This window comes from Clostridium sp. Marseille-QA1073 (genome assembly GCF_054863625.1).
Genome location: NZ_JBSVQM010000004.1, coordinates 115,344 through 173,014 on the forward strand (window position 1 = coordinate 115,344; position 57,671 = coordinate 173,014).

The 57,671-nt window shown below is 31.6% G+C and carries 49 protein-coding genes and 3 pseudogenes (2 of these 52 cut by a window edge); 46 read left to right on the forward strand and 6 right to left on the reverse strand.

Annotated features, from left to right (window positions below):
* The 5 genes from ACY1IQ_RS05070 to ACY1IQ_RS05090 form a co-directional block, all read left to right on the forward strand.
* On the forward strand, positions 1 to 310 hold the 3' end of the coding sequence (locus tag ACY1IQ_RS05070) for a vWA domain-containing protein (RefSeq protein WP_461612939.1). 1,634 nt of this gene lie to the left of the window's left edge; 310 of the gene's 1,944 nt are visible here — the last part of the coding sequence; the start codon falls outside the window, past its left edge; the stop codon is at positions 308 to 310.
* A gap of 750 nt (positions 311 to 1,060) precedes the next feature.
* The gene (locus ACY1IQ_RS05075; RefSeq protein WP_461612940.1) at positions 1,061 to 2,185 is read left to right on the forward strand and encodes a radical SAM protein; all 1,125 of its coding nucleotides are present in this window, start codon (positions 1,061 to 1,063) and stop codon (positions 2,183 to 2,185) included.
* Between the two features lie 510 nt (positions 2,186 to 2,695).
* On the forward strand, positions 2,696 to 3,577 hold the full coding sequence (locus ACY1IQ_RS05080; RefSeq protein ID WP_461612941.1) for a restriction endonuclease: 882 nt from the start codon (positions 2,696 to 2,698) through the stop codon (positions 3,575 to 3,577).
* A 390-nt stretch (positions 3,578 to 3,967) separates the two neighbouring features.
* Positions 3,968 to 4,876, forward strand: coding sequence for a hypothetical protein (locus ACY1IQ_RS05085; protein WP_461612942.1), 909 nt, complete (start codon positions 3,968 to 3,970; stop codon positions 4,874 to 4,876).
* Between the two features lie 560 nt (positions 4,877 to 5,436).
* Positions 5,437 to 6,279 (forward strand): TraX family protein, encoded by an 843-nt coding sequence (locus ACY1IQ_RS05090; RefSeq protein ID WP_039630928.1) that lies wholly within the window; start codon positions 5,437 to 5,439, stop codon positions 6,277 to 6,279.
* 253 nt (positions 6,280 to 6,532) lie between these two features.
* Here ACY1IQ_RS05090 and ACY1IQ_RS05095 read toward each other — a convergent pair whose 3' ends face one another.
* The gene (locus ACY1IQ_RS05095) at positions 6,533 to 7,180 is read right to left on the reverse strand and encodes a DUF6518 family protein (RefSeq protein WP_461612943.1); all 648 of its coding nucleotides are present in this window, start codon (positions 7,178 to 7,180) and stop codon (positions 6,533 to 6,535) included.
* A 511-nt stretch (positions 7,181 to 7,691) separates the two neighbouring features.
* Here ACY1IQ_RS05095 and ACY1IQ_RS05100 point away from each other — a divergent pair.
* The 11 genes from ACY1IQ_RS05100 to ACY1IQ_RS05150 all read left to right on the forward strand — a co-directional run bounded on the left by ACY1IQ_RS05100 (position 7,692) and on the right by ACY1IQ_RS05150 (position 21,028).
* On the forward strand, positions 7,692 to 8,483 hold the full coding sequence (locus ACY1IQ_RS05100; RefSeq protein WP_461612944.1) for a MerR family transcriptional regulator: 792 nt from the start codon (positions 7,692 to 7,694) through the stop codon (positions 8,481 to 8,483).
* Between the two features lie 84 nt (positions 8,484 to 8,567).
* On the forward strand, positions 8,568 to 9,641 hold the full coding sequence (locus tag ACY1IQ_RS05105; protein ID WP_461612945.1) for an agmatine deiminase family protein: 1,074 nt from the start codon (positions 8,568 to 8,570) through the stop codon (positions 9,639 to 9,641).
* Positions 9,642 to 9,910: 269 nt separating this feature from the next.
* A complete protein-coding gene (locus ACY1IQ_RS05110) occupies positions 9,911 to 11,623 on the forward strand; it encodes a M20/M25/M40 family metallo-hydrolase (protein WP_461612946.1) in 1,713 nt (570 codons plus the stop codon).
* Between the two features lie 105 nt (positions 11,624 to 11,728).
* Positions 11,729 to 13,180, forward strand: coding sequence for a serine hydrolase domain-containing protein (locus ACY1IQ_RS05115; protein ID WP_461612947.1), 1,452 nt, complete (start codon positions 11,729 to 11,731; stop codon positions 13,178 to 13,180).
* A 727-nt stretch (positions 13,181 to 13,907) separates the two neighbouring features.
* A complete protein-coding gene (locus ACY1IQ_RS05120) occupies positions 13,908 to 13,997 on the forward strand; it encodes a helix-turn-helix domain-containing protein (RefSeq protein WP_461612948.1) in 90 nt (29 codons plus the stop codon).
* A gap of 372 nt (positions 13,998 to 14,369) precedes the next feature.
* Positions 14,370 to 14,594: a hypothetical protein gene (locus ACY1IQ_RS05125; protein WP_461612949.1), complete on the forward strand. Its 225-nt coding sequence runs from the start codon at positions 14,370 to 14,372 to the stop codon at positions 14,592 to 14,594.
* Between the two features lie 642 nt (positions 14,595 to 15,236).
* Entirely contained in the window at positions 15,237 to 15,932 is a 696-nt protein-coding gene (locus ACY1IQ_RS05130) for a lipoprotein BA_5634 family protein (protein WP_461612950.1), read from the forward strand.
* A gap of 10 nt (positions 15,933 to 15,942) precedes the next feature.
* Positions 15,943 to 16,635: an ABC transporter ATP-binding protein gene (locus ACY1IQ_RS05135; RefSeq protein ID WP_461612951.1), complete on the forward strand. Its 693-nt coding sequence runs from the start codon at positions 15,943 to 15,945 to the stop codon at positions 16,633 to 16,635.
* Between the two features lie 12 nt (positions 16,636 to 16,647).
* Positions 16,648 to 19,086, forward strand: a complete 2,439-nt coding sequence (locus ACY1IQ_RS05140) for an ABC transporter permease (protein WP_461612952.1) — start codon at positions 16,648 to 16,650, stop codon at positions 19,084 to 19,086.
* Positions 19,087 to 19,106: 20 nt separating this feature from the next.
* Entirely contained in the window at positions 19,107 to 19,799 is a 693-nt protein-coding gene (locus tag ACY1IQ_RS05145) for a response regulator transcription factor (protein WP_461612953.1), read from the forward strand.
* 2 nt (positions 19,800 to 19,801) lie between these two features.
* On the forward strand, positions 19,802 to 21,028 hold the full coding sequence (locus ACY1IQ_RS05150; protein WP_461612954.1) for a sensor histidine kinase: 1,227 nt from the start codon (positions 19,802 to 19,804) through the stop codon (positions 21,026 to 21,028).
* 1,453 nt (positions 21,029 to 22,481) lie between these two features.
* Here the strand turns inward: ACY1IQ_RS05150 and ACY1IQ_RS05155 are convergent.
* A complete protein-coding gene (locus ACY1IQ_RS05155; protein WP_461612955.1) occupies positions 22,482 to 22,781 on the reverse strand; it encodes a MerR family transcriptional regulator in 300 nt (99 codons plus the stop codon).
* Between the two features lie 219 nt (positions 22,782 to 23,000).
* On the opposite strand from ACY1IQ_RS05155, the gene ACY1IQ_RS05160 reads away from it, so the two are divergent.
* Together ACY1IQ_RS05160 and ACY1IQ_RS05165 are read left to right on the forward strand one after the other, a co-directional pair.
* Positions 23,001 to 23,627 (forward strand): flavodoxin family protein, encoded by a 627-nt coding sequence (locus ACY1IQ_RS05160; protein WP_461612956.1) that lies wholly within the window; start codon positions 23,001 to 23,003, stop codon positions 23,625 to 23,627.
* A gap of 22 nt (positions 23,628 to 23,649) precedes the next feature.
* A complete protein-coding gene (locus ACY1IQ_RS05165; protein WP_461612957.1) occupies positions 23,650 to 24,495 on the forward strand; it encodes an aldo/keto reductase in 846 nt (281 codons plus the stop codon).
* An 814-nt stretch (positions 24,496 to 25,309) separates the two neighbouring features.
* On the opposite strand, the gene ACY1IQ_RS05170 is transcribed toward ACY1IQ_RS05165, so the two are convergent.
* Positions 25,310 to 26,305 carry a phosphotransferase gene (locus tag ACY1IQ_RS05170; protein WP_461612958.1) on the reverse strand — a complete coding sequence of 332 codons (996 nt, stop codon included), beginning with the start codon at positions 26,303 to 26,305 and terminating at the stop codon, positions 25,310 to 25,312.
* Between the two features lie 1,093 nt (positions 26,306 to 27,398).
* On the opposite strand from ACY1IQ_RS05170, the gene ACY1IQ_RS05175 reads away from it, so the two are divergent.
* From ACY1IQ_RS05175 to ACY1IQ_RS05195, 5 genes are all read left to right on the forward strand, one after another.
* Positions 27,399 to 28,265, forward strand: coding sequence for a transglutaminase-like domain-containing protein (locus tag ACY1IQ_RS05175; protein WP_461612959.1), 867 nt, complete (start codon positions 27,399 to 27,401; stop codon positions 28,263 to 28,265).
* A 14-nt stretch (positions 28,266 to 28,279) separates the two neighbouring features.
* Positions 28,280 to 29,146, forward strand: a complete 867-nt coding sequence (locus ACY1IQ_RS05180) for an AraC family transcriptional regulator (RefSeq protein ID WP_461612960.1) — start codon at positions 28,280 to 28,282, stop codon at positions 29,144 to 29,146.
* A 290-nt stretch (positions 29,147 to 29,436) separates the two neighbouring features.
* Positions 29,437 to 30,033, forward strand: a complete 597-nt coding sequence (locus ACY1IQ_RS05185) for a TetR/AcrR family transcriptional regulator (RefSeq protein WP_461612961.1) — start codon at positions 29,437 to 29,439, stop codon at positions 30,031 to 30,033.
* 13 nt (positions 30,034 to 30,046) lie between these two features.
* Positions 30,047 to 30,583, forward strand: coding sequence for a GNAT family N-acetyltransferase (locus ACY1IQ_RS05190; RefSeq protein ID WP_461612962.1), 537 nt, complete (start codon positions 30,047 to 30,049; stop codon positions 30,581 to 30,583).
* Positions 30,584 to 30,765: 182 nt separating this feature from the next.
* The gene (locus ACY1IQ_RS05195; RefSeq protein ID WP_461612963.1) at positions 30,766 to 31,299 is read left to right on the forward strand and encodes an AAA family ATPase; all 534 of its coding nucleotides are present in this window, start codon (positions 30,766 to 30,768) and stop codon (positions 31,297 to 31,299) included.
* Between the two features lie 535 nt (positions 31,300 to 31,834).
* Here the strand turns inward: ACY1IQ_RS05195 and ACY1IQ_RS05200 are convergent.
* Entirely contained in the window at positions 31,835 to 32,377 is a 543-nt protein-coding gene (locus tag ACY1IQ_RS05200) for a hypothetical protein (protein ID WP_461612964.1), read from the reverse strand.
* 455 nt (positions 32,378 to 32,832) lie between these two features.
* Between ACY1IQ_RS05200 and ACY1IQ_RS05205 the strand changes: the two genes are divergently transcribed.
* The 13 genes and pseudogenes from ACY1IQ_RS05205 (at position 32,833) to ACY1IQ_RS05265 (ending at position 44,245) form a co-directional block, all read left to right on the forward strand.
* A complete protein-coding gene (locus tag ACY1IQ_RS05205) occupies positions 32,833 to 33,645 on the forward strand; it encodes a group II intron maturase-specific domain-containing protein (RefSeq protein WP_461612965.1) in 813 nt (270 codons plus the stop codon).
* A 287-nt stretch (positions 33,646 to 33,932) separates the two neighbouring features.
* The gene (locus tag ACY1IQ_RS05210) at positions 33,933 to 34,421 is read left to right on the forward strand and encodes a MarR family winged helix-turn-helix transcriptional regulator (RefSeq protein WP_461612966.1); all 489 of its coding nucleotides are present in this window, start codon (positions 33,933 to 33,935) and stop codon (positions 34,419 to 34,421) included.
* 1 nt (position 34,422) lies between these two features.
* A complete protein-coding gene (locus ACY1IQ_RS05215) occupies positions 34,423 to 34,659 on the forward strand; it encodes a serine hydrolase (RefSeq protein WP_461612967.1) in 237 nt (78 codons plus the stop codon).
* A 196-nt stretch (positions 34,660 to 34,855) separates the two neighbouring features.
* Entirely contained in the window at positions 34,856 to 36,904 is a 2,049-nt protein-coding gene (locus ACY1IQ_RS05220) for a serine hydrolase domain-containing protein (protein WP_461612968.1), read from the forward strand.
* Positions 36,905 to 37,068: 164 nt separating this feature from the next.
* Positions 37,069 to 37,326, forward strand: a complete 258-nt coding sequence (locus tag ACY1IQ_RS05225; RefSeq protein WP_461613050.1) for a CPBP family glutamic-type intramembrane protease — start codon at positions 37,069 to 37,071, stop codon at positions 37,324 to 37,326.
* A gap of 686 nt (positions 37,327 to 38,012) precedes the next feature.
* Complete coding sequence (locus ACY1IQ_RS05230) at positions 38,013 to 38,228, forward strand: ATP-binding protein (RefSeq protein ID WP_461612969.1); 216 nt, start codon at positions 38,013 to 38,015, stop codon at positions 38,226 to 38,228.
* Between the two features lie 10 nt (positions 38,229 to 38,238).
* Positions 38,239 to 38,385: pseudogene (locus ACY1IQ_RS05235) on the forward strand (ATP-binding protein); the annotation flags it as partial.
* 127 nt (positions 38,386 to 38,512) lie between these two features.
* Positions 38,513 to 40,270: an ABC transporter ATP-binding protein gene (locus ACY1IQ_RS05240; protein ID WP_461612970.1), complete on the forward strand. Its 1,758-nt coding sequence runs from the start codon at positions 38,513 to 38,515 to the stop codon at positions 40,268 to 40,270.
* Positions 40,267 to 42,108, forward strand: coding sequence for an ABC transporter ATP-binding protein (locus ACY1IQ_RS05245; protein ID WP_461612971.1), 1,842 nt, complete (start codon positions 40,267 to 40,269; stop codon positions 42,106 to 42,108). The genes ACY1IQ_RS05240 and ACY1IQ_RS05245 overlap by 4 nt, the downstream gene beginning before the upstream one ends.
* Before the next feature lie 383 nt (positions 42,109 to 42,491).
* Positions 42,492 to 42,860, forward strand: a complete 369-nt coding sequence (locus ACY1IQ_RS05250) for a GntR family transcriptional regulator (RefSeq protein ID WP_461612972.1) — start codon at positions 42,492 to 42,494, stop codon at positions 42,858 to 42,860.
* A 13-nt stretch (positions 42,861 to 42,873) separates the two neighbouring features.
* Complete coding sequence (locus ACY1IQ_RS05255) at positions 42,874 to 43,026, forward strand: hypothetical protein (protein WP_461612973.1); 153 nt, start codon at positions 42,874 to 42,876, stop codon at positions 43,024 to 43,026.
* 35 nt (positions 43,027 to 43,061) lie between these two features.
* Positions 43,062 to 43,607, forward strand: a complete 546-nt coding sequence (locus ACY1IQ_RS05260) for a hypothetical protein (RefSeq protein ID WP_461612974.1) — start codon at positions 43,062 to 43,064, stop codon at positions 43,605 to 43,607.
* Positions 43,604 to 44,245: a DUF5808 domain-containing protein gene (locus ACY1IQ_RS05265; RefSeq protein WP_461612975.1), complete on the forward strand. Its 642-nt coding sequence runs from the start codon at positions 43,604 to 43,606 to the stop codon at positions 44,243 to 44,245. The genes ACY1IQ_RS05260 and ACY1IQ_RS05265 overlap by 4 nt, the downstream gene beginning before the upstream one ends.
* Before the next feature lie 1,050 nt (positions 44,246 to 45,295).
* Here ACY1IQ_RS05265 and ACY1IQ_RS05270 read toward each other — a convergent pair.
* Positions 45,296 to 46,159: an AraC family transcriptional regulator gene (locus tag ACY1IQ_RS05270; protein ID WP_461612976.1), complete on the reverse strand. Its 864-nt coding sequence runs from the start codon at positions 46,157 to 46,159 to the stop codon at positions 45,296 to 45,298.
* Between the two features lie 672 nt (positions 46,160 to 46,831).
* Between ACY1IQ_RS05270 and tnpA the strand changes: the two are divergent.
* The 10 genes and pseudogenes from tnpA (at position 46,832) to ACY1IQ_RS05320 (ending at position 56,772) form a co-directional block, all read left to right on the forward strand.
* Positions 46,832 to 47,286 (forward strand): annotated as a pseudogene (tnpA, locus tag ACY1IQ_RS05275) (IS200/IS605 family transposase).
* 216 nt (positions 47,287 to 47,502) lie between these two features.
* The gene (gene tsaA, locus ACY1IQ_RS05280; RefSeq protein ID WP_461612977.1) at positions 47,503 to 47,979 is read left to right on the forward strand and encodes a tRNA (N6-threonylcarbamoyladenosine(37)-N6)-methyltransferase TrmO; all 477 of its coding nucleotides are present in this window, start codon (positions 47,503 to 47,505) and stop codon (positions 47,977 to 47,979) included.
* Between the two features lie 226 nt (positions 47,980 to 48,205).
* Positions 48,206 to 49,021, forward strand: a complete 816-nt coding sequence (locus ACY1IQ_RS05285; protein ID WP_461612978.1) for a MerR family transcriptional regulator — start codon at positions 48,206 to 48,208, stop codon at positions 49,019 to 49,021.
* A gap of 1,519 nt (positions 49,022 to 50,540) precedes the next feature.
* Positions 50,541 to 50,867, forward strand: a complete 327-nt coding sequence (locus tag ACY1IQ_RS05290) for an Hsp33 family molecular chaperone HslO (protein ID WP_461612979.1) — start codon at positions 50,541 to 50,543, stop codon at positions 50,865 to 50,867.
* A gap of 141 nt (positions 50,868 to 51,008) precedes the next feature.
* Positions 51,009 to 51,488: pseudogene (locus ACY1IQ_RS05295) on the forward strand (MerR family transcriptional regulator).
* A gap of 381 nt (positions 51,489 to 51,869) precedes the next feature.
* Positions 51,870 to 52,694, forward strand: a complete 825-nt coding sequence (locus ACY1IQ_RS05300; protein WP_039630968.1) for a helix-turn-helix domain-containing protein — start codon at positions 51,870 to 51,872, stop codon at positions 52,692 to 52,694.
* A 97-nt stretch (positions 52,695 to 52,791) separates the two neighbouring features.
* Positions 52,792 to 53,778 carry an ABC transporter substrate-binding protein gene (locus ACY1IQ_RS05305; protein WP_461612980.1) on the forward strand — a complete coding sequence of 329 codons (987 nt, stop codon included), beginning with the start codon at positions 52,792 to 52,794 and terminating at the stop codon, positions 53,776 to 53,778.
* A gap of 149 nt (positions 53,779 to 53,927) precedes the next feature.
* A complete protein-coding gene (locus ACY1IQ_RS05310) occupies positions 53,928 to 54,929 on the forward strand; it encodes a FecCD family ABC transporter permease (RefSeq protein WP_461613051.1) in 1,002 nt (333 codons plus the stop codon).
* Entirely contained in the window at positions 54,929 to 55,966 is a 1,038-nt protein-coding gene (locus tag ACY1IQ_RS05315; RefSeq protein WP_461612981.1) for a FecCD family ABC transporter permease, read from the forward strand. Before ACY1IQ_RS05310 ends, ACY1IQ_RS05315 begins: the two co-directional genes overlap by 1 nt.
* A 17-nt stretch (positions 55,967 to 55,983) precedes the next feature.
* Positions 55,984 to 56,772, forward strand: coding sequence for an ABC transporter ATP-binding protein (locus tag ACY1IQ_RS05320; protein WP_039630978.1), 789 nt, complete (start codon positions 55,984 to 55,986; stop codon positions 56,770 to 56,772).
* Positions 56,773 to 57,411: 639 nt separating this feature from the next.
* Here ACY1IQ_RS05320 and ACY1IQ_RS05325 read toward each other — a convergent pair.
* Positions 57,412 to 57,671, reverse strand: the 3' portion of a protein-coding gene (locus ACY1IQ_RS05325; protein ID WP_461613052.1) for a hypothetical protein. 244 nt of this gene lie beyond the right edge of the window; only the last 260 of its 504 coding nucleotides appear in the window; its start codon lies beyond the right edge, outside the window; it ends in the stop codon at positions 57,412 to 57,414.

Here is a 57,671-nt window from a genome sequence, read left to right on the forward strand (position 1 = left end):
TACGTCCATACAGGAAAGTGAACTTAAAAAAGGAAAACAAATAAAGATAGTCTTTGAAGTTACAGATGGTGCATCAAGTTTTCCAGGATCATCAAAAGAAGCTGTACAAGAATTATTATCTAAAAATGTTGAAGTTTATGCTTTTCAAATAGGAAAAAATAGCGAAGCAAATGAAAAAATCTTCAACTTTGTATGGAATGAAGGATACAAACAACCACATGGAGTAACGATTGGTGAACAAGTAGAAAAACTACCAAAAGAGCTGCTAAAAGCAGTAAGAAAAAATATGCAGTCTATTTTTAATAATTAGTGTTGACAGCGGATTCTTTTAATATGACAAAATCAGGACGTTGCATTTTGAAATTCAGAGTACATACCATAGCTACCTCATAATGGGTAGGTAAAGTAACATCTCTAAGGATTTGAAGGTCTTAAGTAAATAGTGAAGTGTGCTTTATGTTCCCTAAGACGAGAGTTTTAGGGAAATTTTGCTTTAAGGGGCTTAACAAATACGCAGAACTAAGAGATTTTGCGTATTTGTTTATTGAAATAATGGATAAATGCCCCTCGCTTAGCCATACATAAAGCAATGGTGAAAAATATCTAAGCTTAATAAAAAAGGTAGACGATTATATATTGATTTCATTGAAGAGTTTTATAGGGTTCCAAAATCACAGTTTAACTTATACATTTAAAATTTTGGAACCTAAAATAGTGATGCATGCTCGTGAGCACTTAAAAATCAATGCTTTATTTTGCATGGAAATATTTTTAAGGTTCGCGAATAAGTTAAAATTCGAGCTTGTATCCCTATAAAAGTAACTGATTCATCTGTTTTAATAAATATTGATTATATAAGAATAAAAATGATATAATTGGGTTCAACAATGACACTCTCCTTTTGGATAGTCTTACGTTGTAAGTGAACTCAATTATACAAAAAAAGGGAGGCGTTGTTTTTTTGTGTAAAAAACTGTGAAACCCTTGATATATAAAGAGAAAATCTGAAAAATAGTGTAAAAAATTTTACACTAATGGATTAATTAGAGGAGGATACATTATGAAAATTTCAAAGAGTGATGCTTTGATATGGTTTGATTTTTTTGCCCAATTACCTGAGGATGAGGGGCTTAGTGTAAAACATGAGGAAATCATTTATGCAACCTTAGCACAAATTGAGGCAGTCATCGATGATAGAAATGATAAATTAATGTCAGAAATTAAAGGTTTAAAGACTTTAGAAAATAGAACTTTTTTTGTGGGGAATGAAAATAAATTTTCAAAGGGATGTCGTTCTTGTCTTTTAGGAACTGGATTAAGTGCAATTAGAAAAACAAACAAATGTAACTTAGAGTGTAAGTTCTGCTATAATTATGGACAACTAGAAGATATTCCTCCTATTGGAGAAGGTATGTGGGAAATTGGGGGTACTAAATTTTATGAGAAGGATATTGATTTGCTTCTTTCCGTCCACAAGAAACCTACAGGCATTTCCTACGTTTATTTAGAGCCATTTATGGAAATTGAAAAATACTATTCAGTTATAAAGAAATTTAGTGATGCAGGGATTCATCAACATCTATACACCAACGGAACTTTAGCTACAGAGGAGACATTGAAAGCATTGGGTGAAGCTGGTCTTGATGAGATACGTTTTAACCTTGGTGCTTCTAACTGTTCAGATAAAGTTATTGAGAATATTGGAATTGCGAAAAAATATATTAAAAACGTAGGTATTGAAACTCCAATGACTCCTGAATTTTTTGAAGGATTTTTTAAGAAAAAGCAAGCAATCTTAGATACAAAACTGGATTTTATCAATTGTGCAGAATTGCATTTAAATGAGAACAATATAGACAACTATTCTGAGGATAACATGTATATTTCAAGACAGGGCTACATATCTCCAATTTGGAGTAGGGAATTAACTTTCAAATTCATGAAAATAGCTGATGAAGAAAACTGGGATTTAGCAGTTCATGATTGCTCAAACTATACAAAATTTGCTAGAGGTTTAAATTTAAGCAGCAAAGAGGGTAGATGGTTTGGTGCTAATGATTATGCCTGTGAGTTTTCAAGGATTCCATATGAAGCATTCTTTCCAATACTGAATGATGATAATTTTCAATTCTTAAGTGAAGAAGAATTACCAGAGGACTATAAACCAGTATTGATAGATTATTAGAGTGTCTTATAAAGTTACATAGTGTATTTTGTATTCCCTCAGACTTAGAGTTTGGGGGAGTTTTTGCTTGAGGAAGTTGTACAAATATGCAGAACTAAGTGGTTTGTGTTGGATCTATGTTAATATCTTAGACATTGAAGTATTTTACTTTAATTAATTTGATTATCATATATAGTGTTACTTAAGAAAATACCATAATATTAGAGACTAAATCTAAGTCAATAAAATGGCATTTAAAATTAGTCTCTTTTTAGTGTAATAATAGAAATATTTTGATAGAAAATGTATAATAAAAGAAATATGTGTAAGAACAGTAATTAAGGAATCTGAAATTAATAATTATACAAGATCACTTTTGCTTAATTAGAGATCAATGATTTTATTATATGGCTTATGAAAGATGTTTTCAACGGATGTTTATAGGAAACAAGAAGCTAGATGAGAAGTAGATTAATTAATGTCTATGCAATATTGGGAGGTATTAAAATGGAATTACCAAAATACTATGAGATGCACAAACCTTTTCTAGAGTACCTAAAAGATGGTCAGTTACATACATTGAAAGAATTAAAGCAGCATATAAGTAAGTATTTTAATTTGACAGAAGAAGATCTTTCAGAAATGCTTCCTAGTGGAAGACAAACAGTATTTGTCAATCGTATTAGTTGGGCAAGGACGTACTTAAAGAAGACAGGCTTAATTGATAGTCCTGCACGAGCTACTTTTATTATAACTAGTGATGGCTTAAAAGTACTTAAGGATAATCCCAGCGTTATTGATAGCAATTACTTAATGAGATTTGAAAGCTTTAGAGAATTTCTGGGTGGATCTCAAGATATACAAACTAATTGTGATACTTCAAATAATACAAAAGATACACCAGATGATACCTTTGAAGATTCTTTTAGAAAAATCAATAAAAGTTTAGCAGATGATCTTTTGGCAGAGGTTGTAAAGCTTTCACCGACTGCATTCGAGCAAATGGTTATTGATTTACTATCAAAAATGGGGTATGGTGCATTTGAAAATGCTGGAAAGACTACGTCTATCACTGGAGATGAAGGTATTGATGGTATTATTATGGAGGATAAACTTGGATTCAATTTAATTTATATTCAAGCCAAGAAATGGGACTTAAGCAGTACAGTAGGAAGACCTGATGTACAGAGCTTTGTAGGTGCTATTTCAGGTAAGGGTGGTAAGGGGCTATTTGTAACAACTGCGAAATTCTCCAAACAGGCATCTGAGTATGCCAAACATCAGCACATTATTTTAATTGATGGTGAAAAATTAGCGAAGTTGATGATTGAACATAACTTTGGTGTTACAGTTAAAAAAGTTTTTGAAGTTAAAGCAATTGATACCGATGTGTTTAATGACTATCTAGAGTAATAAGTTTTGTGCGGGTATGATTACAGGTTGCAATGCATTAGAAACGGTAGTACTGTTTTCTCGCAAAAAGAGCAGATATACATATTAAAGCAAATGTGGAGTTTGGTGATTATGAAGGAAAGACTACAATGAGTGAGAAATCTGAAAACACCAAATAAATATTTAATATCTGAAAAAATGAAGGTAATTAAAGATGTATTGAATTAACTTTTAGAAATATAAGCAATAGTACAAAATTTACATTGTTTATCTTAAAGAGTTATAGCTTTTGTATTTTTTAAATTTAGGGTAGATGTTATTTGTAAATTAGAGAAATGGAGAAAAAATAAGTTTGCGTTATAGCAATAAAGAAAGATGAATGGGAAATAATTAGCTAGGAGGAACATGTAAATGAAAAAGAAGAAAGTACCAAAAACTCTAAAGTGGAAGTATAACACAATTAAAATATTTTGTTCAACTATTATTTTTTTGATTTTTCTTTGTCTAATAGGTGCATGGCATTTACATAATAATGAAAATGAATTCGGCTATTCGACATTACTTAATGTATTTGGAGGATTATTTACGGGATTAATACTATTATCATATCAGTATTTAAGTAACAAGCATTTGATAGAAGCTAATATAGTTATTGAAGAATTAAAGCAGTTAAATGAAATTTCAATGCACCAAGCAAATGAGCTTGATTTTTGTACAGATAAAAACTTTCCATCTGAAGAACAAATGGAAGATTACGGAATAGAGATTGACACAATTTTAGCAGATAATGAGGGGGTATCATGTGCGTTAAATATCTATAATAATGAGATTAGAAAAGTAGAAAAACAATTTAATGAAATTAAATATTTTTTAAACAATATACTAAGCATGAGTTTTAATATTTCTTCATATGAAGAAATATTAAAACAAACAAAATGTTTTTTTTCTAATTACTCAAGAGAAGTTGAATATGCTATACCACCGTATTTATTACGTAAGCACGTTATACTTGATGAGTTTGAAATTGAAGATGACCTTATTGAAATATTTAAAACTGAGGAAGAAAAGAATAATTATTTAAAAAATAATCCTGACATTTTAAATAATAGTTTATACTACATAGATCCTCCTGGAAATCTATATGAGATAGAAGTTGTATATAAGGATAATGTAGAAGTACTAATAGAAGATATTTATAAAGAGTGGATAAAGAAAATGAAGGATTTAGAAAATGCGACAAAGGACTTTAATCAATTATTTAGGGAAAATAAAGAAAAAGTATTAAGTATTCATAATAGAAACTCGAATATTATACACTAACAGTATAAATTTGTTTTATACCATTTCAAATGATTTATGCGTACTCTAGAATTAGCGAGATTACATATAATATTTTGCGTAATATATTTTCAAATTGGAATACTGTAGAGACGGTTGTTCAACTTACAAGGACCCAAGAGACGAAGTAAGTTGATTACAAATGTCCACGGAAGGATTGCCCAAGAAGACAAGGGAAGCACAGGCTGATTGGTTGAAATCTACTGCTGAGACGGTGGTTAAGATAGTAAAGAAATAGGCATTGAAAACTTAGTGAAGTGATGGCTGAACTTGGTGTGAAAGCCCATCTTACGGAGGGTAACGGAGTAATGTGTTTCTTATAAAAGTTAGGTTTTGAAGAATTTTTATAAAGTTCCATAGTGTGTTTTGTATTCCCTCAAACTTAGAGTTTGGGGGAATTTTTGCTTGAAGGAGTTGTACAAATACTTTATGAAATTTACTACTACCCCCTATTTTTTAGATAAACTTTATAAATTCTTTATAATTGGATGTTAGATTATATCTAGTAGCTACTAATAATTACTTGATAAGGAGAAATTAAAATGACGTTACAAACAAGTAAAAAAGGATTTACAGGGTTTCAAATTAAATTATTAGCTCTTATATTTATGTTATTTGACCATATCCATTATTTTTTTGAATTTACAGGTAAGGTGCCTGTTGTATTTTCTTGGATTGGGAGATTAGCTGGTGGATTATTTTTATTTATGATGATAGAAGGATATACACATACTTCTAATAGAAAAAAATATTTTTTAAAGATTTATTCAATATCAATTGCAATGGGAGTTGTAAGATTCTTATTGGAAACTATTCCACAACTTCAAAGAGGAGATGGTTTTTATGCTATGAATGGAATACTATCTACCTTTGTTATACTTATGGTTATGTTTAGGGGAATTGACTATCTCAGGGAAAAGAAAATATTTAAAGGAATACTATTTTTAATAGGACCTTTTATTGCACCATATATTATTGGAGTATTTTTATCTCCTTTTTTAACAGATTCTCTAAGAAGTTATGCAAATATTTTATTTTATACAGTTTTACCAGCGCCTTCTATAGTTGAAGGAGGTATTTATATTATTATATCTGGACTTATACTATATATTTTTTACAAAAATAGAAAAGTACAGATAACAGCTTTTGGACTATTCCAGTTTTTATGGATGACTATATTACCAATTTTATTTATAAGACCTATTAGTTTAAAACTTATGTTTACAAACTACTACGAATGGATGGGCGTTTTTGCTGTAATTTTTATGTTTTTATATAATGGAGAAAAGGGTAAACCTATGAAGAAGCTATTTTATATATTTTATCCAGCTCATATTTATATATTATATGGATTATCTATTTTACTTTATAACTTAAGATATTGATTAGAAGGATCACTATGGAAATATAATGTGAAAACTTAATATATACTTGGGAAATAGATTTTCCATAAAAATAGCTTAAATCCTTAGAAATTAAGTATTAATAATGAAGAATGAAGAATTCAGGAAAAAATTCACTAAAGGTGAATTTCTTAAAATAAAATTTATTTTAAAAAACTCCAAAGGCTTTAGTAGTGGAGTTTTAACCATAATTCTTTATCTTTCATCATTAATTCTTCATTCAAGAAAATATTTTTTATAAACCACCAAAAATATAGCTTAAAATACTAGAGTGTCTAAGAATAAAAGCAATTACAATGGCCAAGGGTAAAATCTTAAGACACTGTTTTTTGTTAATGGGCAAAATAAAGTATAGTAAAATTGCTGCAATAAGATTAAAACCAGATGAGATATCAAATAAGTAAAAAAAGCTATATCCTTTAGACATAAGTAGCCCAATAGGAAGAGCAGCACATAATGCAGCTATCCAGCCATTCCCTCGGCCATACCATGTTACATATGCTCCAAAAGGTGATAATAAGGCTATTAGTCCCCAGTAAATAAAATAGTAGCTTGGAAAAAATCCAAATAATTTCATTGAATAAATATAATAACTTAATATCATTCCAAAGAAGAACATCAAAACATTTAGTGCTGCTGATATGGGTGTTTTGCTCCAAGAAGAAATTATTGTAGCAATAAGAACCCATATTTCAATTTGTGAGAAAATATTTGCAATAACATTTATAGTACTTCCAATGACACCGTTTGATGGTACAGTATCTATATATTTTGCTGCAATTCCTGAAACTATACCAATAACAAAAAATAAAATAACATTTATACCCACCTGTTTTTTGCTTAAAATATTTTTTTTATAAGGTCGAATCTCATTTACATTCATTTTATTACCTCAACTATTTATTATTTTTTACAATGTTTAAACCCACAAACCCATCCTATAGGACAAATAATAATTACATCATATAGTTCTTTTTCATTCCTTGTATTATAGGCAGATACTAAAAAGGCAAAGTTCTATTACATAATAATTATAGCATTAAAAAAATTTATGATGAAATCAAAAATATAAAGGCATATCTATTTCCATCTTTGGGGCATATGGTTTTGAACCGAGCCAATATGGTAAACCCTGCAGGGCGATAATAGTTTCAACGGAAACTTTGCACTATAAAGTCTTAGGGAAATCGAGCCAGATTTGGTGTCAACCGATATTGCTTTAGCAATTATCGGCTATCCAAAAGAAGTTTGGATAGTACCTAAGAACCTTACGGTTTTAGTCGTGAGAGGTTCAAGTCCTATAAGTTCACATATTACTAGTGGAACTTTAGTTTTTGTAATGGTAAAATTGATACAAAATATTAAGAATTATTTTTATTTCAGGAGAAATCAAAATGTTTAATAAGCTATATAATATAGGCGAATTTGCCGCCATTAATAAAATTACTTCTAGAATGCTTCGGCATTATGATAAGATTGGGCTTTTGAAGCCTGCCATAATTGGAGAAAACGGTTATCGTATCTACTCTTCGGAACAAATTGCTACTGTCGGATTGATAAAAAAATACCGTGACTGTGAATTCTCTTTGAAAGAAATTGAAGTTCTGCTAAAAGCAGACGAGCAAGAAGTCAAACGGTTTATACAGGGCAAAATACAGGAGTTTTATAAACAAGAGTCATCAGGTCAAATCGTTTTGGAACGACTTCGCAAACTTTCCGGTAAAGAGAGTATGTCCTTTGAAAATCACTATGAGATTTCTTTTTCACAACAAAATGAGAGAATACTCTTCTGTCTTGAGAAGCTCTATCCAGAGGATTATATCGATCAGGCATTTAATAAGCTGTATGATGCACTGGATTATCTATCTGTTGTTCATAGTGGTCTACCAATGCTGCTTTCGAATTTGCAAGAAAATGACGCCTATCGTGTAGCTGTACCGGTAAAGGAGCCGCTCAGCCATACAAGCTTCCAATGTATCGTCTTACAGGCAGGCTGGTATCTATCAACATTTCACTATGGCGATTATTATAATATTGGCGAAGCTTATGACAGTCTGCTGCTTTATGCACAGAAGCAAAAACTGCAATTAATTGAACCTTTTATAGAACGCTATTTTGTTGACATTATAAATACATCAGATTCAGCGAAATATATTACTGAAATCTCTATTAAAATTGCACCTTGACATTAGCACAGTGTAAAGGTGTATTTTTTTATTATAGCAGAGAAAAGAGAAGTTTAAGCGACATTTAAAAGTTGAGACATATAAATGAAACAATCTGCTATAAAAATTAATAAAGAGGTGAGTAATATGAGCATCTACTATTTTCCAGCAGAGGGAAAAGAACATGAGGGCACATGGCTTAGCTGGCCACATCATTATACCTATGGCAGAGAGCATTGTGATAATGTGGAAGGTATTTGGATTGAAATGGTACATGCCCTGCATACTGGTGAAAAGGTTCATATCATTGCTTACAATGAAACAGAAAAGCAGCGAATTACGAATTTGTTGATTGATGAAGGGATTAATATGACAATGATTGACTTTGTCATCGCTAGGTCGGATGATTTTTGGTCCCGAGATACCGGACCTATGTTTGTATATGATGAGAATGATGTCCTTACTATCATCGACTTTGCCTTTGATGGTTGGGGTAAAAAGACACCTTACGAATATGATGACAAGATTCCAGTGGCTGTTGCAAAAGCAAAGGGCTATCCCATTGTAACAGTTCCCGATTTTGTATTGGAAGGTGGTGCTGTAGAGTTGGACGGAGCTGGTACACTAATGACCTGCAAAAGCTCAGTAGTAAGCAAAAACAGGAATCCCGAGATGACAGTTGAACAAGCAGAAGAATATCTCAGAAAATATCTTGGTGCTACAAATTTTATATGGCTAGAAGGGGTTACCGATAAAGATATTACTGATGCACACATTGATGGTACAGCTCGGTTTTATGATGGCAAAACTCTGCTTACCGTTTCCAAGGAGGCGTTCTTCGACCTTTATGAAGATATCTTAGAAAGCGACTATGAAAAACTAATCTCTGCAAAAAATGTTAAAGGAGAACCATATAAAATTGTTGAACTGCCTCTGACCTCAAAAAACGTGGAGGGACTGGAATACAAAGGTTCCTATCTAAATTATTATATTGGTAATGAAGTAATTTTATTGCCTGTTTACAATGATGTCAATGATGAGGTGGCAATCGGAATCTTGTCCAAATTGTATGAGGACAGAGAAATTATACCTATTGATGTTACTAACTTGTATCAGCATGGGGGAATGCTGCACTGTGTTACTCAGCAACAGCCTTTAGGTAAAATAAATAAAGTATAACTTGGAGATTTGTTGTCTTTAAAAACTTATTAAGTTATTTTTACTGTTGAATTTATAAAAGTAATACATGAGCTTTCAACTGATATTTTAAATAAGAATATTAGTGTCAGAAACAAAGCTTTCGGAGTATTGAGGGAATTTATAATGCAATAAAATATAACAGGAGAAAAAGGAATGGTTTTCCAATGTTCCAGCAGGTTGTTTCTTTACCATTATTTAATTTTCCTTGAATTATGCTGAGTATATACTAATTTTCGTGGAGGTATAAAATGAACACAATTTGGAATTCATTAAAAAATTTATTTAAAGGCAAAGAGCAAAATTTATCTAAAAAAATACCAATTTTTTTGATGATTATAGTTTTTGTGGTTGGTACTTCGGTAGGTCTTCTACAAATGAAGCCACCAGCAGTACCATCGGAATCGGATACGGATTATCCAGCTTATAAACGGATGCTTGACAATCTGAAAGACATGACAGTAGTGCCGCACCCATCTGGTTCAAAAGAGCTTGAATCAGTACGCGCACATATTTTGGCACAAATCCGTGAAATGGGATTGGAACCTATTGTTGAAACTGAGGTTTACACAATTGAGGATATTAAATCTGGGCTGGGTGCTGAGCCAAGCGAAGAAAATGAAATGGAAGATCAGATTCGAAATGAAGCCCATTTTAATAAAAATGATGAATTAATATTAAAAAATATTTTAGTTAAATTGGATGCACCAAATACTGACCGTGCTGTATTGATGATGGCTCACTACGATACTGAAAAGGGTACGCCTGGTGCAGGTGATGATATGATTTCTGTATGCGCCTTGCTTGAAGCTATGCGTGAACAATCAAAAAATACTAACTTGAAAAATGATATCTATTTTTTATTTTGTGATGGCGAAGAGTTAGGGGCATTTGGTTCAAAAGCCTTTGTTAAATCTCATCCAAAATTGAAAGAGTCTATTGATCTTGTAATTAACGTAGAGGGTCGTGGTAATCGTGGAGGAGTGATTATGTTTGAATCTTCTGCTTATAATTATGATCTCATGCGTTATTTTAAATTGGCAAGTTCCCGTCCTTTGGCTTTTTCGTTTACATCTTCTTTGTATCGTAAAATGCCAAATACTACTGATATGACTAGTTTTTTAGATGCAGGGTATTCTGGACTTAATTTTACAGTGGCAGAAGGCGTTGAGAATTATGGAGCAATGTCAGACAATTATGAGAACTTCAATCCTAGAACAGCATATAATTATCTGAGAACTGTTCGGGAAATGGCTGATTATAGTGCAAAAGAGCAATTTCAGGGCAACAGTTCAAAACAAGATGGTGTTTATTTTCCATTTTTGCCTGGTCATTTAGTATTAATGAGCAATACTGTGGCATATATCCTTTCAGGATTTGTTGTTTTGGCTGCTTTATTATGGCTTATTTTACAGATCAGGCATGGCAGGGTCCGAATCAGCGGGATAGCCATTAGTACGGGCCGACTGATTGAAATAATGGCCGTTATGACGTTACTGAGTTGGTGTATTGTAACATTGACAACGCAGATAATGCATTTAAGCGAATCAAGTAATACTGAAACGCTTTTCCTTTGTCAAACACTGGTGCTTACCGTTGGCACCCTGACAATATCTTTCTTCCGTATGAGAAAACAATCACTTACCGAAGCTCTTGCAGGTTTGCTACCGCTTCTACTGCTGCTGATCATCGGAACCACTGTTTTCTTTATTTCGATTAGTTATCTGTTCACGTTATCAACGTTGGGACTTCTACTTGTGGCAATTTTAGAGAAGTATAATATAGGCAGATTGATAGCGACAACTATACTTGGTGTTGGGATATTACTTTTGTATGTACCAGTGTGCTGGTTGATATATGTGGCATTTATGTTGCCTATAACTCCTGTGGTTATCGCCTTGAGTGTACTGCCAGTTTCCATTATTGCAGCATTTTTTGCAACGAAATATGTTACTTCAAGGTAAAACAAAATTACGGGAAGTGCAGATGAAAGTAGAAGAAATTTATTGTTAACATCAGCAGGTCTTCTCCCTTCCACCTTAAACTATTTATCTTACAAGGAGGTAAAAATGAAAAAATATTCTAAAGTATTAATTATTGTAGCTGGATTAGCATTGATGGGTGCTACATTATCAGCTTGTGGAAATTCAAATATAGAAGCTAATCAAGCTGAAGAGAAAAACGAAAATCAAATTAGTATAAACAAAGATTTAATGGATAAGTACATCAACGATGCGTATAAGAGAGGAATATTTAATGGAACTGTGCTTTTAGCAAAAGGAGATCAAATTATATATGAAAATGCGATAGGCTTCGCAAATCAAAAAAATAAAAAAAATCTCAATATAGATACTGTTTTTGAACTAGCTTCGGTAAGTAAACAATTTACTGCTTCATCGATTATGATTTTACGTGATCAGGGGAAATTATCCCTATCTGATAAATTAGAAAAATACTTTCCTGAAATACCGTATAAAGGGATAACGGTAAAAAATCTTTTAAACCATACAAGTGGACTTCCAGATTATATGGATTGGGTTAAACAAAATGGTAGAGAAAATAATACCATCCCTGACAATGAAATCATGGAAAAGTTTATTGTAGAATCAAAACTTCCTGTACACTTTGAACCAAATGAAGGTTGGGATTATTCTAATACAGGATATTCACTGCTTGCCCTTATTGTTGAAAAGGCATCTGGTTTATCTTACGAAGAGTTTCTTAAAAAAGAAATTTTTGAGCCAGCTGGGATGAAAGATTCTCAAGTGTACCATAGAAGGCTAAATGGAGAAAAAATTGATAATTATGCGTATGGCTATGTCTATGAAAATGGTAAGTATATTTTGCCAGATGATTCTGAAGGATACAGTGAAGTCATACCTTTAGACGGTATAGAAGGAGATGGAGTAGTTAATTCAACAGTACATGATATGCTTAAATGGAGCTTAGCTTTAAAAGAAGGTAAAATATTATCTCATAAAACTCAAGAAGAAATGTATACACCTACAGCGTATGATAATGGGAAAATAGAATATTATGGCTATGGATGGTCAATTAGAAATGATGAGAAAATGGGACGAATAATATTACATTCCGGAGGGTGGCCAGGCTATTCAACAGACTTTGTTCGTTATATAGATAAAGATTTAACGTTTATATTCTTATCTAATATTGAGACACCTAATAAATGGGGAAGTGCAACGTTCATGTATGGATTAAATAGCATCATTAGAGGTGAAGAACCAAGCCCAATAAGAGATTTCAAAGAATTATTAGATAAAAATCCAAACACTTCGCAATATCCATCATTTTGTGGTAAGTATGAAAAGAATGTTGAAGTATTTATGAAAGAGAATAAGTTATTTGCTAATTTACCAGAATTAGATCAAGCTGTTGAACTTCTACCTACAGTGGATGGATATTTTATTACGGACGTAGGATACAGTGTTACATTTGAGAATAAAAAAATTGTGATTGATCCAAAAAGTTTATATTCAAGTGTTTTAAATAAAGAAGTTTAAGACATGGATATATTTTATAGGATTCCTTAATGAAAGTTTAACTTATGCATGATTTTAATTTCTACAACAAAAATTCCTATTTATGGATTAAAAATTAAGAATTAAGGATGAATAATTATGGTTAAAACTACACAGCCAAAGCCTTTGGAGTTTTCTTAAAATAAATTTTATTTTAAGAAATTTACCTTTAGTGAATTTTTTTCTGAATTCTTCATTCTCCATTATTAATCCTTAATTTCTAAGGGATTAAGCTATTTTTATAGAAAACTTATTTTCCAGAGTATATATTAAGTTTTCACATTGTATCCCTATGGCTTAAGGCAACTGGAATCTATAGGATTTGTAGCGTTTATAATTTATTTAGACTTAAGGCATCTTCAAAAAAATAATAGATTAGTATGGTTGGCCTATTTAAATATAAGAATCTTATGGGTGAGGTTACCAAATAATTAAGTGAACGATAAAAAGGTATAGTGGCTTTATGCTGCTACACCTTTTTTGTCCATTAAAATACAAAGATAATTGATGCATAGGTGGAGTATTTCTAGAATATCGGACGAATCAGTATCCGATTATGTTGCCAATCATTCTCGAAATTTCGGGACTTTACCAAGGATTCTTGACTATTATGCCAGAAAAATATTAGAAATTAGCCAGCATCAAATTTAATCATTTATATATAAATAAAGAAAATTGTGAGCTTTTTAAAGACAGTATAAAAATTGAATTGACATCTATGGAGTATAAGCTGCTGCTTTATTTTGTAGAAAATCCAAACCACATGGTTACAGAACAGCAGATATATGAGGCTGTATGATCAACAAAGTATCTTTGAGAAATATCATTATAGTTTATATAAGTAAAGTTAGAGGTAAAATCGAAAAGAATTCGAAAAGCACGATAAATCGAAAAACAATAAAGGGATTGGGATATAGAACGATATATCAGCAGTATATTATGAGAAACAGATTTGTATAGAACAGGAAGGTGTGGACTACTTTGGAATTGAAATAGATCAGACAGCACCTGCTTTAGTGCTAAAGTCAGAAAAAGGATAATTTGCGATGATTGTTTCTAGGAGTCGCCGGCGTATAAACTTAGAAGAAGTGTCGGGAATTATAGGATTGGTGTTAGTGTAATATTGTAGACACAGAAAGCCGAATATTTTAAAATAAAGAAAAAGAAGAAAATGTTTATAATAGCAAGAGATCAAAAGCATTATACAAAAGAATTTAAAGATACAATAGTAGAGCAAGAAAAAGTTTTAAAAAGGAACTTTGGAGCAGCTACTATTAACGAAACTAGAGATATAGAATCTACAGATCTAAATATAAATGACAATTTAATAGTGTATATAAGTAATGGAGGAGAAACAAGTCCAGATGGAGGAGGGTCTCCTTCTTATTTTGTTTAAAGAAGAAAGTTGATGATAAATTTTGTGACTATAAAAATTTGCATATAATGAATCTGACTATGTAGAGTTGAAGTGTGATATAAAAAGCTACAAACTGATACAATACTCAAGTAGCATGAAAAGTGCTTTGTTATAATTCTTTTATGAAGTAATGACTCTAACACAACTTCATAGCGTAATATAAAAATAGAGCTTGGATATATTAGTAGAAACTCATAGTCAGCGGAGTGTTATATAGTATTATAGCTTTAAAATTAAATTTAGACATGTAGCAGTGAGAACAGTGAAACAAGTTTCGATTTGACAGTAATAAGATTGTTAAAACTAAGTGAAATTAGATAGGAAGGTATAGACTTTATGACGATAAAGCCCTTAAAACCTTGTAGTAGGCTTAAGTAAAGATCCTTCTTCAAAAGAGCTTCAATAAATTGTTTGTGAGCTAGTAAATTTACATATGTAATATATTTAATCATAGCTTTAAGTTATGATATCGGATAATGTATTATTTCTAAATATAGGATACTATACTTACAAAACAGTAAGATTAATTTAAATATAGTAATATTACCGTCATGGTTTTAAAGAAGTCAGTATAATAAAATAAATACATAGAAAACAATAAAATTAAGGGAGAAGATATTAATGAAAAAAATAAGCAAATGGATTTTAGGTGGGGTTATCGCCGTTGGAATTTTTACGGCAGCATCACAGGGATTACAGTATGTTTTAAAAGGGCCTAAAAAGCCTTTTAATGCAATTTTAGTTAGTGGGAAAAGTGAAGATGTTAAGGAAGCAAAGGAAATTTATAAGGATAATACTAACTATACAAAGGATTATACATATAAGATAGTAACTGAGGATAAAACTGTTGTTGAGGATGGAAAGGAGATTAAGAATACTCAAACTTATATAGTAATAACTAAAGATACAGTAAAAACTATGATAAAGGACCAAATATTTCGTGAGAAGATTGATGAAACGTCAAATTTAGATACGCAGTTGCTTAAAGAGATGCCTAATATTGATGGAAATGAAACCTTGATTTTAGGAAGTGATTACTTTAAAGATATATCAAAATTAAATCTTCAAGGGAAAGAATTATCTATGAAATATGGTAATTATTCATGGATGGGATACCTTCCACCAGAAGGAACAATAATTATAGCTGATGATAAAACCTACGACGCTTTAAAAGGTTCTGAGCTTGACATGACTCTTATAAGATTTGAAAAAGGAACTCTTGATTTAAGAGAGGCATCTGACATGGCAAAAGTTAAAAATACATTATCAAGTGTAGCAGATAACATAGAAATAAACTATTCAATTATAGAGGAGTAGAAAGGAAATTATGGAAATTTTAAAAATAGAAAATTTAACAAAGACTTATGGAGAAGGAAATAATAAAGTTGAAGCATTAAATGATATAAATCTTTCTATAAATAAGGGTGAATTCGTTGCTATTATAGGACCATCAGGGTCAGGAAAGAGTACTCTTCTGCATCTCTTAGGAGGATTGGATAGACCGACTTCAGGTAAGGTTATAATTGATGAAAAGAGCATTTATGATTTTAAGGATGAAGAGTTATCTATATTTAGAAGAAGAAAAATAGGCTTTATATTTCAATTTTTTAATCTGATTCCAGTTCTTGATGTGGAGGAGAATATTGAGTTGCCAGTTATATTAGATAATGAAAATGTAGATAAAGATTATTTAGATGAAATTATAACAATACTTAATCTGCAGGATAGAAGAACACATATTCCGTCAGAATTGTCAGGAGGACAGCAACAGAGGGTATCAATAGGACGTGCTCTTATTAATAAGCCAAGTATTATATTGGCAGATGAGCCTACAGGAAATCTAGATTCAAAAAATACCAGGGAGGTTATTGAGCTACTTAAGTTTACAGCTCGTGAGTTTAATCAGACTCTTATACTGATAACTCATGATTCTAACATTGCTTCTATAGCTGACCGTGTAATTACCATAGCAGATGGGAAGATAATAGAAGATAGTTATTTTAATAATCAGGAAAAGTAAGGAGGGAGCCTTTTGATAGATAATTACAAGGCTTTGAGCAGAAGATATTTAAAGCAGAATAAAAAGCGTACTCTCTTGACACTTATAGGAATTATTTTATCACTTTCCTTAGTAGCAACTATTGGATTATTTGTCAAGAGTGCTGAAAAATCCCAAATTGAAAATGCTAAGCATACGGAGGGATTTTCATTTCACTTGGGATATAAAACCTATACAGAGGATATATTATCAAAGGTAGCAAATAATCCTAATGTACAGCGTTACGGTATCATGGAGCGTGGCGATACAGTCACTTATAATGACATTTACATTGATAGATATTATATGGATAAAGGAGCTACTGAATTACTTAATTATAGTGTTAAAGAAGGTAGAATGCCTCAAAATGATAGTGAAATTTCTATAGATCAGTGGTCAAAGAACTACATTAAAGAAAATCTGAACCTTGGAGATAAAATTGTTATTAAAGGAAAAACATACACTGTAGTAGGATTTTTGAAAAATGATGAATATTTCCAGCGTACAAAAAGCTGTAGAGCAATTGTTTTTAGTAATGCTCCTAAAAATGGGCAATTAATGGTGGAAATAAGCCCTAAGGCTGATTTTAGTGAAACTTTAAAAAATATTTCTAATTTGACTACAAATGATAATTTAATACTAAATCAGTCACTTATTAGATTAAATGAAATGAACTCAAACAAAACGTTAATTATAATTGCTTGTATTGCCATTGTTATAGTAGTCAGTGCGACAATTATTGTTATACATAATTCATTTCAAATTAATGTAGCAGAAAGATTGAAACAGTTCGGCCTCCTTAGAAGTATTGGCGCTACTAAAAAACAGATTAAAAAGATAGTTTTTAGAGAGGCAACTATTTTCCTTATTATTGCTATACCTATAGGTATTTCTATAAGCATTGGTGCTATATATGGTTTAAATTTTATTTTTAAACTAATCTTAAAAGGGGATGCTTATTTTTCACTAGTAAGCATTGACGTTGGTATTTTAATTATTAGTATTATAATAACTATTTTAGCAGTGTATATTTCAAGCTTAATCCCTGCAAATTTTGTAGGAAGTATTTCTCCTTTAGCTGCAATAAGTAGTCGTGTTATAATAAAGAAAGAGGCTATTAAAAGAAGAAAGTATCCATTGCTTAAAAAAATCTTTAATTATAAGGTTGTAATGGCGGTGAAGAATATAAGACGTAATCCAAGCAGATGCAGGACTATGATTTTATCAATTATTGTAAGTTCAGCTTTATTTATTACCTTCACTTCTTCCATGAATGAGATATTCACCATAAAAAATCCTAATGGGGCTTATGAAACCATTGATTTAGAGGTTAATAGGTCATCCGATAATGATGATTCAGTAGGTAATAATAATCAGATAGTTGATGATTTAGCATCGCAGCTAAGCACTTTAAACAATGTAAATAAGGTCTATATACAGTATACTGATGTATTTGGTATGGCAGAGGTACCATTAAATAAAAGGATTAAGGAAGCAGGAGGTATTTTACAAAAACAAAAGTTTGAAGATGGTTACAAAGAAGTTATTGTGACCAAAATTAAGAATTATGATAAAGCAGCCTTAGAGGACTTTAGTAAGTACCTGTTAAGCGGAAATATAGATGTCAATAGGATGAACTCTGAAAATGGAGTGATCCTAGTAGATAACGGAAAAGTACGAGACTATAACACCGGTAAGCTTTATATTGGTAAGCTTACTGACTATAAGGTAAATGATGAAATTACTGTACTTAAGGATAGCAAAGAAACTAAAGTTAAAATAATGGCAATTATTAAGGAAGATATCTTTGAGAGAGAGGATTCAACTAATGTTTTGACACTTATTACTGGAGACCAGGTTCTTAAAAATATTACAGGAGAGGCACCGAAGATTAGAAACTTGAGTATTGCTTTAAAGGATAAGGCATTAAATTTAAAGACAGCTGAAGAGGTAAATAATATTCTAAAGGACTATCCTTCCTATACCGTTATTAACTATGCAGATATAAATAAAAGCCAAAAAGATTCAATGCTTATGATTAAGGTGCTTATATATGGTTTTATAGCTGTAATTACATTAATCAGCAGCATAAATATTATAAATACAATTACCATGAATATAACCTTAAGGCGAAAAGAAAGTGCTATGTTAAAGTCAATTGGAATGTCACAGAAGGATTTGAAAAAAATTATAAGGTATGAAGGTATTTTTTACGGAATAATTGGAAGTACCCTGGGTGCTATAGTTGGATGTTTTTTATCCTACAGTATATTTAATGTTTTATCAGATGTTGTTATAGTGCAGTGGAAGCTTCCTTTAGGGTTAATTGCAATTACAATTTTAGTAGCGATAGGTATAAGTTATTTATCTACACTTATTCCTATGAAAAAAATTGAGAAAGATAATGTAATTGAAGCTATTAGGGAAGAATAAGAAAATGAGGGTGGATTTTTATGAGTAGAATACTATTTGTAGAAGATGATACAGATTTAGGATATGCCTTAGACTTTTCATTAATTGATGAAGGTTTTGAAGTAGTGCGAGTTGCTACTATACAGGAGGCAAAGAGTAAATTCAATAAAGGTAACTTTGATTTAATAATTCTTGATGTGAATTTACCAGATGGGAGTGGGTATGATTTCTGCAAGTATGTAAGAAAGAAATCCAAGATACCTATCATATTTCTTACTGCACTAGATGATGAAGTAAATATTGTTATGGGCTTACAAATAGGAGGAAACGACTATTTGACTAAGCCTTTTGGCTTTAGAGAACTGATGGCAAGGATTAAGGTGCAGTTGCGTTCTAAATTAGAAGAATTAAAAAAGGAGAAGGTAATAACCGGAGATATAACTGTTAATATTGTCACAACTCAGGCATTTAAAAAGGATGAATTATTAAGTTTAACGGCATTAGAATATAAGCTGTTAATGTTATTTGTGCATAATCCACTAAAAGCAATGAAACGAGATGAGATTTTGATAAGTATTACTAAGGATGAAGAAGTCTTCTTTGATGACAATACCTTGTCTGTGTATATAAAACGTCTTAGGGAGAAAATCGAAGATGATCCTAAAAACCCAAAATATATTGTGACTCAGCGTGGAATAGGCTATAGATGGAATGTTGAGGTAAGGAGTGAATAGAAATGAAGAAGATTTTTGTTAATTATGAAGTAAAAAAAAGTACTTTTATTTTAATATCACTTCTTACTGTTTTTATAATTGTTCAATGGATAATGTATGGAGTATATATCAATAATCAAAAACAGGATTATATTGATATAATGGGGAGTGTTATCTATAGAGCCAAAATCACCAATCCAGAATTAGAAAAAGAATTAATTCCATTAATTACCAATAACATTAATACTAAAGACAAAGAGGCTGGCAATGCACTTTTAAAAGAATATGGAATAACAACTACACTTGATAACAGCTTATTTCCAAATTTAAGAAATAACTATGGAATTTTAGCTGCCAGTGTAGTTTTTGCATTACTCATATTAATATTGAATTATATGCAGTTTAACTATTTCTTTAATAAGGTAAGAAAAATAACTTTAGCAGCCAACAAAATATTAGATAATGAGTATAGTATGCTAGTTAATGAAGATGAGGAAGGGGATTTTTCAAAATTAGCTATAGCATTTTCTAATATCCGCAGTATTATAAAAAATAACCTTAGCTCTACTCAAAGAGAAAAGGAGTATCTTGTGGAGCTCTTACAGAATATATCCCATCAGTTAAAGACGCGGCTTGCTACTATGACATTACATAATGATATATTATTATATAGAAAATTAACAGAAGAACAAAGGGTACATTTTTTAGAGAATAACCGAAGTCAGCTTGATAAAATGAATATTATGATAAAAAATATATTAAAGTTAGCAAAATTGGATGCAAGTGCAATAGAATTTTATAAAAAAGATAATGATTTAAATAAAACTATTGAAGAAGTTGTATATGATCTTAGGCGACTGGCTAAGGATGATGATATTGATTTGAATATAAACTGTAATGAACAGATTAATTTATTGCATGATAAATTTTGGATGCAGGAGGCTTTTACTAATATTATAAAAAATTGCATTGACCATACACCACCAAAGGGAACTATTAAAATTAGGTTAAATGATAATCCTGTATATTTTCGAGTTACAATTAAAGATACAGGAGAAGGAATTGCAAGAGAAGACATTCCTAATATTTTCAAAAGATTTTATAAGGCTAAAAATTCAAGCAAAAAAGATTCTGTTGGTATCGGATTAGCAATTTCAAAATCTATCATTGAAGCCCATGATGGATATATTGATGTTAAAAGTAAAAAAGGAGAAGGTACTAGTTTTTTTATAACCTTTATGAAGTATTAAATCCTTTATATATAACTTAAGTTATACGTTATTAGAAAGGTATATTAAAATAAGGATAATTTAGAAATATAATACCAAAAAATATACTAAATTAAGTAAAGCGATTTCTGATAATTATGTCATAAACTATAGGAACATTAAGTTAATTTTAATACATAAATAATTGATTTAGTAGGTCTTTAAACATTTATAATTAGAGTAACAAGACTAGGTTTTATTATCTTCCTAGTTTTGTTGCATTTACTTTTAAAAAATATATATACAATTTTTAAATTTATATTTTAATACATAATAATTTTTATATACTAGAAGATATAGAAGCTTTAAAATTCCAATTCTCAATTTCATGTTTATATTTTTAAATTATTGACTTGTGAAATTCAATAAAAAGTGATAAGTTTAAACCTCAAAGAAAAAATGCAAGAGGAAGACATGGAAGTGATGAATTGTGTTTACATGATAATAACGAGGTTGAAAAATTATGTTCCAATAATAGTGTCACCACATGTTGAGACGATAATAATGATGACGAATTGCAGTCAAAAGAAAAAATAAGACGGATTGACTACAAGATGTAGTGGTCTCAAGACAAAAAAACTAAAAAAGGGTTGAAAAATGCATTTTTTGAGCCTTTTTTAGGGGTTTTTATAGATGACATTTGGTAGTTTTGAAGATCACACTCTAAAAACGTGAATTGCATAAAAGAAAATCCAAAGACATCAAGTTAAAACCTTGGTGTCTCTTTTTATAAAAACGTAAAAATTATACTATCATACATATAATCTCCATTGTTAGATTTTTGGGAACTGGAGCCGCCGGTTATGGGAGTATTCTGTTTTTATACAAGAACAAACAGGTCATACTTAGCTATTCCAAACTTGGGAACGGTCGTATTGCCCCTTAAAAATTTCATATCAGGCAGCTTAAATATATGAGCCGTCCAGACGTGACAAAAAGCAGCAGCGATATTGACGATCACTCCAAGATTTCCTGTGGATGATAGATTATGCCATCGAATGTGAAGAGCGAGAACGACTGATTATAAAACGGTCTGTGGTGAATCATATCACAAAGGACAGCTATAATGCTGCTTCCGCCCAGTTACAGACATCGAAATAGGGCAGTACGCAGAGATACTCAGAGAGGTGAGACTCTTATGGTGTTTGCTTACCACAAACCGTTTATGCTATCGTCCTAATAGCTGTAAGACCTTTGGTGCTTCGGGGAGTAGTGTCAAATAGAAGCACAGTAATTATTTTAGAGTGAAGAACAAACGGATCAAACCCTGTATATCAAGATTATATAGATAGAAATACTCGCTAAATCAAAACTAAAATTCTGAATCATTATCCGTATATTCGCAACAGGTTGGAATTGGTGAGTCTGTATCATAGGCCTGGCAGGCATCATGGTAATAATCGAGCTTTCGGTCAATCAAACGAAGATGTTTTTTTTAATCTTCGATTTGCTTTAAAATATCTTCTTTATGTTTTATTAACATGTCGTTACGGACATGGAGTGTATGATTACCTTCATTCTGCCAGTCTGTGAATTGCTTAATTTTCTTAATAGGCATTCCAGTATTCTTAAGACAGCATATAAGTGAGAGCATTTCCATATCATCCTTTGTAAAAATATGATTGCCTGATGTATCCCTTTTAACATTAGAGAGCAGTCCCTCGCGGTCATAGTATCTTAATGTATATACTGTTAAATTCATTTTTTTAGCGGCTTGTGCTATGGTATAGTTCACGTTTATCACCTCAAATAGTTTTTTATATATTATATAACTTACACTTAACTCTAAGTCAAGGATGATTATGAAAGTTGTTAAATGTAAGGTTATACTTGCTGTATCGTAGGGAAAGAAGTATGAATTTATGAATATGAAATTTTTTTTACATATACTATTGACTTACAGTTAAGTGTAGGGTCTATACTTGCCGTATAGCAGAGAAAGGGGTGTGAATTTATGAAAGTGATAGCTATTAATGGTAGTCCCCGTAAAAACGGTAATACAAGTCAGGCACTCAAGGTTATGGCAGATGAGTTGGAGCAGCAGGGTATAGAAGTTGAAATCATTCAAATTGGCCAGCTAAATATTCATGGGTGCATTGGCTGTGGATACTGTTGGACTTCCGAGGAAAATCACTGTGTTTTTAAGGATGACATTGTCAATGAGGTTGCAAAAAAAATGCGTGAAGCAGACGGCTTTATTCTTGCATCCCCTACCTATTATGCAGCAATAGCAGGAACAATGAAGGCTTTTCTGGATAGAGTATTCTACACGAGTTCAGATTATTTCAAATATAAAGTTGCAACTTCCATTTCAGTTGTAAGACGTGCCGGTGGTGTAGATGTAGTACACCAGCTAAATAACTATCTTAACTTAGCCCAGACAGTTATGCCGCCATCTCAATACTGGACAGTAGCATATGGTTTGGAAAAAGGAGAAGTTCATCAGGACGAAGAAGGTATTCAGACCCTTCGTAAAAATGCCAGATCAATGGCCTGGCTCCTTAAGATAATTGACGCTGAAAAAGAAAAAATACCTGTTCCTGTAGAGGAAGACCATGTTATGACAAATTTTATACGATAATAAATCAGAAAGGAAAATAATTATGAAAGAAAATTTTTACACATTAAGCAACAACTATAAGATTCCGAATATAGGATTCGGTACATTCCGCACGCCTAGTGGAGAGGAAACAGAGCAGTCTGTACTAAATGCAATCAAGGCAGGATATCGACATATCGACTGCGCTGCTGCTTATGGAAATGAAAAAAGTGTTGGTGAAGCCATACGTAAATCCGGTGTGGCACGTGAAGAGTTATTTGTAACAAGTAAGCTGTGGAATGATGACAAAAGATATGAAAAGACATTAGCTGCTTTTAACCGAACTTTAGAGGATTTACAGCTTGATTATCTGGATTTATATCTTATCCACTGGCCTATTGCAAAAGCATCCAAGAATAACTGGCAGGAAGCAAACAGCGAGAGCTGGAGAGCATTCGAGGAACTTTATAACCAGGGTAAAATCAAAGCAATTGGAGTTAGTAATTTTCTTCCACACCATTTAGAACCATTGTTTGCAACTGCTAAGATTCAACCGATGGTGAATCAAATTGAATTCCATCCTGGCATGTTGCAGGAGGAAACTGTAGCGTTTTGTAAGCAGCACAATATTTTGGTGGAGGCATGGGCTCCATTTTCAAACGGACAGATTTTGAAGCATCCAGTATTAAAGGAAATTGCGGATCAATACAAAAAATCCGTAGCTCAGCTTAGTCTGCGCTGGATTATTCAAAAGGGAATTGTTCCATTGCCAAAGTCTGTTACACCAGAGAGAATTAAAAATAATCTTGATGTATTTGACTTTGAAATTAGTGTACAAGATGTTGAGAAGATTGACAGACTAACCGATTGTGGAAGCTCAGGGCTTCATCCGGATAAAGTAGATTTCTAAGGTTATCTGATATCTATCACTGTTAAGAAAATTATTTCTTATACCGTTGAATAAGTGAATATGAAGAACATGAATAGAGTGCATCTCTTGAACAAGGGATTGCACTCTATTCATGTCAATATGAAATAAAAAAGCTGAAACAGGAAAATAATGAGTATAAAGAAAGATATTTAAAGGATAAGCACTAGTATGGAGAAATTTGATTTATTATTAAATGAAGCAAACGGGTATTTAATTATATCTTAAGCAAATTTAGATTATAGCATTAAACCTACCAAGAAAAGGCTGCGAGGAATTACTGCTTCAAGCTATAGCAAAAATGTCACCATGAAAAATAGTCTACCTTTCCTGTGACCCAGCAACCTTAGCAAGAGATTTAAGAATACTAAATGAGTCGGGGTATAAAAAAACTAGAAGTATGACTAGTAAACATGTTCCGTAAAGTGCGTGCAAATATAGAAAGGAAATAGGATGATTTCAAAGGAATTAAAACGTTTTAAGTAAATATTGAACTGTGTTTTAGGTTCCCTCAGATTTAGGTTTGGGGGAATTTTTGCTTGAGAGGGGAGGCATTTTATAAAGGATAATAGCCAAAAGGTTTATAGATGTGTTTAAAAAGCAAAGCCACTTATTGAGTTTGAGGTAGCTATTTATTTTAAACTGGTAGAGAAGATAGTGGGAATTAAGAGAGAATTAATCAAAGTGTGTTTACTAGATAGCACTGAGTTAGAAATAGAAAATGAATAGGTAGAATAAGAGACCGCTAACCGAAGTGTAAAGTCTTTGGTTGGTGGTCCATATATTTATCTATTTCTTATAATTTGTTTAGGTGATAATTAGAAACAATGTGCAATGATTCTTTAAAGCTAGTTGTATTCATATTGCATAGCAGCTGTTGCATATGAGCCCAAGCATACTGCAGTTTGGCTTCATTAGTTGATAAGCTAATTTCACCTGCCCATATACGGTCATGAATATCTCTAAAATCTAGTTTTTCCATATTTGGGTCAATAGGTTTGCCTGCGGATCCTAATAACATAAAAACAGTGAAGTAGAACATATGTACTATTTGTCTCATAAGAAAAAATCTGGCTATTGCATATTCATCTATTTCTTTTTCAAAATACCTTTGAAGATAATCTGATTCATCATTATCATTTCTTACTACAAAATTTGCAACAATAGCTAAATCTGCATAGCGGTCATTTAAAAAAGAAGCTTCCCAATCTACAAGCCAAGTTCTCTCACCGTCAAAAAGAATATTCTCAGGTTTAAGATCATTATGACATGAAACTAAATCTTTATCATCACGAGGGTAAGCATCTGAAACAAGTGAGTATAACGCAAATAACTCTTTTGTGAAACTTTCAGGAAGGATATTCGCAGACTTAAAGTTACGAATAAAATTATCCACAGTATCAAGATAATTAACTAGCTTAGGGAAAGGAGGCAGCGAATGTAATTTGTGTAACATCTCAGCTAGTTTAACCTTTGCTTCATCAATTGGAAGTGGTTGAGCCTCAATAAAATCTGTAATTAATATTCTATCTTCTATACTCATATACCATATGCGTGGAGCAATACCTGCTTTCGCAGCAATTTTCATGCAAGTAAACTGGTGGGTTGGGTCGTTAATAGCATCTGTAGCAGTGATAATACGAAGCAAGTATGGGGTACCTTTAACCACAATACGAAAAACAAATGCAGATGAGAGGCCAGCAGTTAACATTCTTATATCTTCATATTCATTAACTCCAAAAGTTTTTTGTAATGCTTTTTTAACCGGTATTAGTTTTGTTTGTGGAATCATATTATTTCCTCCTTTGATATATATAAATTATTAAAAATTTTATTAGGCTGTGTAATTTATATTTTAGTCGTAAATTGTATTTGATGTAGCTATATAAATATTTCGTGAATCTTCTTTTGTAGCCCAATAAAACCCATCTATACTATTGTGATTTTTTAATTCTTCCAATAGTTTTATTTTAATAAAGTATTGTGATGTTGCTTTGAGTTTATAGTGTGGCTCAAATAACTATAATCTAACAATCAAAGATTATATCTATTATATTTTAACAATGAGGCGAAAAAATAAACAGTCTATATTTGTATATATGGCTATGTTATAATTAAAGTAGGGAAGTAATAGAATTACTCATAATGATAGCTATTTAATGAGTTAAAGTTTAGATAGGTTATCCTAAATAGGACAAAAAAATTTAGAATAATGGTATAGTAAAAATTTATATAACATATATTGAAGCATTTGCTGTGAAAATGGCGGGTGTTTTTATTTTAAAGGAATGTCCATAAATGAAGAAAATGCATATATTTAATTCTTATCTATTTCAAACACGTTGGTAAGCCGTATACATTAGTAGGGCACGCACGATTTGATAAAGGGGAAGCTATAAAAATAATTTTCCTACTTTCTTATTTTGTATAAAAGTACACCCCAAAACACAAAATTATCCCATACTTTCTTATTTAATGGAACATAAAATCCATCTAAGCAGCTCTGCTAGTGCAACCGTATCCATATGAGGTATTACATAAGTTCTATGCTAAATGGCAAAAAAATTTTATGTTATAACTATTTAGCAAAGTCTATTCCCATGGGGTAAACTGCTATTCTTATGCTTTTTCTTCTAAATGCTCACTATAAATCAATTTCTTAATTCAGCTTGAAGTGTTTTTAGCAATTCTTCTTTTCTCCAGTAATTCTAATATCAGGCTGGTACCTTCCCTAACCTAAAGTAAGGCAAGGTGTAGGATACATTCTATAAATCGCACAAAATATCACTCATCATCATTGAACGGCACATTATAATTATATTAATACAGATAAGGAATGTAAGAAACAATATGATATTTAATTGATGATTGGAGTGAGGATTGTAATGAAAAATATCCTTAAGCTTTATCAAGAGCATGATATTATGACAGAAATTAAAACAATGAAACACATGGTTACAGATATACCAAAGGATATCAAAACTATTGTTACCTATGTACAAAATATTCTATTGCATCAGCATTGGAGTGAAGTTTATGGATTGGAACTCAGCGATGAAAGAAAGAAGGAACCATTCATACGGAGCTTTGAAGATAAGCTTATTTTCTTAAATAAGCTAGGTTTCACTCACGTATCCGAGCAAAGAACAAATGAAAATAAAATGATATCCATATGCCGTGACTTTTCCGTAGTTGCTGCAGCACTTTGCCGTGAAGCCGGTATACCTGCCAGAGCAAGATGTGGCTTTGCAAGCTACCTTGAAAAAGACAAGTATATCGACCACTGGGTACTTGAATACTGGAATGAAGAGAAGAAAAAGTGGATAATGGTTGATGCACAACTGGATGTTCTCCAGCAAAGGGTACTTGGACTGCCTTTTGATCCTCTGGATGTAAGTGAGAACTATTTTATAACAGGGGCAAGAGCCTGGTTGTTGTGTAGAGAAGGGAAGCTTAATCCTGAGTTGTTCGGCATTTTCAAATGGTGGGGATATGATTATTTAAGATGTAATTTAATCCTTGATGCTAATTCATTACTAAAGGTGCCCATGCAGCCCTGGGATATGTGGAAAGGGTATAAGAGCCTTCCAATAGAAGAATGGATAGAAAAAGATTATAAGGTTATGGATGAACTATCCATACTTGATTTAAATGGAGATAATAATCTTGAGGCTTTATACGAATATGTTCAAATTAATGATAAAATAAAAGTACCCGAGGATTTAAGTGAAGTTATAAATAGTCTGGAATAAGGTGATGATTGAATATGTCCTATGTATATTCTCTAGAAAAAGCAATAAATTATATAGAGAGTCATTTATATGATGACATTGATTTATCTTCTATCGCAAAGGAAGCGGGCTATTCTCTTTATCATTTCCATCGTATTTTTAAAAGTGCAGTAGGAGATTCACTTAAAGACTATATCAGAAAAAGAAGAATAACGGAAGCGGCAAAGGAATTGGTATATACGGACATGCCTATTGTGGACATAGGTATAAAATATGGCTATGAATCAAGGGAGGCCTTCAGCAGAGCCTTCGAAAAAGTTTATGGAAGAAATCCCTCTGAAGTACGAAACGGCAAATTGCTTTATTTTATAAGGGAACCAATGAATTTTGATTATATGCTGTTTAAGTATAAACTAATGAAAGAAGGATTAACTCCTTTATACAGGAAACTTCCGGAAAGATATGTAGTAGGTAAAAGGACAAAAGTGAAGGCAGATGGGAGCAACCTCCAGGATATACCGCTGCTATGGCATAAGTGGAATAGTGAAAAGGAAGGCGAAAAAATAATAGAGCGGAAGTATATAGATGAATGTATGGGCATTTGCATATTTTCTGATGGAGATGATTTTGAGTATATGATAGGTCATGAAGTTAATTCCACAAATTATGTTCCTGAGAATATGGAGATATATAGACTGGAATCTTCGCTTTATGCAATTTTTAGAACTCTTGGCCCTATAACCGAAAGTGTACAAAAAACCTGGGATTATATATATTCGGTATGGTTAATTGAATCGGAATATGAGCATGCTGGTATTCACGATATTGAATATTACTATTTTAATCAGGGAGAACTCACTGCAGATCTTTATGTGCCAGTAGTCTCTAAAAATATAAAATAATTTATATCCCATATAAAGACAAGGTTTAAGTTTCTTGGTCTTGATATAAAAGTTGAAAGCAAAGAAAAAATGAGGAACTTTTATCTCTATTAAAAAAGAAATAAAAACATTCTATTTAATTGATATTTACCTAAGCAGACAAAGGCAATGCAAGCATCACAGTTTGATTTAGTGTTGGAAAAGAACAAAGACAACTGGAAGATTGCCAAGAAATAGTATTGACAAATTCACTATTCAGTCCTACACTAAAATAGACACTAGTGTCTATTTTAGTGTAGGGGGTGACTTTAATGCCACAGGTAAGTGAGAAATATTTAGAAGCACGAAAAAGTAAGATAGCAAAAGCTGCTGTTAATGTTTTTTCTAAGAAAGGTTATTCTAATGCCACGATGAAAGACATTATGGATGAAGCCAAAATATCGAGGGGTGGTTTATATGCACATTTTGAAAATATTGATTCTGTTTTTGTAGCTGCATTAAAATATGATGATTTTTTAAATATGAAATCAGTTTTAAGCCCTAATCCTAAAGAACTCTTATTACCACAGTTAAAAGATTGGATTCAGAAAACAGTATTGTCAATACAAAATTCAGAAACGAATTTAGTACGTGCAAAATCAGAATTTTTCCTTTCACATGATGTTTCTGAAATTCCATATTTACGAGAAAGGCATGAAAAGCTTGCGAATGCTATTCAGTTGTTCATTAATATGGGAATTGAGGCGGGAGAATTTAGAGATAAAATTGATGTAAATTCCTTTGCTGAATTACTTATCGCAATGATTGATGGAATTATGTTACAACAATATAATCAATTTTGCCCCAGTATTAAACTTTCTAAAATATTTGATTTACTGAATACGATGATTGAGAGTATTTTATCTTAAGGAGGAGCATATAATGTTTGAAAATGAAGTGATAAGATTACGAAAAATTTCTTTAAATGATTATTCTACCTATCATAATTGGCGTAACGACATAGAGGTTATGCAAAGTACTAGTCCACAACTCGATATGTATACTTTGGAAGAAACGGAAGAATACATCTCAGCAATAGCCACTCAATCTAATGCTAAGGGTTATATTATTGAGTATAAAGAAACTAATCAAGCAGTCGGTATCATTTCTTTAATAAATATAGATTATAAGAATCGCTCTGCTGAGTGTATTATTGATATCGGAGTAAAAGAGATGTGGGGAAAAGGAATCGGTACAGCTGCTATTTCTTTAATACTAGAGTTTGCATTTAATGAGTTAAATTTACATCGAATATATTTGCAAGTATTTTCGTTCAATGAAAGAGGCATAAAGCTTTATGAAAAAATGGGTTTTATACATGAAGGGAAATTACGTCAGGCACTCTATCGCAATGGAAGTTGGCATGATATTGTCATTATGAGTATTTTGAAGAACGAATATCCATCTGTGAGCTTATAAATAAGCTCACACAGGAAGTCGTAGGCAAAATTGGCCTTTTAAAAGAGACTGTAGACCATGAAGAAGTTTAGGGAATCAGATATATCTTGATTAGAAAATATTATGGAAACGGATATGCAACTGAAGGAGCAAAAACAATGGTAGGCTATGCGTTTAAATTAAATTTTTTTAGGAGGTGTTTTATGAGACGATATATTCTAACAGGTACACCAGGAAGTGGAAAAACTTCAATTATTAGATTATTAGAAACAATGGGTTATTTGGTAGTAGAAGAAGCCGCAACTGATATAATTGCTTTAGAGCAAGTACAAGGTAATGCTGAGCCATGGAAGGATGCGTCCTTTATTAATAAAATTGTGGAATTGCAAAAACAAAGGCAAGTACAGCTTTCAGCTCTTCCATCTAAAGTTCAAATTTATGACCGCTCAGTTTTTTGCACATATGCTCTAAGTAAATATCTTGGATATCAACCATCTAAAGATATTATGGAAGAAATAAATAGAATTGAGAATGAACAAATCTATCAGAAGACAGTATTCTTTATTGAGAATTTGGGTTTTTGTCAGCCCTCAGAGGCAAGAAAGATTAGCTTTGAGGAAGCTTTATGTTTTGAAGATATTCATGAAAAAACGTATAAGTCCTTTGGATATACGTGTATAAAAATTCCACCCGGAAGTGTAATTGAGCGAGCACGCAAAATTATAAGCATGTTATAAAATTTATTTTCGTCTTGCCCTTATTTTATTTTTATCAAAATTTATAAAAGTTAATTATAATAGATATCTCACATTTTTATATAATGCATAGCAATGAGGGAGAATAACAAGTTAATCTCATCAAGAACACAAATAACTATTCTTTGAAAATGAATGAGCAGGCGTATTTTCTAAAGAAGACACCCTGCTTTTTTATGCCTTTTTTAGAGTTCAAAATCTATCACTTCAATAAAGAATGGAGGAAATCATAATGGTAAACGAAACAATACATATCTTTTTCTTCTCTGAACATCATTCTCTATTCTCAAAGCGAGTACATATTAGATGAGTCTTCAGATGAAATCACTCCGTCGGAGGATATGAAATATGAGGACATCATTCTCGCTACCATCACTAAAGAGAATCAATATTTTGAAAATCATCGCGACCATGCAGAATATCTTGATGAAGGTCCCATGAAAGAAAAGGCGTATAGCCTGTACCCGTCAGCGAAAATCCACGATGGTGATGGATACATCATAAATAAATCCTTTGCTCATTTTATCTCCTGTACTGAATTCATTACTAAATCCATCAGATGAATGCCGTTCGCTCCTCCTATTGATAAACCCTCCAAGCAACCTGTACAATAGCATACAACTTTATCAGTCTTAAATTGAGCACAGTGTTTTTGCATCAAAACTCTTTGTTCTTCTTCAGTACGAGGAACAAATTTATCTCCTGCATTCTCAATAAATCGCACTGGGGCAAAACGCTCATAACGGGTAGAGTATGGCTTTAAAAGAGATATTCCACAATAATCAGCTTTGTCATATGATGCTTCAATTTCTTCGATTATAATATTCATGCGACTTAAGATACTACGGACAGCATTTTGTAGTACACTATTATCATAGGTCCTCCAACAATCCTGTACAGTAATCACTTCGCCATGGTAATCAGGCCATGGAAAATCATTGTCTTCATCTAAAATCTCCCATACGCTGATTGACTTTATCTGAGGGGAATGTTCTTGGAGAAAAGCCCCACATGTAGGACATACATATACTGCTATATCTTCATCCGATACTCCGCTCATATTTCTACTGCAACAGCCTGTGATGTGCATGTCAAATCGTTTTTTCAGATAGTTTTGAATTTTATCACTATTTATAGGTGAGTGTGCAGTGTATTTGCACCCCGGAAAATAAGTTAATGACATAGTAATCCCTCCTTTATCAACATATAGGTCCCAACTATGTTCATAAATACATTCTGTTATGTCAATCTGCTTTCTACTACAAAGACCTACTAGTAGGTATTATTATATATTATTTAAGTATGGAAGTAAAACAAATCCCGCAAATGGGACAGCTTTTCAACTTCTCCTAAAAAGGGTTTATTGACACTCTGAATCACATAATAGCTACTGGTTTTTATTATTAACATTTACATATAAGGGACGGTTCGTAATTATATCTTATGATAAGAAAAACAATAGGAGAAAAGGGGCTCTGCTTTAATCATGATTAACGGTAAGGTAAGGGATAGTGCATGCCAATCATTGGACAACAACACTCAATAGAAAAATCACGACAACTTCAACGTAATCTATATCTAGCGGCCAATAAGGATAAACAGCGCAGATTTCATGCGTTGTATGACCGTATCTATCGCCTGGATATTTTGTGGCGGGCATGGAAAGAAGTACGGGCAAACAAAGGAAGTGCAGGAATAGATGATATTACTTTTGAAATGATTGAAGAATACGGAGTAGAGGAATACCTGTTAGATATTCAGGAAGATATACAGAGCGGGAAATATAGACCACAGCCGGTAAAAAGGGTATATGTACCAAAACCAGATGGAAACCGAGCCAAAACGACCGTATCCCATGTCAGCAAGATTATATATCCTGGATATGCATTTTATCGAAGCAAAGGAAAGTGTAGATTCCGAGTTCATCCAAAGTCAGTGGAGAAAATGAGGAACAAAATCAGAGAACTGACGAAGAAAAATAATGGATGGGGAAATGAATATCGTAGACTGAAATTAAAAGAATACATTAGAGGATGGATAAACTATTTCTCACTCGCAGACATGAAACAACTAACGACACTTGCAGATGAATGGTTGCGTAGAAAAATTCGAGCAATCTACTGGAAACAATGGAAGAAAGTAAAAACAAGGTATCGGAACCTAAGAGCCTTGGAACTACCAGAGTGGAAAGTACATAAATTAGTCAATAGCAGAAAAGGATACTGGAGAATGGCACAAGTGTTAAGCTGTGCCATGACAAATAAAATAATAGCCCAACTTGGATATATGTCCATGTTAGACTATTATCTGGAAATTTGTGAAAACTAAAGAACCGTCATATACCGAACGGTACGCACGTCGGTGTGGGAGGTCGGCTAATCAACTAAGGTTAGCCTTCTACCCGATATACCAAGGGAATATCAATATGTTCTAATGTGTACAAGAGCGAGATTGGGGTTTGGTTTTCTTTCTATTAAATTAAAAAGCTTTTTTAAGTCGAAATATGATTAGCATATGGAATTCACCTTTTATTGGTATTTTTCTAAATATTTCTTGACAAAAACATTAGGTGACTTTATGATTAAGGTAACTTAAATATTAAGGAGAATGAAATATTGGCTTCAGGGATGGATAATGAGAGGGAAAATGAATTATTCAATTTGGTTACAGAAATTAATGAGATAACTTATTCCATGAATGCTCGTTTGATAAAAGAGTATTGGTCTTTACTTACTGAAGATCTTTTAACCAAACAAATTATATTAATGGATTTAGTGAAAAAAGAATCCAGATTATCAATAAGTCAACTGGCTGAATTCACGAATGTTACTTCAAGTGCTGTAAGTCAGATTGTATCTAAATTAGAAAAAGAGAAATATCTATTAAGGACAATTAATCCTAATAATAGAAGAGAAATAATTGTACAGTTGGATGAGCAAGGACACAATTACTATTCAAAAGAAGAGAAGATTAACAAGGAAATTGTGAATCGTTTTTATTCTCGTCTGAAAACGGAAGAAGTGATACAATTACCAAACATTTTAGTAAAACTTAATCATGTAGTTGAAGATGAATTGTCAAGAGAAGAAATGAAAGGAGAATAAAATGACTGATAGGAGAGTAATATTAAAAAGATTTTTTGATGAAATTGAATCTAAAAAATTAATTAATGGAACTGTCTTGATAGCTAAGGATGGTGAAATATTATATAAAGGAGCTTTTGGTGAGGCTGAGCTGGATTCTAAAGGAAAACTAAAAATAAATTCGATATTTAATCTTGCATCCGTTTCAAAACCGATAACTGCTTTGGGTATAATCAAATTTACTAGCACATTAGGTTAATTTATAATTTTTTTATTTTTATACATAAGTTTTGATTGAAGAAGAATTTACTTATGGTTAACTATACTAAAAGTTTAAATAGAGATTTCAGAAAAATATGTTTGTAGAATTACATGATTCATAATTCACAAAAAATAAATATTTCGAATAAATATATATAATTTGATAGTATTAAATAGATAAAGGAGTATATTATATGAAAAAATTAATATGTATGATTGTTTTAATGGGCATATTATCTACTTTTTTAATGGGATGTGTTCCAAATGAGATAGATAATAGTTTTAAAAAAGAAGTTAAAGAAATTGCAGATATTTTAGTTTCGGATTATGATGTTATGAGTTTACAATATGGAATAATTGATAATGGAAAAATTGTATTATCTGATAATAGCGGTATATATGGTAAATTTACTCATAATGAAATAGATGAAAATACAATGTATGGAATTGCATCTTTGAGTAAAATATATGTTTCAGCTGCAATAATGATTCTTGTAGATCAAGGAAAAATTGATATAGACAGTCCAGTAACAAAGTATTTGCCAGATTTTAGAATGGATGATATTAGATATAAGGATATAACAGTAAGGATTCTTCTTAATCATTCTTCTGGATTATATGGTTCCCATTATTATAATGGTACTACATTAGGAGTTAGTGATAGGTTTGTTCAAGATAATTTGCTTAAAAATATGCAAAATGAAAAATTACATTCTAATCCTGGAGAATTTTCTGTATACTGTAATGATGGATTTCAACTTTTAGAGCTAATAGTGGAATCAGTTAGTGGTACCAGTTATACTGAATTTCTAGAAGAAAAAATAAATAAACCTTTAGGATTAAAAAATACAAAAACTTCATTTAGTGATTTTGATAGAGATAGATTAGCTAAAATATATGATGCTTCAATAGATAAGGAATTACCTACAGTAAATATAAATTTACTGGGAACTGGTGGAATATATTCTACAGCAGAGGATATCCTAAGATTTTCAGAAGTTCTAATGGGAAATAAAGAAGAAATATTATCAAAAAAATCTGCTTTGAGAATGCAAGAAGATGAGTATAAAAATGGCATATGGGTTGAAGATAATAATAACACTGGATATGGTCTAGGCTGGGATTCTACTAATCTGTGGCCATTTAGTAAATATGGTATAAAAGCAGTTATAAAGGGAGGAGATGGGTCATATCATTCTAGTTTAATAGTTTTACCAGAGTATAATATATCTATGGCTGTAGTATCTTCAGATGGATTGTCTATCTATAATCAAGCATTTGCATCAACTGTATTGATTAAATATTTAAAGGAAAAAAATATAGTAAAAGATGTAGATTTTGAAGAAAAATTTGAAGAACCAAAGGCAGTAGAAATTCCAAATAATTTATTTAAATATGAAGGAATATATGGAAATGGGACTGTTAGTGGAGTAACATATGAAATAAAATTTGATAAAAATAGTTTTATAATGCCTGAGAGATTAGATGGGCTATTACCATCTAAAAAGTTTGTATATGTTGGCAATGAAGAGTTTAAAACTGAAGATGGGACAATGATTTTAAAATTTATAGAGGCAAAAAATAATAAGATATATATGCAAACAAAAGGATATTTAAATCTACCAGGAGTGGGACAATTTCTAAATACAGAGTTTGAGAGCGTGAAATTGGATAAAAATATTGTTCCTGAAACAGTCATGAGAAAATGGAAAGATAGAGAAAATAAAAGATACTTTGCCATAGGAGAACATAAATATTCAGATATGTATTTAAATTATGCTATGTTGGTTAAGAAAATGTATTTGGATGAAAAATCTGGATATATCCTAAATAATAAGATTATTGATGAAAATAATGGAATAAATATTATAGAAATTCCTGTGGCAAATGGGCGAGATTTAACAGATTTAAATTTTTATGAAAAAGATGGAGTAGAATATTTAAAAACAATAGATATGACTTTTATCAAAGAAGATTTCATAGAGCCTATAGGAAATGGTATAGATTTAGTGGAAATAGAAGAAAATGGATATGCAAAATGGTTTAAGGTAGACGAAAAAAGTAAAAATAAAATGATTGAGGTTGAATCACCAAAGGGTGGAAATTTTGCAGTGTATGATGAAAATGGACAATGTATAATATTAAATTCTGTGATGGGAAAAGATAAAAGTAGACTACCAGAGGATGGTTTCATAGTATTTGTTGGTAATAAAGAAGATGTATTTAAAATAAAAATAAGATAATAAAATGCCATAACTTTTCAATTGCATTGGAAAGTTATGATATTATTGTATGAGCATATAGAAATAGCACCTCAAAGTATCCAGGAGAGTTTCAAAAAATTAGGCTGGCTGATCTTTTGCCTATCGTGAGTGGGGTGACGGCAGTTCTTCTTTCAAAGCTTATCATGCCGGATTTTTACATCCATGTTTTAGAGCGCACCAAACCTATACTGTTTTTTGATAAGCTTCCTGCGTTGATTATACAGCTGCTTATTTTAGCATTTACAGAAGAAGTGGTTTTTCGTGGATTATTGCAAGCCCAAATAAGTACAAGGATAAGACCGGCTTATGCCATTACCATTACCTCATTCTTTTTTTCTATTGCTCATTATTCTTCCGTGCAATTAGTATTGTGCTCTACGATTTATTTTTCATTTTTGTAGACAGCATATTGTACGGTATTATATTTGAGAAGAAAAAAAGTGTCTATGCCTGCTGGAGTTCACATTTTTTGGCCAATGCGGTGGGGGGAGGGATTGTTTTATTTTTAGTTTAATAAATAAGACTTCAAGAAATAATATGCTTCTCAAAGAAACTTAAATCTGGGGGCGGCAGGAGTTCTTATTTTAAAACTGTGTATTACTAATAAAAGAGCTTCTATGGTATATTAGGACCCACCAGGTTTAAGCGGCATTCTTTTTATCTCCTAAAGGCATGTGGAGACCATAGTTGCAATACATCGGACAGGTATATAAAAATCCTTAATTTTAGGCACTTTGAGAGACATTTTAGCTTTTCTCAAGTAGACCCAAAAGAGAAGAAAGAAATAATTTCTGATGGCGTAAATGTATCTGTAGTTCTTGATATGGTGTCTCGAAACACATGAATTTACAGTTCATAAAATAATGTTATTATAATCATTCAATTAAATAGTAAAGATTGTGGAGGTCGCTTATTTTCAACCTTTTGAGAATGAGTGTTTTTTTGTATCTAAAAATAGAACTCAGAAAACAAAAAATAATGTACTTAATTTGACCAAAGTTGAGAATCAAAGCATTCTAACGACATTTCTCAATTTAATCTCTCGGAGCAATTGCGAAACAGTGTATTAATGTTAGAGAATAAGTAGATGCAAAAAGGAATCTCAATTACTGTGGAATTTAATGAGTATTATATTGAAGCATGTGAAAAATTATTAAAGCAAGTGTGGATTAATATTTTGAATAATTCCATTAAGTTTTCACCAACTCATAGTTATATTAAGATTGAATTGATAGAAGAACATGATTTTATTACTGTATCCATCATTAATCATGGGCCAGAGATGAGTCAGGAGGAATTATAATAAATTTTGGAAAGGTGATACCTCTCATGCCTCGGAAGGTAGGGGAATTGGTTTATCCATTGCAAAACGAATTGTAGAACTTCATAAAGGGAAATTTGATGTAATAGCTCAAAGGAGCGAACAAAATTTTCTGTTATTTTACCAAAATAGAGTATAATAATATATTGATTAGAGTAATTGTTTTAGGACAATTGCTCTTTTTTTTAATATAAATGTATGATGAGTTTAGTTTCAGTTTCTTTTTATGCGATATGATATTCCTAACTTACAGAAAGGAGAATCATATGATTAAATTATTTAAAAATTTAACGAAAAAGGAATGGTTATTTGTGGGAATCAGCCTTGTGTTTATTATAGCACAGGTATGGTTGGATCTAAAATTACCAGAGTATATGAGTGAAATTACAATGTTGGTGCAGATCGAAGGTAGCACAATGAGTGAAATCTTAACTGCAGGAGGAAAGATGTTGACATGTGCACTAGGAAGTCTTGTTGGTTCCGTCATTGTTGCTGCATTAGCTGCAAAAGTTGCTTCCAACTTCGGTGCCAGACTAAGAGGACATCTGTTTGATAAGGTACAGTCCTTTACGATGGAAGAAATCAATAGATTTTCTACATCCAGTTTGATTACAAGATCCACCAACGATATTACACAAGTACAAATGCTTGTTGTAATGGGTTTACAAGTTATGATTAAAGCACCTATTCTAGCAGTATGGGCAATTATGAAAATTTATGGTAAGAGTTGGCAATGGACATTGACAACAGCACTTGCGGTGTTGTTCTTATTAGCTGTTGTTGGTTGTTGTGTAATTTTAGCAATGCCTAAGTTTAAGCAACTTCAAAAATTAACGGATGATCTAAACCGAGTAACGAGAGAGAACCTTACTGGTCTTCGGGTTGTTCGTGCATATAATGCAGAAGAATATCAAGGTAGTAAATTTAAAAAAGCAAATACAGAATTAACTGGAGCTAATTTATTTGCCAACCGTGTAATGGCTATGATGCTACCAAGTATCCAGTTAGTAATGAGTGGTTTATCCTTAGCAATTTATTGGGTGGGAGCGATTCTAATTCAAGAGGCTAGTATGATGGAGAAAATGACATTGTTTTCAGATATGATAGTTTTCTCCTCTTATGCAATGCAAGTAGTTATGGCATTTATGATGCTAATTATGATTTTTATTATGTTGCCTCGTGCTTCCGTTTCTGCGAAACGTATTCTAGAAGTATTAGATACAAAACCAACTATTGTAGATGGACAGATTACGTCTTCAAAAACAGAATGTAAAGGTGAAGTGGAATTCAAAAATGTAAGTTTTAAGTATCCAGATGCAGAGGAATATGTAATACGTAATGTAAGTTTTACTGCAAAAAAGGGGGAAACGGTGGCATTTATCGGTTCCACTGGATGTGGTAAAAGTACGGTAGTGAATTTAGTACCACGTTTTTATGATGTAACAGAAGGAGAAGTTTTAGTAGACGGAATTAATGTGAAGGAATATAGCCAATACGCACTTCATAATAAAATCGGGTATGTATCCCAAAAAGCAACGTTATTTGGAGGAACTATCAAATCGAATGTTGCCTTTGGAGATAATGGGAAGGAAGGATTTCTTGCCACTGATATTATAGAGGCAGTTAGTACTGCCCAAGCAGCTGAATTTGTAGAAGCAAAAGAAGAAAGCTATGATAGTTTTGTAGCACAAGGTGGTGCCAATTTATCTGGTGGACAAAAACAAAGAGTATCCATTGCCCGAGCGATTTGTAGACATCCAGAAATATTTATTTTTGATGATTCCTTCTCAGCACTAGATTATAAGACAGACCGTAAATTACGTGATGCATTAAAACTTGAGTGCGCAGATGCTACCAAACTGGTTGTAGCACAACGTATTGGAACCGTTCGTGATGCAGACAAAATTGTAGTACTTGATGAAGGGGGAGTAGTGGGAATTGATACACATGAACAATTAATGAAAACATGTGAAGTGTATCAACAAATTGCGTATTCACAATTATCGAAGGAGGAGTTAGCATGAGTCATAAAGAAGAATATAAATTAGGGCAAGCTAATCATAGAAAACAAATGGGACCACCAGGACCAGGTATGGGCGGCGGTGGTGAAAAAGCCAAAGACTTTAAGACAACATGGGTAAAGTTACTTCAATATTGTAAAAAATATTGGTTAATTATGGTAATTGCATTACTTTGTGCAGTTATGGGTACTGTGTTAACGTTAATTGGTCCTAACAAATTATCAGAACTTACCGATTTGATTACAAAGGGAATTGTGACTGGAATTGATTTAGATGGTGTTGCTAGAATTGGTTGGACATTGATTATATTTTATGGACTTAGTTTTATGTTGTCATTAATACAAGGTATGGTGATGGCTACTATTACACAAAATGTATCTAAACAGTTACGTGGAGATATTTCTGTTAAGATTAATCGTTTGCCAATGTGGTTTTATAATAAGACAACAACAGGAGATGTGCTATCTCGTGTGACTAATGACGTAGATACCATTGGGCAGTCTCTAAATCAAAGTGTCGGGACATTAGTTTCTGCAATTACTTTATTAGTTGAATCTTTGATTATGATGTTAAAGACTAATGTAATTATGACAATTACAGCAATTGTTGCAACTTGTATTGGATTTGTATTAATGATGCTTATAATGGGAAAATCACAAAAATACTTTGCACATCAGCAACAGCATCTAGGTGAAATCAATGGACATATTGAAGAAATTTATGCTGGGCATACCATTGTAAAAGCTTATAATGGTGAAGCTGAAGCACGAAAGAAATTTGTTTATTTAAATAATGAACTTCGAGAAAGTACTTTTATGGGCCAATGTTTATCAGGGTTAATGATGCCGCTGATGTCGTTTATTGGTAACTTGGGTTATGTTGCAGTTTGTGTAGTTGGTGCTGTTCTTGCAATGAATGGAACGATTTCCTTTGGAGTAATCGTGGCCTTTATATTATATGTAAGATATTTTACACAGCCATTAAGTCAGCTTGCGCAAGCTGCCCAGTCTTTACAATCGGCTGCAGCAGCAGGAGAGCGTGTGTTTGAATTCCTTGAAGCGGAAGAAATGGAAGATGAGTCAACAAAGACAAGAAAGCTTGAAAATGTACAAGGTAAGGTTGATTTTGAAGATGTGCATTTTGGTTATGAAGGGTCAGATAAAACAATTATTAATGATTTCTCGGTTTCCACCAAGCCAGGTCAAAAGGTTGCAATTGTTGGCCCAACTGGAGCAGGGAAAACTACGATTGTAAATCTTTTAATGCGTTTCAATGAAATACAAAGTGGTACAATTAAGATTGATAATATTCCAATTCATCAGTTACGACGTGAGGATGTCCATGCACAATTTTGTATGGTGCTTCAAGATACGTGGATTTTTGAAGGAACGGTACGTGAAAATCTAGTATATTGTACAGAAAATGTTTCTGAACAAAGGTTAGAAGAGGCATGTAAAGCAGTTGGGTTGCATCATTTTATACGTACGCTTCCACATGGATATGATACGGTGTTAAATGATCAAGTGAATCTATCGGCAGGACAAAAACAACAACTTACAATAGCAAGAGCCATGATTGCAGACCGACCAATGTTAATTCTTGATGAAGCTACAAGTTCTGTAGATACTCGTACAGAGTTAATCATTCAAAATGCCATGGATGAGTTAATGAAAGGACGTACTTCATTTATTATTGCCCATAGACTATCAACAATTAAAAATGCGGATTTGATTCTTGTTATGAAAGATGGGGATATCATGGAGAGCGGAAGCCATAACGAATTAATGGAACAAGGCGGATTCTATGCAGACCTATATAATAGTCAGTTCGATGTGGCGTAAATAGGAAGGACAGATTATAATGTTACAATTAAAGAAATATCAAAACAGTATGGTGTTAGTATAATAATCATTAAGGATTAAATAGTAATAAATTAGTATTAAGCAAATTTAATTTTAAAGTGTATAATAAAAGTTCACATTACTCCTTAGAGTCTTGTAAATGCAAGCCTTTGAGGAGTTTTTTTACTTTATTAAATAGGTAATTGAATAAAACTATAACTTAGAAAAATTCCTCAAAAGTTTTCATTCTCGCAGTATCTAATTTTTATTTAACAATAAAATTAAAAAATAATTATGATTTGAATTTTAGTATATTTGTTATAATATATATATAACAAATATAACATATAGAATAGATCTTAGGATTTAAAGGTGGTGGTGATTTGATTAAGATATTATTCCATAGTGAAACTCCAATATATATACAATTAAAAAATGAAATTATTAAAGCCATTGCAAGAGGTGAGCTAGAAGAGGGGGAAGCTCTTCCATCTATTAGGGATTTAAGTGTAGATATTGGAGTGAATCTTCATACTATCAATAAGGCTTATAATCTTTTAAAAGATGAGGGGTACTTATCAATAGATAGAAGAAAAGGCGCTATGGTAAATGTTAATAAGGATAATAAGAAAGATTTCTTAAATTCCATAGATGAGGAATTAGAAGTTTTTTTATGCAGGTGCATATGTAAAGGAGTTAGCAAAGAAGAAATAATTAAGTTAATTAGCGACAAATATGATGATATTAAATAGGTAGGTGATTTTTGTGAAAGCAGAAATTTTAATAATTATAATTATAATGATAATAACCTATATTCCTCTTTTCTTTATACAGAACTTTTCTCAAAGGGCTGTTTTTTATGGGGTTAGAATTCCATTGGGATTTGAGAAAAAAGAAGACTTGATAAAAGAAATTTAAATATATGCTTTTTATTAACTGTACTTTTAAGTATATTGATAATGATCAAAGTAAGTGAAGAGTACTGGTCAATTATACTTATATTCAGTGTATTTTTATTTATATTTGAGAGCAATTGGTGCTTTTATAAGGCTAATAAAAGAGTAAAAATCATTAAAAAAAGAGAAAGCTGGGGAGATTTGTTAACTTATGAGAATATAGTGGTAGTGGATATAAAGGCTAAGAGCAGAAATTATGAAAAGTTAAGTAAATGGTATTTTACCCCTCCAATTTTACTTTTTCTATTAGTGTTTTTTATGGCATTAAGAAACTGGAAAGAAGTAGAAATTATAGGGTTAATAAGTTTTATCTTTACAATAATTGTATTGTTCTTTAGTTTTCTATCAATTAGCAAATCAAAGCAAAACTTAAATGGAGGAAATGTTGAAGATATAAGAGTTCAAAGTATGAAATTTAGAAGGATAATGTCAATATTTATAATTACGATTACTTATGCTATAGCCATACTTTTTACTGCAACAAATTTAGGAAATATGAATTTAATATCAACTAAAATGAGTTTATTATCACAACAACTATGATTATATTTAGTATAATTTTAGGGGTTGCATTGATTATATATAGCTATAAAGTGGGACAAAGCGGAAAAAATATTTCAATAGAGAAAGATGGGCAGGATAAAGATACATTAATTATTAATAGAGAAGATGATGATAATTACATTTTTGGTATGATTTATTATAATCCAAATGATCCAGCATTTTTTGTAGAAAAGAGAGCAGGCGTAGGTTGGACTGTAAATGTTGCACATCCTATGGGAAAAATAGCTATGGCTCTTACAGCATTATTGATAATAGGAACTATTGTGATGGTAGTTTACGCGTCCACTTCAATGAAAGTTGATTTACAAATAAGAGGACAGGTTGTAGCTATTAAAGGTATGTACTCTGAAAATATAGATAGAAAAGATATAGTAGAATTGTCCTTTGAAAACTCTCTTCCTCCAATAGCTGTTAGACAAAATGGAGCAGTCATTGGAAACAAAAAGTTGGGATACTTTAGAAGAAAAGATGGAGAAAAGGTTAAATTATTTATAGAAGATGATAAAAATTCAGTAATTAAAATAGTTACAAAGGAAAAAACTATTTATATAAATTACGAAGAGAAGGAAAAGACAGAAGTTCTCTTCAATGAGTTAAAGGATTTAAAAGATAAGTAGGTATATAAAAAAGAACATTTACAATATTTTAAAAGAATAACTATAACATTTGCGAAGTAGTTTTCACAGAAACACTATCTTAAACTAAAGTGTGATTATACCTACTTGACTATTATTATAATTTTAAAATTACTCTCATAATAAAAAATTAGATTTTAAATTGTACCCTCAAATTTTTTTCATTATGAGGGCATTTAAAATCTAGTTTTTATTAACTCTCATTCAATTTTAAGGATAAGCAATATAGGATAAAACTATTGGTTTTGCCACGTTATAAAGGGATTTAAAAGGATCAAAAAACAGCAAAATTAATATAAGTAGTGCACAAAAAGTGCAGTGGGCGCTTCAATGAGGTAACTTAATTTTAAGTTACCTCATTCTTTGCAAATTTCGATATCGTAACATTCAAAAAGACTTAGGCTCTGGTACCAAATTTCTAAGGCTATATGTGCTACTCCCACTCCATGATAAACTGATTTTAGAAATAAACTGATTTGATTAAAAATGTTCATCCTCGTAACCATTGGTGTTAGGAGTTTTTTGTGCTTTCAAACAGTTAGTGTAAACGGACGGAATCGAACCGTCATGATTTCACCCTAAAAATCTCCCTAGTTTTATTCCCTTGTCCATCACTTTCAATTGAATATATTATTAACGTATTTAGAAATTCTAATAAAATATTAATTATAATTGAATTTAAAATTCCCTAAAAAATGGGGGGCTTAATTTATATATTACATTTATGATTCAGCTCTTTTTCTATTTTTGGAAATTACATTTATCTAATTAATATTCAAGATATGACGTTGTACTTCCCTGGATATCCTCTCAATCTATTCAATTTGGTAGTTGGGGAAATCTATCTTATTTTATCGTCTAGAAGGAATTTTAGGTTTATAACACGCTAAAAGCTTATTGAACCACGTGCATAGCATATGGTTTTCAAATACATCAAAAGGCCAGTCTGAAAATTTTGACTGGTCTAATATGGTGAATGAAGTTTTAACGTAACAACACTTCTGTAAATATATTAATAATCGAAGTTTATCGTTAACTTTTTTTCTTTACTGGTATCCAAATTTCGCTATACACATTTTCCGTTGTACCATTGTGCTTTGTAAAAGAAATTCCAGGTATATCTACTACTTCATAATCCGAAGAAGGCAACCATTCAGAATAAATTTTTGCGGTAGTTTCTTGAAGCGTAGCAGGAAATGGTCCTTGATTCGGAAAAATTGCCCATAAACTTTCTTCAATAGAAATTTGCTCTAAATCATCAAATGTATTTTCTTTTGTAGTTGCAAAGCCAATCATATGAGTTAAATAGCCTTTTTCTTCCAAGAAACCATCATCAAAGTCATAGGATACATTCAAGACTTGATTAGGATATAAATCAGCTAATTGATGCATTTCATTTCTTTGTTGCTCGTTAATTGACTGGGCTAGTTCTAAGATTGCATTATTTTCACCTTCGAATTGAATTGGCACTCTTTTCGATAGTCCTACTATATTAAACTTTTCTTTTTTCTCAATTTTGAATTCCATGGAAATTCCTCCTCTTATATCTATAAAGAATGAAAATTTGGGAAATGATTTTTGAAATTTGTTTTTAATTACTTCTGAAGGTAAAAAACCACTCCATTCTCGAAAGGCTCTTGAAAATCCTTCTATAGATTGATAACCATATTTATAGGCAACATCTGTAACTTTTGCGCCGTTTATTAATTCAACATTCGCAACTGATAACCTTCTATTTTTGATATACTCATTTAATGACATTCCAGCCATATACGAAAACATTCTTTTAAAATGGTAATCAGATAGTCCTACAATTTTTGATATATCTTTTCCAGAGATTTCTTCCGTTAAATGTGTTTCGATGTAATCCATTAAATTATTGAATTCTTGTAACATTCATTTCCCTCCTTTACAAATATATAATATCGTGAAAATTTATTTTTCACTTGACATTTTTTATACGGTTTTTATCGGAACATATCTTCCAGTATTATTGTCACTTAAACAAGCAGCTCATAACATTCTTTATTAGTCATAATAACCTTACATCGTTATCAAATATACTCAGCTTGTGGAGAATGCTTTTCACTGCAAATACTATTACCTTAATAAATAGCGACTATACTTACTTGAATATTATTATAGCACTAAATTACTATCTACATTTAAAAGCTAAATTTTTATTGCTCTCGAGATGAAATAAACCTATGCGCATGAGTGAAAATCGAACTTCCTTTATTCTCATTCGATAAGTGCCAACATTATTTAATGCAAATTTATTGACATAAAAACATTTGAAATCAGTTCTCATGTGAAAAATGAATGAGAATTTCTGTGAGGAAATGAGTGAGGATTTTGACTATTTAAACGTGATAGTATGATAGTGTGAAAAATAAAATCTAGGGGTAGAGTCGTTTAAGATTCTACCTTTTGTATATTGAAAACTACCTGCTACGCGGGTGAGTTCTGAAAAGCTTTAGCGATGAGTATGACAAAAAAGACCTCCTTTTGTTAAAATAGAAATGGTTTCGCCAGCCAAATCTAAAAAACAAAAGGAGGTCATCCAAAATGGATAGTAATAGTTTATCACACACAAAGTGGAACTGCAAATACCATATAGTATTCGCACCAAAATTTAGAAGGAAAGAAATATATGGGGAAAAGAAAGCCGAGATAGGGAAGATATTAAGACAATTGTGTGATTGGAAAGGTGTGAAATAATAGAAGCAAATGCATGTGTGGATCATATACATATGTTGGTTTCAATTCCACTGAAAATGAGTGTATCAAGTTTTGTGGGTTTTCTTAAAGGTAAAAGCAGCTTAATGATATTTGAGAAATTTGCAAATTTAAAATATAAATATGGAAATAGGCACTTCTGGTGTAGAGGATTTTACGTAGATACAGTAGGGCACAATAAAAAGGCAATAGAAGAATATATACAAAATCAGCAAAAAGAAGATATGATGTCAGATCAAATAAGTATAAAAGAATATATGGACCCTTTTAAGGGTAGCAAGTAACAAAAGATGCAGCTGGCGGAACAAAAAAGCGTCTTAAGGCGCAATGCTGGTAAAATGTCCTTATAGGACGATAGAAATACCATCAGCTAAGCTGGTGGATTCTTATTAAAAAACTATCTGTGAAATACATATTACATTTTCTATATTGACTCTCACATGATGTCAGGGTGTACAGTGGATTTAGAAGAAAATAAGAATCATGTGGAGGAATGAGTTATGAAAAATTTTCAAGTAAGTCCTATTGGAAAAATTAATGCCGATGAGAAGGAAATGTTTATTGAAATTAAACCAAATTATATTCCAGCTCTACAAGCATTAGATGGATTTAGTCATATTAATGTGATTTGGTGGTTTAGCGACTTTGATAATGAAGAGGCAAGAAATACACTTGAAGTATCACAGCCATATAAAAAGTCTCCAGATATAATGGGAATATTTGCTACAAGGTCACCTGTTCGTCCAAATCCTATTGCCTTGACTGCAGTGCAAGTTATCCATATTGACTATGAGAAAGGTATTATTCAAATTCCTTATATTGATGCTAATAATGGTACACCTGTACTTGACATAAAACCATATACACCGAGCATTGACAGAGTTGAAACTCCTGGTGTACCAGAATGGTGCAGCCATTGGCCAAAAAGTTTAGAGGAATCTTGCAGTTTTAATTGGGAAAAGGAATTCAATTTCTAGTTTTATATGTAGGTTGATAGAGGAATTATAAACTATCGACCTTTTTTGTCATATCAAAATATAAAATTTAGAAGTTAAATAGGGAGCTACTAAAAGTAATAAATATAAAAATTGTTTTATTTATGATTTTGTTTAATAATATTGAGATATGCATTGCGTCATGAATAAAGTATGTTGAAGTTTAATAGAACAAGCACTATAATATCTCGATATAGAGGTGATAGTAATGTTTAAGATAGGTGAGTTTTCTAAATTAACCCAAGTATCAGTTAGAATGCTAAGATATTATGATGAAACTGGTCTATTAAAACCTGCAAAAATAGATAAAATTTCCGGCTATAGGCTATATTCTACAGAGCAAATTCCTATTCTCAATAAAATTATTTTTCTACGGGATATAGGATTTAATGTATCAGAAATTGCAATTGCACTTAGTCGCTGGGATAATACTTTTATTACAAATCAACTTGAAAATAAACGTTTAGAAATTGAGAATATCATTAAGAAAGAACAGGATAAATTGAGTAAGATAGAATTAGCAATGAAAGATATTCAAGAGAAAAAAATGTCAATTCACTACAATGTTACTATTAAAAGCATACCTAGTTATAAAGTTCTTTCTTTGAGAAAAGTAATTCCTGATTATTATGCTGAAGGTGAGCTTTGGAAAGAAATGTTTGAGTTTGCAAATGAAAATAATATTTCAATTTCCAATAATACTTTTTCTATCTATCATGATACAGAATATAAAGAAAGGGATGTTGATGTTGAACTATGTGCACCTGTAGACAAAACAGGAGAAAATATGAATGGATTTGTATATCGCAATACAGAACCTATACCAATAATGGCTTGCACAATGGTATATGGTGAGTTTAAGAATATTGCTAATGCATTTCTAGCCTTTGCCAATTGGTTACAGGAACATAATCAATATAAAATGACTGGGCAGAACAGGCAAATTGTTCATCGTGGACCATGGAACGAGAAAAATCCTGATAAATACTTAACTGAAATTCAAATTCCATTGGATAAAATATAGTAATTTATATAAAAGTCATCTACATAATGTAGGTGATTTCTTTATATCCATTTTTAGGACGTAAACATAATGAAAATACCAATAATATCTAAGGGACGGTTCATAATTATACCTTAGTAAATTTAGATTACAGTGGTAAACTTACCAAGAGAAGGCTATGAAAAATCACTATTTCAAGCTCTAGTTAAAATATAAGCACAAAAATAGTCTATATCTAATGTAATCCGGCAATTCTAGCAAGAGATTTAAAAATCCTAGACAAACTAGGCTACAAAACTCTAGAAGTATAACCAATAGACATGTTCCCACAGACGGCTCATGTGGAGTGTATAGTTCTGATGACGAATTGTAGCCATAAGGATAAATAAGATGGTTTGACCACAAGATGTTGTGGTCTCAAGAGAAAAAACCCCTAAAAATGTGAATTGCATAAAGGAAAATCCAAAGACATCGAGTTAAAGCCTTGGTGTCTCTTTTATATAAAAATGTAAAAGTTATACTATCATATATATAATCTCCGCCACTGGATTTTTTGGAACTGGAGCCGTCCGATTATGAGAGTATCCTGTTTTTACACAAGAACAAACAGGTCATACTTAGCTATTCCAAACTTGGGAACGGTCGTATTGCTCCTTAAAAATTTCATATAATATTCATGCGACTTAAGATACTACGGACAGCATTTTGTAGTGCACGATTATCATAGGTCCTCCAACAATCCTGTACAGTAATCGCTTCGTCATGGTAATCAGGCCATGGAAAATCATTATCTTCATCTAAAATCTCCCACACGCTGATTGACTTTATCTGAGGGAATGTTCTTGAAGAAAAGCCCCACATGTAGGACATACATATACTGCTATATCTTCATCCAATACTCTGCTCATATTTGTGCTGTAACAGCCTGTAATGTGCATGTCAAATCATCTTTTCAGATAGTTTTGAATTTTATCACTATTTATAGGTGAATGTGCAGTGTATTTGCACCCCGGAAAATAAATTAATGACATAGTAACCACTCCTTTATCAATATATAGGTCCCAACTATGTTCATAATTACATTCTGTTATGTCAATCTGCTTTATACTATAAAGACCTACTAATTAGATATTATTATATATTATTTAAGTATGGAAGTAAAACAAATCCCGCAAATGGGACAACTTTTCAACTTCTCCTAAAAAGGGTTTATTAACTCCTAGATTCTGATGGAACTGTAGAGCAATTAAAGTTTAAGCTGGAGGAGACTGTTAAGGACACAAATACTCGTATGAAGAAAGTGGATGTTAATGTTCCTTACCCATCAAGTGAACACGTTGAGACGGTTGTGCTGATAGAGAAAAAATAGGTTGATTTCAAGGGGTTTAGAAGGTTTTGACTAATTACACTGTGATATAGATGGTAGTGGTAATATTCATTGTTCATTTTCTTCTAATCTAAAGGTATTCCATGGAGGATTTATAGATTTAGTAGGAGAATGTGCACTTCTTTACATTACTAGAGAAAGCTGGATAGAGGGATGTTTACTGGAACAGTAGAACTAAAATCCAATTCAGTAGAACACTGCTTTTCAGACTTTTATTCTAAGAATGAGCAGATAGATACTATATTTAGAATTTGGATAAGCAATGGAATCGTGAGAGGTTTGATGATACAACCCTTATCTTTTTATAGTAATGATAAGTTAAATAATGTGGTTGAAAGTGTTGATAATAATAAGATATACTTAAGTACAGGTAAATGCTCAAAGTTACAGAACAAGGCCTTTTCATACGCAGATGTAATAGAAGAGTATACATTGCAAACAGAATGTAGTTGTTCAAAGGAAATGTTTTTTGCTTATTAACGTCAGTTGATACAGATGAACTGAAAGAATCGATTCAAATGAATAAAGATGAAGAATTAGAATGTGGAATATGTGGAAAGAAGTATGTATTTGATAGAAATGACTTAGAAGCCATAGCTAAAATAAAAGTGAAGGAACAAGGTGGAAAATTATCTTAAAATTGGTGAACTAGCAAATATAACTGATGTAACAGTTAGAATACTACATTATTATGATGAAGTTAGTTTGCTAAAACCCGTTTAGGTAACGGATACAGGTAATAGATTATATAACTTGGAAAGCATTACAGAATTATATCTAATCATAGCTATGAAAGATCTAGGCTTCAATCTTGATGAAATAAAGGATTTAATTATTACTAAAAATATTGATGTTCATAAACTCGTTGATATTCAACTTTCTAGTATTCAAGAGGAAATTGCTCATAAACAATTGCTTTTAACCAAGTTGCTTAAGCTAAAGCAAAAACTTAAAAATAATAACTATGTTTCAACAGAAGATTTTCAAAGAATTGTACCATTTATTAACTCATTAGCGGATCAATATTTTACCAAGGAACAATTTGATAAAATGAGAAACTACCATGAAAGCCTTAATCACGAATCAGAGATTACTTCATAATGGATGAAATTTATCTTGAAACTAGAGATTTGTTACAAAAACAAATTACCTAAAACAGATCCTGATGCAATAGATTGTGTATCATACTGGAGGAAAATGACTGCCCATTTTATTGGAGATGATCGGCAAATGGAAAATACTATTTTGTCTTCCATTCTACACAAGAAAGTAATCAGTTTAAATACGGTTTAACGGAGGAACTTTATCAGTATTTAATGAGTTTAATGGTTTAAAACTTGGAAAATTTATTTAAACAAATTGCGTGTAAGCTCTGTACATCACATAAAAATTGAGAAAAAATACTGATTTGTGGTCATATATTTAAGGACATCTTATAGATGATATGGGGTAACCAATATATATTTTATGGAGTGATTAAAAATGAAAATGGATATAAATAAATTAGCAGAATATTTGACTAATGTTTCCATTAATATAGAAGGAATATATCGTTTTACTCATAAACCAGGAAAAACATGGCCAAAATATACAGAACCATTTGCGGGATTTATATTTCCTTTAAGTGGGAGATTAGAATTTATATTTAATGGAGAATCTTATATTTTTGAACCAGGGAAAGTAATTCATGGTGGAGCAAGAATGGATTTATTAGAAGGAAAAATAGAAACGGAAGAATGGGAATATTTACTTGTATTATATGATGTAAAGGCTAGTGATAATGAAGATACTTCAATTTCGTCTTCTCATTTTGAATTAGAAATAGGCAACTCCCAAAGGTTATATGATTTGCTAGAGCGTTTATGGAAAGTATCTTTTCAATCAGGAGGAATTCCAGCATTTCAAACCAAAGTATTATTTTACAATGTAATAGAAGAGGTTTTTACATGTGTTAGAAATCAAGATAAAGATAGTTCAAAAGAATTATTTAAAAGTGTATCAAAATATATCCATGAACATTATAATGATGAACTGACTATTTTAAATTTAGCTAAACAAAATAATGTAAATAGAAATAGACTTTTTTATGTATTTAAAAAATATGCAGGAATAGGACCTGGTGAATATATAGTTAGATACCGATTAAATAGAGCTCGTGAAATACTAATGGTAGAAAATTTATTAATTCAGGAAATTTCTGAAGTTGTAGGATTCAATGATTCATTTTATTTTAGTCGAGCATTTAAAAAACAGTTTGGTTTTTCGCCTACTGAATATAGAAAAAAACTCATAAATAATCCAGTTTAATTTAAGTATCAGTGCATTCAAAAAAGATTATTGTATTGTTATACTAATCCATAGAGTTAGCATATGCTAACAGAACTAAAATGGAGGAGTATATTTTATGAAAAAAGTGTTGGGAGTTATGTTTTCGTTATTAATACTAATGGGATTGATAACGGGATGTAATAGTAATAAAGAAGAAGTAGCAAAAGAAAATAAAGTTGTTACTGAAGAAACGGAATCAGTAACTGAGAATACAGATTGGCCAAGAACTATTGTAGATTTTGCTGGAAATGAAGTAGTAATAGAAAAAAAACCTGAAAAAATAGTATCTCTTTGGTATTCATATCCTGAAATATTAGCATCTTTAGGACAAATGCCAATAGCAACTACTGAAAGCAAATTTTTATCATCTTTAGTTTATTTAAAAGATGTAAAAGGAATGGAAACAGTTGAAGAATTAGGAGATAAACTAGCACCTAATGTAGAGAAAGTTATAGAATTAGAGCCAGATATTATATTTGCTACAACTAACCATGAAGAAATTTATGATACTATATTTAAAATAGCACCAGTAGTTGTGTTAGATAGAGAAGCTTTTTATAAAGATTGGCGTGTAGGGGTTAGAACTATAGGAGAAGTTTTAGGAGAAGAAGAAGAAGCAGAACTTGTTATAGAAAATATTATGACAAAAATGGCTGATGGACGTAAATCTTTAAAATCTATTGAAGGAGAAACTGTTGCTTTAATAAAAACTTGGGATGGAAAAAGTTATTATATAGAAAGTCCAAAAGATCCATCTTATGTATATGCTTTTGATAAAGAATTGGGACTAGGACTTACTCCAGACCCATCATTTGTTGAAATGGCTGATAAAAATGTTTCTGTGGAAGGTTTGTCAAAGATTCAAGCGGATCATATTTTTCTTGAAGCAGACATTAGTTTAAATGAAACTATTTTAAAGGATTTAGAAAATAATAGTGTTTGGAATTCACTTAAAGCTGTAAAAAATGGAAATGTGCATTTCTTAGATATTTCTGCAATTACAGGAGGACCATTGGCGACAGAATATGGTGTGAGTTCAATTATAGAAGCCTTAAGTAAGTAGATAATAAGTTATTTTAAAATCAGGTGTAACTTGTAGGATAAGGTTACCCTGATTTTTTCATGAATATAAGTTTTATTATGTAGGAAGGAGGAAAGATTGTGAGTGAATTATATAGTAATAAAAAAAATAAGGTAAATAATTTAAAAAGGATAAAAGATAATGCATTATTTTCTTGGATTATTATTTTTTTAGGAATTATGATTTTAATTTTAAGTATGCTATTTTCTATTACACAAGGAGCATTAAAGATACCAATAGGAACTGTTTATGAAGCTATATTTAATTTTAATTTGGAAGATACTAATCATTTAATAATCATTGATTTAAGAATACCTAGAGTAATAGCTAGCTCTTTAGTTGGAGCAGCTTTTGCAGTAGCAGGAGCGATCATGCAAGGGATTACTAGAAACCCAATGGCAGATTCAGGATTATTAGGACTTAATTCAGGAGCAGCTTTTGCACTAGCTATATGTCTTGCTTTTTTTCCAGATGCAGGATATATGAAGATTATAATTTTTTCATTTTTTGGTGCAGCTTTAGGTACTGTATTGGTAAATCTAGTCACTTCTTTTAAGAAAGGGAAAGTTACACCTATGAGGATAGTCTTAGCAGGTGCAGCAGTTAGTGCTTTATTAAGTGCTCTTGGGCAGGGTATTGCACTCTATTTTGATGTAGAACAGAATATTATGTTTTGGACGGCAGGGGGAGTGGCAGGATCTACTTGGGAGCAAATAAAAATTATGACTCCGTGGATAATATCTGCCTTAATAGGTGCAATTGTCCTCTCAAGGTCTATATCTTTACTGAGTTTAGGAGAGGATGTAGCTAAGGGATTAGGTTTAAATACTAAAGTTATAAATCTTATGTGTTCTATTATAGTTTTAATTTTAGCAGGAGCTTCTGTGTCAGTAGTTGGAGCAGTAGGTTTTGTAGGACTTATTATTCCGCATTTATCAAGATATTTAGTAGGAGTAGATTATCGTTTAGTAATTCCAACGTCTGCTATTTTAGGAGCGCTTTTAATGGTATTAGCAGATTTAGGTGCAAGAATGATAAATCCACCATTTGAAACACCTATAGGAGCATTGACAGCTCTTATTGGAGTGCCATTTTTTCTATATTTAGCACGTAACCAAAGGAGTGGATTATAATGACTGAACAACAGAAAAAAAATGAATTATATAAACGCAAGAGAGCTACACGACATGGAATTATTATTTCAACCTGTTTTCTTTTACTATTAATATCTTTTATTATAAGTATGAATACAGGATATATGAATCTTTCACCAAAAGACACACTACGAACATTTTTAGGAAATGGAACGGCAAAAGAAAGCCTTATACTTTTTGATCTACGTCTTCCGAGAATTATAATTTCTATGTTAGTAGGTGTAGGACTTTCTATATCAGGTTGTATAATACAAGGAGTATCTAGAAATCCACTAGCTGATCCGGGATTATTAGGTATTAATGCAGGAGCTGGATTAATGGTAATAATGTTTACTATGTTATTTGGTGCAAAATCCTTTTCGACAATTTTTACGCTACCGTTTTTAGCATTAATAGGAGCTGGACTCACTGCTGTATTGATATATTTACTCTCATATAAAAAAGAAGATGGAATAACGCCAATGAGATTAATTTTAACAGGAATAGCTGTACAAGCCGGAATTGCTGCATTGACAACGGTTTTAGTAGTAAAGTTAGATGATACCCAATTTAATTTAGTGGCTACGTGGCAGGCTGGAAGTATTTGGGGGAGCAACTGGAAATTTGTAATGTCCCTATTACCTTGGCTACTTTTTTTAATACCATATGCAATTTATAAATCACGAGTTCTTGATATTTTAAATTTTGGTGATGACATAGCTTGTGGACTGGGTACTTCAGTTGAAAAAGAGAGAAGAAAATTATTAGCAGTATCAGTAATGCTTGCAGCTTCATGTGTGTCAATTAGTGGAAATATAAGCTTTGTTGGACTTATTGCTCCACATTTAGCAAGAAGATTAGTTGGTCCTAAACATATTGTTTTAATACCTACTTGTGGACTAATAGGTGCTGTATTAGTTTCTATTTCAGATACTATTGCTCGTGTTATAATGCAGTCTACAGAAATTCCAACAGGGATAGTAGTAGCTATTATTGGAGCACCATATTTTCTATACTTACTTTCTAAAGAAAAGTAATAGAAGGAGGATAAATTGTGAAAAGTATTATGACAAAAAAATTATCTATTGCATACGAAGATAAACTTATAGTGGAAAACTTAGATATGGAAATTCCTCGTGGAAAGATTACAACTATTATAGGTCCTAACGGATGTGGTAAGTCCACAGTGCTTAAAGCAATCGGAAGAATTTTAAAACCTAAAAGTGGAGTAATACATTTAGATGGGAAAGATATTCATAGGTTAACTACTAAAGAAGTGGCTCAAAAAATGGCAATATTACCTCAAACTCCTCAGGCACCAGCAGGATTAACTGTTGGGGAACTAGTATCTTATGGAAGATTTCCTCATCAAAGAGGTTTTGGTACATTAAAAGAAGAAGATAAAGAAATAATTAGATGGGCATTAAATGTGACAAAGCTTGAAGCTATAGAAAATGAAAAAGTAGATAATTTATCTGGAGGACAAAGGCAAAGAGTTTGGATAGCAATGGCTTTAGCACAACAAACAGATTTGATTTTATTAGATGAACCTACTACCTACTTAGATTTATCTTATCAGCTTGAAGTATTGGAGTTATTAGATTTTTTAAATAAAGAAGAAAAATGCACTATTGTAATGGTTCTTCATGATTTAAATTTAGCAACACGCTTTGCAGACTATATGATAGCCATTCGTAGTGGGAAAATAATAAGCAGAGGAACTCCAGAAGAACTTATGACTTGGGAAGTATTAAAAGATACTTTTAATATAGATGCAGAAATAAATAAAGATTCACGAACAGGAAAGCCAACATGTGTTTCATATAATTTAATTAAATCTTAAAAGTTGAATTTCAAAAAGCAGTTTATGTACTGAATGATATACTCTATCCCTATACAAAAGCTTTATTATCGGTAATACTACAGCTCAATCCAATTACAGAAAAAATAAGAAAAATAAGGTTCATTTTCAAATGTTGGGGGAAGAAATTCCTTCCAACATTAATTATAGAACCAATTTTAATTCTAGAAATATTAAAATGTAACGCAAATTAGTAAATTTTTAATTACTGAAAGAGTGATAATTGGGATATAAATATACCCCTGACAGTGCAGCAAAAAGTATGAATAGATTAAGGATAATAAACTAATTTTTTAGAAATATACCTTTTCACCAAGGGGGTAATATAAATCTACGACATCATTACTGTACTCTCAAGGCATGTGGAGTGTATAGTTCTGATGACGAATTGTAGCCATAAGGATAAATAAGATGGTTTGACCACAAGATGTTGTGGTTTTAAAGTAAAAAACGAGCAAAAACCGGGCTGAAAAATGTATTTTTTAGCCCGATTTTTGATGGCATTTTATCAATATATATCTTTATGAATCCCATTTGAGTTAAGTATAACTCGTGATTTGATTCATCGTCTGCACTTTGAAAACCTCAAATAGCTAAAATGATAAGAAATCCATATTTGAGTTAGCTAATCAATTTTATTTTTATAAGATAATTCATGAACTTTCTAAAGCAAATATTCCAGATGCTTGCGTAAACAAGTGAAAAGGAGAAAAAAATTAAAAAAGTTAAAGGAGTTGATAAAGAACTGGTTAAATCTACAAACGCCGGAATACCTACTATATAAGTTAAAAATATCATTCCAAGAGATAGTGTTATACTTGAAAATAATATAGAAATTATTATTCCCTTCCTATAAAGCAATGTTCCGATAACGATGCCTA

Bases quoted from the DNA above. Each gene is read 5' to 3' on its own strand.
- ACY1IQ_RS05075 (WP_461612940.1), top strand. From the start codon at position 1,061: ATGAAAATTTCAAAGAGTGATGCTTTGATATGGTTTGATTTTTTTGCC.
- ACY1IQ_RS05080 (WP_461612941.1), top strand. From the start codon at position 2,696: ATGCACAAACCTTTTCTAGAGTACCTAAAAGATGGTCAGTTACATACA.
- ACY1IQ_RS05085 (WP_461612942.1), top strand. From the start codon at position 3,968: ATGAAAAAGAAGAAAGTACCAAAAACTCTAAAGTGGAAGTATAACACA.
- ACY1IQ_RS05090 (WP_039630928.1), top strand. From the start codon at position 5,437: ATGACGTTACAAACAAGTAAAAAAGGATTTACAGGGTTTCAAATTAAA.
- ACY1IQ_RS05095 (WP_461612943.1), bottom strand. From the start codon at position 7,180: ATGAATGTAAATGAGATTCGACCTTATAAAAAAAATATTTTAAGCAAA.
- ACY1IQ_RS05100 (WP_461612944.1), top strand. From the start codon at position 7,692: ATGTTTAATAAGCTATATAATATAGGCGAATTTGCCGCCATTAATAAA.
- ACY1IQ_RS05105 (WP_461612945.1), top strand. From the start codon at position 8,568: ATGAAACAATCTGCTATAAAAATTAATAAAGAGGTGAGTAATATGAGC.
- ACY1IQ_RS05110 (WP_461612946.1), top strand. From the start codon at position 9,911: ATGAACACAATTTGGAATTCATTAAAAAATTTATTTAAAGGCAAAGAG.
- ACY1IQ_RS05115 (WP_461612947.1), top strand. From the start codon at position 11,729: ATGAAAAAATATTCTAAAGTATTAATTATTGTAGCTGGATTAGCATTG.
- ACY1IQ_RS05125 (WP_461612949.1), top strand. From the start codon at position 14,370: ATGTTTATAATAGCAAGAGATCAAAAGCATTATACAAAAGAATTTAAA.
- ACY1IQ_RS05130 (WP_461612950.1), top strand. From the start codon at position 15,237: ATGAAAAAAATAAGCAAATGGATTTTAGGTGGGGTTATCGCCGTTGGA.
- ACY1IQ_RS05135 (WP_461612951.1), top strand. From the start codon at position 15,943: ATGGAAATTTTAAAAATAGAAAATTTAACAAAGACTTATGGAGAAGGA.
- ACY1IQ_RS05145 (WP_461612953.1), top strand. From the start codon at position 19,107: ATGAGTAGAATACTATTTGTAGAAGATGATACAGATTTAGGATATGCC.
- ACY1IQ_RS05150 (WP_461612954.1), top strand. From the start codon at position 19,802: ATGAAGAAGATTTTTGTTAATTATGAAGTAAAAAAAAGTACTTTTATT.
- ACY1IQ_RS05160 (WP_461612956.1), top strand. From the start codon at position 23,001: ATGAAAGTGATAGCTATTAATGGTAGTCCCCGTAAAAACGGTAATACA.
- ACY1IQ_RS05165 (WP_461612957.1), top strand. From the start codon at position 23,650: ATGAAAGAAAATTTTTACACATTAAGCAACAACTATAAGATTCCGAAT.
- ACY1IQ_RS05170 (WP_461612958.1), bottom strand. From the start codon at position 26,305: ATGATTCCACAAACAAAACTAATACCGGTTAAAAAAGCATTACAAAAA.
- ACY1IQ_RS05175 (WP_461612959.1), top strand. From the start codon at position 27,399: ATGAAAAATATCCTTAAGCTTTATCAAGAGCATGATATTATGACAGAA.
- ACY1IQ_RS05180 (WP_461612960.1), top strand. From the start codon at position 28,280: ATGTCCTATGTATATTCTCTAGAAAAAGCAATAAATTATATAGAGAGT.
- ACY1IQ_RS05185 (WP_461612961.1), top strand. From the start codon at position 29,437: ATGCCACAGGTAAGTGAGAAATATTTAGAAGCACGAAAAAGTAAGATA.
- ACY1IQ_RS05190 (WP_461612962.1), top strand. From the start codon at position 30,047: ATGTTTGAAAATGAAGTGATAAGATTACGAAAAATTTCTTTAAATGAT.
- ACY1IQ_RS05195 (WP_461612963.1), top strand. From the start codon at position 30,766: ATGAGACGATATATTCTAACAGGTACACCAGGAAGTGGAAAAACTTCA.
- ACY1IQ_RS05200 (WP_461612964.1), bottom strand. From the start codon at position 32,377: ATGAGCGGAGTATCGGATGAAGATATAGCAGTATATGTATGTCCTACA.
- ACY1IQ_RS05205 (WP_461612965.1), top strand. From the start codon at position 32,833: ATGCCAATCATTGGACAACAACACTCAATAGAAAAATCACGACAACTT.
- ACY1IQ_RS05215 (WP_461612967.1), top strand. From the start codon at position 34,423: ATGACTGATAGGAGAGTAATATTAAAAAGATTTTTTGATGAAATTGAA.
- ACY1IQ_RS05220 (WP_461612968.1), top strand. From the start codon at position 34,856: ATGAAAAAATTAATATGTATGATTGTTTTAATGGGCATATTATCTACT.
- ACY1IQ_RS05225 (WP_461613050.1), top strand. From the start codon at position 37,069: ATGCCGGATTTTTACATCCATGTTTTAGAGCGCACCAAACCTATACTG.
- ACY1IQ_RS05230 (WP_461612969.1), top strand. From the start codon at position 38,013: ATGCAAAAAGGAATCTCAATTACTGTGGAATTTAATGAGTATTATATT.
- ACY1IQ_RS05240 (WP_461612970.1), top strand. From the start codon at position 38,513: ATGATTAAATTATTTAAAAATTTAACGAAAAAGGAATGGTTATTTGTG.
- ACY1IQ_RS05245 (WP_461612971.1), top strand. From the start codon at position 40,267: ATGAGTCATAAAGAAGAATATAAATTAGGGCAAGCTAATCATAGAAAA.
- ACY1IQ_RS05265 (WP_461612975.1), top strand. From the start codon at position 43,604: ATGATTATATTTAGTATAATTTTAGGGGTTGCATTGATTATATATAGC.
- ACY1IQ_RS05270 (WP_461612976.1), bottom strand. From the start codon at position 46,159: ATGTTACAAGAATTCAATAATTTAATGGATTACATCGAAACACATTTA.
- tsaA (WP_461612977.1), top strand. From the start codon at position 47,503: ATGAAAAATTTTCAAGTAAGTCCTATTGGAAAAATTAATGCCGATGAG.
- ACY1IQ_RS05285 (WP_461612978.1), top strand. From the start codon at position 48,206: ATGTTTAAGATAGGTGAGTTTTCTAAATTAACCCAAGTATCAGTTAGA.
- ACY1IQ_RS05290 (WP_461612979.1), top strand. From the start codon at position 50,541: ATGTTTACTGGAACAGTAGAACTAAAATCCAATTCAGTAGAACACTGC.
- ACY1IQ_RS05300 (WP_039630968.1), top strand. From the start codon at position 51,870: ATGAAAATGGATATAAATAAATTAGCAGAATATTTGACTAATGTTTCC.
- ACY1IQ_RS05305 (WP_461612980.1), top strand. From the start codon at position 52,792: ATGAAAAAAGTGTTGGGAGTTATGTTTTCGTTATTAATACTAATGGGA.
- ACY1IQ_RS05315 (WP_461612981.1), top strand. From the start codon at position 54,929: ATGACTGAACAACAGAAAAAAAATGAATTATATAAACGCAAGAGAGCT.